Origin of the sequence: Pseudomonas edaphica (assembly GCF_965277385.1) — a bacterium.
Lineage (GTDB): Bacteria > Pseudomonadota > Gammaproteobacteria > Pseudomonadales > Pseudomonadaceae > Aquipseudomonas > Aquipseudomonas edaphica.
Genome location: NZ_OZ255725.1, coordinates 744,883 through 800,463, shown reverse-complemented (window position 1 = coordinate 800,463; position 55,581 = coordinate 744,883). Strand labels below are relative to the sequence as shown.

Here is a 55,581-nt window from a genome sequence, read left to right as displayed (position 1 = left end):
TCCGCAGGGTTGGCGGTGGCCGCGAAGGCGCGGCCGCCACCCAGCGGCAGGCCGAAACCAATCACCAGCGCGCCCACGGCGGTGCTGGCCAGAAAGCGCCGGCGTGACAGGTTGACCGGGTCGCCCAGGGCCACATCCAGCAGTTCGTTGCGCGTATTCATCATGCGCGCTCCTTCTGCTGGGCCAAATCCTGCATGGCGGTGTGGATGGCGTTATAGGTGCCGCAGCGGCACAAGTTGACCATGGCGGCATCGATTTGCGCGACCGTCGGCGCGGGGGTGTGCTTGAGCAGCGCCGTGGCCGCCATCACCTGCCCGGACTGGCAATAACCGCATTGCGCCACCTGATGCTCGACCCAGGCGGCGACCACGTGCTTGCCCACCGCATCGTCCTCAATGGCCTCGATGGTCGTGACCTCGCGGCCGACCACACCCGCCACCGGGGTAACGCAGGAGCGCACCACATTACCGTCCACCAGTACCGAACAGGCGCCGCACTGGGCCAGGCCGCAACCGTACTTGGTGCCGGTCATGCCGAGGTCGTCGCGGATCACCCACAGCAGCGGCGTGTCGGCGTCGGCATCGACCTGGTAGGTCTTTTGGTTGATACGTAATTCCATGGCGGGTTTACCTGCTGATCATCGGTTGGTGGTGCTGAGCTCTTTTGAGCTCTTATAAGAAGAGTGGGACTTGTGGCCCATCGTTGCACTCTAGACCACGGCGCAAAAGCTATCTATCCACCAGTCGATAAGTCGGAGGATCAGGCAAGTATTTCGCAGGAATGCACTACCCGGCGCGTAGGCAACCTCTGATCCGACCCGGCTCGCCGCACTTTTTTTGATTCTCCTGATCTATCCCTGTCACGACCCCACTCATTCAGAGTGTGGGCAGCAGAATCAGACCCGGTGCCGATGGATCGAACGTCACATACTTGTATCTCCCGCTGGCCGTTGTTTTTGGTTGTTCTTTTGGCACTGTTTGCCAGTGGTTGCAGCCAGCAGCAGGGCCGCGATATCGCCAGCCAGTTCAGCAATGGCAGGCCCGATGAGTTCTTTCAGACCAGCGTTGACCGCATGGCAACCCTAAGCATGCGCGACAACTTGCAAAGCCTGTATCTGCTGATGAGCAAGCTCTACCTGCGCAACCCCAGCCAGTGGCGCCAATCCGGTTACCCGGATGCGGTGAGTGCCGCGCGGGAAATCCGCCAGGCCATCGAGCATCAGCAACCGCTGCCGGCCCTCGGCGAGCGGCGTGATCTTGCGGCCTTGAGTTACTCGTTAAGCCCCGACTTCAAAGGCGACCGGGTCGGTGCGTTTATCTACGCGATCGGCAGCATGCTGGTGACCGCCCACGGCGGCCGCACCCAGTTCTATATGACTGACTCGATCAACCCGCAGTTTGTCAGCAACGCCGCACGCAATATCGAAAAAGCCACCTGGCTGCTCAGTCAGCGCCAGGATGCCAATGGCGTGTTGCTGCTGTTTTCCAACGAGATATCGGAGGAGGGCAGTAACCTGAGCTTTGCGGTCGAGTTCGGCAAAGTGGTTGCGCGGCTGGACTTGCTCGCGCAGATGCTCGATGAACGCTACCGACGTGTGGCGCTCAACTACGCGCAGAGTTTGCTGCTGATGAATTTCTTGCCGGTGCAGTAATGTAGGTACGGTATTTCCCTTTCAGGTGTAGGAAGTGGCCTATCTTAAGTCCCCACGCTTGAAACACCCCTCGGTGGGCAATAGCCTCGGACTTTTCTCAACGGATGAGTGCCTACCTTGGGTAAGCGAAAAACGGTTTGGCCTACGGATCGCGAAGTTCGTCTGCGATTCATTCTCTTTGCGGTGATCGACGTGGCAAGCGCCCAGGGTGTTCCTGCCGAGGTGTTATTGAGTGCACATAAACTGCTGCGCGATTCGCCGGCGGAGTCTCAGTTACGTAAAGCCCTGGCTGACATCCTGGCCTGCGATGAAATGGCGGGGTTCAGTTTCCTCAGGGGGTCTGAGGCGGATGATTTTATGCGCACGATCGAACCGCTCACGGAGGCGACTGATCACCAGGTTTTGCTCTCGGGTTAGATCGTTTATTTCCTTAAGTGAGGTCGCAAGGCTTTAATCGCATATCCATCCTGACGTTTATGCGGTGCCAGTAGCGGCTTTAAACGTCTTTACAGCGATATATCTGTTATCACGCCCGGTGTCGCTGTCCTGTTCACCCAAGCACGCTCCCGAACAGCCATTTGTGCTGCTCTGCCGTCGTCTTGCGCCGTAGCCCGGTGTCTCTAGAATCGGCGCCAGAACTTAGCCATTTCCTGTCGATTACGGAGTTTCGAACATGATGAACGCAATGCAGATGCCGATGAACACGTCCATGCCAATGATGCCGATGATGGGCATGCCGATGATGATGGCGACCATGAAGTGCGAAATGGCGGGCGACGCCATGATGTGCACCATGAAGCCGGCGGCCGGTATGGACATGGCGCAGTTCAAGACCAATGCCGACATGATGGCGATGATGATGAACTGCGGCATGCCGATGATGATGCAGTGCGCAAACATGTCGATGCTGTGCATGTCGGCCGATGCCATGAAGATGATGGCTGACATGAACATGCCGATGATGACCATGGGCATGTCGATGCCGATGATGAAATGCATGATGGAATGCAGCGTGATGGGCGACAGCATGATGTGCAAAATGCTGCCAATGCCAGGCATGAGCATGGCCATGATGGAAAACTGCTGCATGCTCATGAACAAACTGATGAATGACTGCGCCATGCCGATGATGATGAGCTGCAACGGCATGCCGATGATGTGCTGCACCTGCTGACCGCTGCTGCCTAAAACGCAAAAAAAGCCCCGACTTGTCGGGGCTTTTTGCATTCAGTCCAGGCGTTCCGGGTAGGTGATCACCAAAAATGCCACCGCCTCGCTGTCCGCCGGGTTGCGGTAGCGGTGGGGCTGGTCGGCGTAGAACAGGATCGAGTCGCCGGTGGAGAGCAAGTAGCGCTCATCGTTGACGCTGACTTCCAGTACGCCCTGGGCCACCACCAGGTTTTCCTGAATGCCGGGGCCGTGACCGGCAGAAATTTCCTCGCCGAGCGCACGCAAGCGGATTTCGTAAAATTCAGATTGGCGGGCGGTATCAAAGGGAAACAACGCACGGCTGACGAATGCCCCGTCGGCACTCACCAGGCGTTTGCTTTGTTGCGCCGGCAACACCTCGACGCCTTCAAAGGCACGGTCCTCCAGAAAGGCCGCGACCGACACCTTCAAGCCTTTGGCGATTTTGCATAGCACCTTGATCGACGGCACGCTGCGGCCCGACTCGATCTGCGCCAGCATCGCCCGGCTCACGCCACACGCGCGTGCCAACCCGTCCAGCGAGAGGTGGCGCTTACTGCGCAAACGTTGCAGGTTCTGCGCCACGCACAGGCTGGTGTCGTCATCCTCAATCGCAGGTTTTGGCAGTGCTTGGGCTGATTCGGGCAGTACCTGTAAAAAATTCATCGGCGTTACGCCCGGCGCGTATCACTGGCGGTTGCGGTGTGGGCGGAGAACACCGCAAGCCCCGCGCGTGCCGCGTACATGGCCCACATCAGCTCGGCCGCGGCACGCGCCTGGCGGCGTTTACGGTGGAGGGTGAAGTCAATAACGCTGGCGGATGTTTGCATGGCGGAAATCTCGTGGGCGACTCAATGCCTCCACAGTAATGCGTGCTGGTTATTTCTTTAAATACTGAGTTTGCATGTGTTAATGCGATTTTGGACTTATAAAATAATCCCGGTCTGATGCTGTTGTGGGAAGGGTCTGGTCCGTTAATTAAGCGTGACCTGGTGAGCCTGCCTGGCTTCCCATCACTGTTCGCGTGATGGCCCAGGCTTTGTCACGCCCCCGAATGCCAAGGATTTACCCCATGCTGTTGCGCCAACCCCCACTGCTGTTTACCGCCCTGACCCTCAGTTCACTGGCGCACGCCGACACCCTGCAACTGGCCCCGGTCGAGGTCTCCAGCAGCGAAGCCAGCGCTGGCGAGGTGGCCCAGGCGCAGCTCAAGAGCGTGCCCGGTGGCACCAATTTCATCGATATGAGCAGCGTGCAACAGGGGCGCGTCAGCACCAACGAAGACGTGTTCAAGTACCAGGCCGGCGTCTATGCCAAGGCGGCGAATAACGAAGGCGTGAAGCTGTCGATCCGCGGTTCCGGCCTGAACCGCAGCCCCGGCTCCCACGCCTCGGGCCTGTATGAAATGCTCGACGGTTTGCCGCTCACCGGCCCCGGCGGCACGCCCTATGAACTCAAGGACCCGCTGTGGCAAAGCCGCGTCGAGGTGCTGCGCGGCGCCAACGGTTTTGACCAGGGCGCCCTGGCCCTGGGTGGCTCGGTCAACTATGTCACGCACACCGGCTATGACGCGCCGAAGTTGCAGGTGCGCTATGAAGTGGGCAGTCGCGGTTATGCCCAACGCGAAATCAGCTCCGGCCAGGTGCTGGGCGACGCCGACTACTACATCAGCCTCACCGACTCCGAATCCGACGGCTACCAGCACCAGAGCGCCGGCACCGGCAAGGGCATCGCGGCCAACTTTGGCTACCGGTTCAACCCGGACCTGGAGACGCGCTTCTATTTTCGCTACCGCGAAACCACCAACGACAGCCCCGGCAAGCTGACGCGCTACCAGATCAGCCACGATCCAACCGCCGCCAACAGCCTCAACGCCGCCCGCGACTCGAAACGCCTGCAGCCGGGCTCGACCTGGATCGCCAACAAGACCACCTTGCAGCTCGATGACACTTCCCGCGTCGAGGTGGGGCTGGCCTATCACGACTACCCGATGGATTTGCGCGAAGGGCTCAACCGCCTGAAAGTCGCCTACACGGATGTCAGCGGCACCCTGAACTACATTCGCCAGGACAGTTGGTTCGGCCACGACAGCAAAACCACCCTTGGCCTGCGCACCACCCAGGCGATGCCCAACAACGGTGCCTCGGAATATGTGCGCGTGCCGTCGAGCAACCCCGCCACCTATTACGCCCCCGGCACCAAAACCCGCGACTACAGCTACCTGGGTTCCGACACGGTGTTGCATATCGGCAACGAGCTGGAACTGGCGCAAGACCTGTGGCTGACCACTGGCCTGGCTGCGATCTACACCCGCCGCGAAACCCAGGTCAGCTACCCGCAAGGGCAGGCACCGCTCAGCCAGCATGATTGGGACTACGCGCCGCGCATTGGCCTGCGCTATGACTTCACCCCGCAGTTGCAGGTGTACGGCAACCTGAGTCGCTCGGTCGAGCCGCCGCACGCGTGGTCGATGATTTGGGGCTCCAACAAGTATTTCACCGGCGGCCCGGCCAAGGGGCTGGCCCGCGAAGGCGTGAGCTTGCGCAATCAGACCGCCACTACCCTGGAGATAGGCGGGCGTGGTGAGCAATGGTTCGGCCAGTGGGACCTGGCGCTGTACCGCTCCGAAGTGCGTCACGAACTGCTTACGGTGGAAACCCAGGCGCAGACACAGACCAGCAGCGCCGTTGTTGCTGAAGCCAACGCCAGCCCCACCGTGCACCAGGGCGTGGAACTGAGCCTGCTCAGCCCGTTATGGGACGGCGGTCGCAATGGCCAGGTGGCCTTGCGCCAGGCCTACACCTACAGCGATTTCCACTACCGCGACGACGACCGCTTCGGCGCCAACACCTTGCCGGGCATCCCCAAGCATTACTACCAGGCGCAAGTGCGCTACAGCCACCCGACTGGTTTCTACACCAGCCTCAACACCGAGCATGCTTCACGGGTGGCGGTGGATTACGCCAACTCTTACTACGCGGCGGCGTACACAACGCTGGGCGCCACTTTCGGCTATGACGCGCCGAAACAGGACTGGCAAGCCTGGGTTGATCTGCGCAACCTCACCAACCGGCGTTATGCCAATACCGTCACGCCGGGGTATGACGACAAGGGGTTGGATGTGGCCCGCTCCACACCGGCCGATGGGCGCGGTATCTATACCGGTGTGTCGTGGAGCTGGCGTTAAGCCAATTTAACTGTCACCGAGGTCTAACTGTGGGAGCGAGCTTGTGTGGGGGGGCTGGCTTGTGTGGGAGCTGGCTCCCACACAGACCAGCATCCACACAGACCAGCATCCACTCAGACCAATTCCCACACGAGCCAGTCCACAGCATCCGGCCCACCCGAGTGGCCCTTGCCCCGTCGCCTTTTTACTGGCATTGTTCGCTCAATTGGTAATCTTTCCCATTTGAGAAGTTTTTGCGCATGCATGACATTCCGGCCGCGCCGGGCGATTGCGCCCGTCAGCAGATCCTTACGGCGATGTACCGCGAGCACCATGCCTGGTTGCACGGCTGGCTGCGCAAAAAACTTGGCTGTTCCCACTACGCCGCCGACCTGGCCCACGATGCGTTTATCCGCGTGTTGATGCTGGCCGATCCGCAGGCCATCAAGGAACCTCGCGCCTTTCTCGCCACTACTGCCGGGCGCCTGTTGATCGATGGGGCGCGGCGCCGCCGGATCGAAAAGGCCTACCTGCAAGCCCTGCTGGTGCAGTGTGAAGACGCTGGGATGCCCGACCCGGCCGCGATCCATGTGGCGCTGCAAGCCCTGGAGCGCATCGCCGAGATGCTCGCCGGCCTGCCGGCGAAAACACGTGAAGCCTTCCTGTTAAGCCGCCTGGACGGGCTCACCTACAGTGAGATCGCCACGCGTCTTGAGGTGTCACCCAGCACGGTCAAAAACTACCTGTCCACCGCGCTGGTGCATTGCTACCACAGCCTGTACGGGGCGGACCCGTTGCCGTGAACACCGAGCAGATCATTCAACAAGCGGCGAATTGGCTGACGCGGCTGCACGACGAAGACTTCAGCGATGCCGAGCGCCACGCCTTCAATACCTGGTGCCAGGCCGACCCGCGCCATGCCGTGGCCATCGAGCGTATGCGCTCGCTCTGGGGTGGCTTCGATACGTTGCCTGCGCAACCGGCACGCATCGCCCTGAATCGCGCCTTTGCGCCCCAACGTTCGCGCAGGGTGCAGGCCTTGGGGGTGCTCGGCGTAGTGCTGTGCGGCTGGTTTGGTGTGCAGCACATGCCGGTGTGGACGGCCGACCAGCGCACCGGCGTCGGCGAGCGCCGCCAGGTTGCTCTTGAGGATGGCAGCCAGTTGCAGCTCAACAGCAACTCGGCGGTGGACGTGAAATTCGACGGCCATCAGCGCGTGATCGAACTGCTGCAAGGCGAGCTGTGGGTTGACGTGGCCAAGGACGCGCAACGGCCGTTCGTGGTACGCACCGATCAAGGCACGGCCACGGCCTTGGGCACGCGCTATCTGGTCAAGCGCGCAGTGGACGGCAGCACCGTGGTCACGGTGATCGAGTCCACTGTGGCGGTCCAAGGTGACACGGGCGAGGGCGTCAACGTCACGGCCGGGCAGCGCGCGATTCTTGATCATGGCCACGCGGGGCCTGCACAGGCGAGCGCCAGCGCCGACCCGGATGCCTGGACGCGTGGCCTGCTCAAGGTCAACGACCAACCGCTGAGTGAGGTGCTGCAAACCCTGGCCAGCTACCGCCACGGCTTGGTGCGCTTCGATGCCCAGGCGTTGAAAAACCTGCGTGTGTCCGGGGTGTTCAAGCTCGACGACACGGCCGCGGCGCTCTCGGCGCTGGCCGATAACCTGCCGATTCGGGTGGAGTACTTCACCGACCTGATGGTGGTGGTCAAACCGCTCTAGATCAGCCTTCGTGCTGGCGCAGGCGCTTGTACAGGGTGTTGCGGCTTACGCCCAGTTCCCGCGCCAGGTGGGAGATGTTGCCGCCCGCTGCTTTCAAGCGTTGGCTCAGGTCGCTGTTGTCTTCCAGGCTTGGCTGGGTGGGCAAGGGCGCGGTCACGTTCAGGTCGACAAAGAAATCATCCGGCAGATGCTCCGGTCGCACCGGCTGCTCCTCGGCCATCGCCAGCGCCACCTGCAACACGCTGCTGACCTGGCGCAGGTTGCCCGGCCACGGGTGTTGCTCGAACAAGGCCAACACCTCGGCACTCAGCCCGGCCCATTGGGTCGGCTCACGGTGCTGTTGCCACAACAGCTGGAACAGCGCCTGTTTGTCGGTACGCTCGCGCAAGGGCGGCAGTTCCAGGGTCAGGCCACCGATGCGGTAGTACAAATCCTCACGAAAGCGCCCGGCCTGCACCCAGTCGCGCAGCACGCGGTTGGTGGCCGAGATGATGCGCAAGTCCACCGGGAACAGCTCGCTGCTGCCCACCGGCTGCACGCAGCGCTCCTGTAGCACCCGCAGCAAACGGGCCTGGGTCGGCAAGGGCATGTCGCCAATTTCATCCAGAAACAGCGTGCCCTTATCCGCCTTGCGGATCAGGCCGATGCTGCCTTTCTGGTTGGCACCGGTAAAGGCGCCTTTTTCATAGCCAAACAGCTCGGACTCGACCAGTTCGGCGGGGATCGCTGCACAGTTCACCGCAATGAACGCCTGTTTGCTGCGCGAACTGGCCTGGTGCAGGGCTTTGACGAACACCTCTTTGCCAACGCCGGTCTCGCCGTGAATCAACAACGGAATGTCTTTTTCCAACAAACGCTCAGCCTGGCGCACGGCCTTTTCTACGCGCACATCGCCAAAATGCAGGGTCTGGATGCCCATCGGCGCAGGTTTTGTGGGCTTGGGCTCAGCAAAGACCCGCGCCTGCACCGGCATCTTCTGCGGCCGCTTCAATAAACACTGGAACCGATTGCGGCCCGCGGCCTGCAACGAGAACGGTAAGCCCTCGGGTTGATTCAACAATTCCAGCAGCGAGACCTTGAACAAACTGTCGATCAGCACCCGCGACAAACTGATGCCCAGCAAGTTATCGGCGCGGCGGTTGGCCGACAGCACCTGGCCGCTGTCATCAAAGATGATCAGGCCCGCCCACTGGCTGTCGAGGTTGTTCAGGCCGGTGTTGAAGGTCAGTTGGAAATGCTCGCCGCGAAACAGGTTGAGGATCAGCCGGTTCTCGACGGTCTGGCTCATCATCTTGACCATGCCCAAGGTGTGGGAGGGCGGCAGGTAGCTGTCGCTGGACACATCCAGTACCGCAATGATTTCGCGCTGGGCATCGAAAATCGGCGCCGCGGAGCCGGTCATGAAGCGGTTGGCCTTGAGAAAGTGTTCATCGTGCTCGATATGCACCGCCTGGGCACAGGCCAGCGCAGTGCCGATGGCATTGGTGCCGCTTGAGCGCTCCCTCCAACTGGCACCGGCACTGAAGCCGCGCGCCAGCTTCGGCTCGATAAAACGCTGGGTGCCCCACGAGGTCAGCACCTGGCCCTGGTTGTCGGCCAGCATGATCAGGCAGTTGGAATTGCTGAGGATGTTTTCGTAGTAGGGCAGCACTTCCTGATGGGTGGTCTGCACCAGTGAATGCTGGCTTTCGAGCAACTGGCTGATGCCTTCGGCGGGCAGTTGATCGAAGCTGGGGGTGCTCTGGTGGTCCAGGCCAAAGGCGCGGCAACGGCGCCAGGATTCCTGGATAAGGGTGTCGTGTGCGAGGGGTTCGGCCATGGGGGCGACCTTCTTTTATTTTTATTGTTATCAAGCCTTACGCCGTCCAACTGTGGGAGCTGGCTTGCCTGCGATGGCGGTTTGTCAGCCACCGAATTGGCAAGCTGGACCATCGCTATCGCAGGCAAGCCAGCTCCCACATTAAATCTGTGGCGCCCATCGATTGTTGTTCAGAACTGTTCAATGTCAACCCGCTTAATGTTCAGTTGTTCAGCGCTGGTTGTTCATTTGTGTTCATGCCTGAACATCCTGTTCAACCCATTCCCTTACAGATCAACCACCTGCCACTTCTGGCACGAAACTCGCTCTTACGAATGGCCAGAATCATTCCAATAATAAAAAGGGCGTGTCATGTCATTGACCCTGGAACATGTCTCCCGCGTTGTCGAAGGCCAGACCTGGATCGACGACGCCAACCTGCGTTTCGAAGCCGGTTCCTTCAACGTATTGCTCGGCCGCACGCTGTCCGGCAAGACCAGCCTGATGCGCCTGATGGCCGGGCTGGACAAACCCGACAGCGGCCGCATCCTGATGAACGGCGTAGACGTCACCCACAAGCCGGTGCGCCTGCGCAACGTGTCGATGGTCTACCAGCAGTTCATCAATTACCCGACCATGACCGTGTTCGAAAACATCGCCTCGCCATTGCGCCAGGCCGGTGTGTCCAACGAACTGATCCACAGCAAAGTGCTGGAAACCGCGCAGATGCTGCGCATCGAGAAGTTCCTGCAGCGCCACCCGCTGGAGCTTTCCGGCGGCCAGCAGCAACGCACGGCCATGGCCCGCGCCTTGGTCAAAGACGCCGAGCTGATCCTGTTCGATGAGCCGTTGGTAAACCTGGACTACAAACTGCGCGAAGAGCTGCGTCAGGAAATGCGCGAGTTGTTCAAGGCGCGCCATACCATTGCCATCTACGCCACCACCGAACCCAATGAAGCCCTGGCCCTGGGTGGCACCACCACCATCCTGCACGAAGGCCGGGTGATCCAGAGCGGCAGGGCCGCCGAGGTGTATCACCAGCCCCAGACGGTGCTGGCCGCCGAGCTGTTTTCCGAGCCGCCGATCAACCTGATGCCGGGGCGTATCAGTGGCAATGAAGTGAGTTTTGCCAATGTCGTGCACTTCCCGTTGAACGTGGATCTGCGTCCCATCGGCGAAGGCGAGTTCCGTTTTGGCGTGCGCCCCAGCCATATCAGCCTGGTGCCGAGCAACGACGATGACCTGGAACTGGCGGTGACCGTGGAGGTGGCCGAGATCAGCGGTTCGGAAACCTTCCTGCACGTGCGCAGCGAGCATTTCCTGTTGGTGCTGCATTTACCGGGGGTGCATGAGTACGACGTCGACGCGCCGATTCGTGTGTACATCCCCACCCATAAACTCTTTGTGTTCGATGGCCAGGGGCGTTTGGTCCAGGCCCCCGGGCGCCGCGTCGCGAGGGTTGCCTGATGGCCGAGATCCATTTGCAGAACCTCGCGCACAGTTACAGCCCTACACCCAATGGCCCCGAGGACTACGCCATTCGGGCCATGAACCATGTGTGGGAGCAGGGCGGTGCCTACGCCTTGCTCGGGCCATCGGGCTGCGGCAAGTCGACCCTGCTCAATATCATTTCCGGCTTGCTCAGCCCGTCCGAAGGCCAGGTGTTGTTTGATGCCAAAGTGGTCAACGACCTCACTCCCGAGAAACGCAATATTGCCCAGGTGTTCCAGTTCCCGGTGGTGTACGACACCATGACGGTGTTCGACAACCTGGCGTTTCCCCTGCGAAACCAGGGCATGGCTGAGGCGAAAATCCACAGCAAGGTGCAGGAAATTGCCGAAGTCCTCGACCTGCAAGCCCTGCTGAGCAAAAAAGCCCGCAACCTCACCGCCGATGAAAAACAAAAAGTTTCCATGGGCCGTGGCCTGGTGCGCGATGACGTGTCGGCGATTCTGTTCGACGAACCGCTGACGGTGATCGACCCGCACCTCAAATGGAAATTGCGCCGCAAGCTCAAGCAGATTCATGAGCAGTTCAATATCACCATGGTCTACGTCACCCACGACCAGCTTGAGGCGTCGACCTTCGCTGACAAAATCGCGGTGATGTATGGCGGGCAGATCGTGCAGTTCGGCACGCCGCGTGAGCTGTTCGAGCGCCCCAGCCACACCTTTGTCGGCTATTTCATCGGCAGCCCCGGTATGAATCTGATCGAGGTGCAGGCCGAAGCCGGTGGCGTGCGCTTTGCCAGCACGTTGCTGCCGTTATCCGAGGCCTTGCAACAGCGCCTGCGCGAGGCGGGCTACAAAAAGCTGCAGGTGGGTATCCGCCCGGAATTTATCCACGTGTGGGACGAGTACAACCCTGACGCGCTGCAGGCCGATGTCGTGCATGTGGAAGACCTCGGCACCTACAAGATCATGACCCTCAACCTCGACGGCGCGCCGTTGAAAGTGCGCCTGGCCGAAGACAAACCGGTGCCGGAAGGCAAAGCCTCGATCAGTTTTCCCGCGCAGTGGTTGATGGTGTACGCCGACGATTACCTGCTGGAGGTGCAGCCATGAACAAGGTGCAGAACAACAAGGCCTGGTGGCTGGTGTTGCCGGTGTTCCTGCTGGTGGCGTTCAGCGCGGTGATCCCGATGATGACCGTGGTCAACTATTCGGTGCAGGACATTTTCGACCAGTCCAGCCGCTACTTTGTCGGTGCCGACTGGTACAAACAGGTGCTGCTCGACCCGCGCCTGCATGATTCCTTGCTGCGCCAGTTCATCTACTCGGCCTGCGTGCTGTTGATCGAAATCCCGCTGGGCATCGCCATCGCCCTGACCATGCCGACCAAGGGCCGCTGGTCGTCACTGGTGTTGATCATCCTGGCGATTCCGCTGCTGATCCCGTGGAACGTGGTCGGCACCATCTGGCAGATTTTTGGCCGCGCCGACATTGGCCTGTTGGGTTCGACGCTCAACGCCATGGGCATCAACTACAACTATGCGGCCAACACCATGGACGCCTGGGTGACGGTGCTGGTGATGGACGTGTGGCACTGGACTTCGCTGGTGGCGCTGCTGTGTTACTCGGGGCTGCGTGCGATTCCTGACGTGTACTACCAGGCAGCGCGGATTGATCGCGCATCCGCTTGGGCGGTGTTCCGACATATCCAATTGCCAAAGATGAAAAGCGTGCTGCTGATCGCGGTGATGTTGCGCTTTATGGACAGCTTCATGATCTACACCGAGCCTTTCGTGCTGACGGGCGGCGGGCCGGGTAACGCCACCACGTTCCTCAGTCAGACCTTGACCCAAATGGCTGTAGGCCAATTCGACCTGGGCCCGGCGGCGGCGTTTTCCCTGGTGTACTTCCTGATCATCCTGTTGGTGTCCTGGCTGTTCTACACCGCCATGACCCACTCCGACGCCAACCGCTGAGGCCGCCAACATGAGCAAGCGCAAGGTTATCCCGCTGCTGATCTACATCCTGTTTTTGCTGGTGCCGATCTACTGGCTGCTGAACATGTCCTTCAAGAGCAACACCGAAATCCTCGGCGGGCTGACCCTGTTTCCGCAGGACTTTACCCTGGCCAACTACAAGGTGATCTTCACTGACCCGAGCTGGTACACCGGTTACCTCAACTCGCTGTACTACGTGAGCCTGAACACGGTGATCTCCCTGAGCGTGGCGCTGCCGGCGGCCTATGCGTTTTCGCGCTATCGGTTCTTGGGCGACAAGCACCTGTTCTTCTGGCTGCTGACCAACCGTATGGCGCCGCCGGCGGTGTTTTTGCTGCCGTTTTTCCAGCTGTATTCGTCCATCGGGCTGTTCGATACGCACATCGCCGTGGCGCTTGCGCATTGCCTGTTCAACGTGCCGTTGGCGGTGTGGATCCTGGAAGGCTTCATGTCCGGCGTGCCCAAGGAAATCGACGAAACCGCCTACATCGACGGCTATAGCTTTCCCAAGTTTTTCGTGAAGATTTTTATCCCGTTGATTGGCTCCGGTATCGGTGTGACGGCATTTTTCTGCTTCATGTTTTCCTGGGTCGAACTGCTGCTGGCGCGCACCTTGACCTCGGTTAACGCCAAGCCCATCGCGGCGGTGATGACGCGCACGGTCTCGGCCTCGGGCATTGATTGGGGCGTGCTGGCAGCGGCGGGGGTGTTGACCATCCTGCCCGGCATGCTGGTGATCTGGTTTGTTCGCAACCACGTGGCCAAGGGCTTTGCCCTGGGCCGGGTCTAGAGGGTTCGATGATGGAATGGATGGCCTGGACCACCCCCACCGCACTGTTCTTTGTGACGATTGGCCTGCTGCTGGCAGGCATGACCACCTGGGAACTGCGTTCGCCGAGTATTCCTCGGCGCGGTTTGTTGCCGATCAGCACCACCCGTGGTGATCGTTTGTTTATCGGTCTTCTCGGCAGCGCCTACCTGCATTTGCTGGTGATCGGCGTTACCGACTGGAGCATCTGGGTGGCGTCTGCGCTATCCCTGGTATGGCTGTTGAGTGTGATGCGTTGGGGCTAGTGCCCTTATGAACTAGTGCCCTTATGAATAAACCACCAGGAGGTCTCTATGTTGAATAAAAACAATAAGCTGCGACATAGCATTTCATTGGCCGCCGTACTGGCCTTAAGCGGTTTGAGCGCGACGGCCTGGGCCGATGCGTACGAAGATGCCGCAAAAAAATGGATCGGCAGCGAGTTTAAACCGTCCACCCTTACCGAAGCCCAGCAGCTCGAAGAGTTGAAGTGGTTTATCAAGGCGTCGGAACCGTTCCGTGGGATGAAGATTAACGTGGTGTCGGAAACCCTCACCACCCACGAGTACGAATCCAAGGTACTGGCCAAGGCCTTCAGCGAAATTACCGGCATCAAGCTGACCCACGACCTGCTGCAGGAAGGCGACGTGGTGGAGAAGCTGCAAACCCAGATGCAGTCCGACAAGAATATCTATGACGGCTGGGTGAACGATTCCGACTTGATCGGTACGCACTTTCGCTATGGCAAGACCGAATCCATCACCGACCTGATGGCCAACGAAGGCAAGGCCTTCACCTCGCCGACCCTGGATATCAAGGACTTTATCGGCATCTCGTTCACCACCGCGCCGGACGGCAAGATCTACCAGTTGCCCGACCAGCAGTTCGCCAACCTCTACTGGTTCCGCGCCGATTGGTTTGAACGCGCGGACCTTAAAGCCAAGTTCAAGGAAAAGTACGGCTACGAGCTGGGTGTGCCGGTGAACTGGTCGGCCTATGAAGACATCGCCAAATTCTTCAGTGAAGACGTCAAGGAAATCGACGGCAAACGTATCTATGGGCACATGGACTATGGCAAAAAAGACCCATCGCTGGGCTGGCGCTTCACCGATGCCTGGTTCTCCATGGCCGGCGGCGGCGACAAGGGGCTGCCTAACGGCTTGCCGGTGGACGAGTGGGGCATTCGCGTGGAGGACTGCCACCCGGTAGGCTCCAGCGTGACCCGTGGCGGCGACACCAATGGCCCGGCCGCGGTGTTTGCCACGCAAAAGTACGTGGACTGGATGAAAGCCTACGCGCCTCCGGAAGCGGCGGGCATGACCTTCTCCGAATCCGGGCCGGTGCCGTCCCAGGGCAACATCGCCCAGCAGATCTTCTGGTACACCGCGTTTACGGCCGACATGACCAAGCCGGGCCTGCCGGTGGTGAATGCCGATGGCACGCCGAAATGGCGCATGGCGCCGTCGCCGGTCGGGCCGTATTGGGAAAAGGGCATGAAAAAGGGCTATCAGGACGTGGGTTCCTGGACCTTCCTCAAGTCCACGCCCGAGAAGCAAAAGCTTGCGGCGTGGCTGTACGCGCAGTTTGTGACCTCGAAAACCGTGTCACTGAAGAAAACCATCGTTGGCCTGACGCCGATTCGTGAGTCCGACATCAACTCCCAGGCCATGACCGACATGGCGCCGAAACTCGGCGGGCTGGTGGAGTTCTACCGCAGCCCGGCGCGGGTGGAGTGGACGCCGACCGGCACCAACGTGCCCGACTACCCACGCCTGGCGCAGTTGTGGTGGAGCAACATCGCCGCAGCGGCCAGTGGCGAGAAAACCCCGCAACAGGCGCTGGATAACCTGGCCAAGGAACAGGACGCGATCATGACGCGCCTGGAGCGTTCCAAGGTGCAGCCGGTGTGCGGCCCGAAAATGAACCCGGAGCGGGATGCGCAGTACTGGTTTGACCAACCGGGCGCGCCGAAGCCCAAGCTGGCGAATGAGAAGCCCAAAGGGGAGACCGTGGCTTATGGTGATCTGTTGAAGCAGTGGGAGGCGGCGCGTAAATAACCCATAGGCCGAAACACTGTACCTGTGGCGAGGGAGCAAGCTCCCTCGCCACAAGGGCAGGTAAACACTAGGTCAGGCGGCCTGCGGCTGAACCTGCAACTGCCCATCCACATCCTTGACCAGCTCACTGGCCAAAAACAGCGGCGCCAAGCGCTTGTGAAGTTGCGGCTCGACAAACTCCTTCACCGTCTCCAGCACCAATACGCCACTGAGCGGCAGCTCGGCCTTGGTGTATGACAGCCACGCCTTCTTCAACACCATCAACACATCGCTGCCCGCCGTAGAGGCAAAGCGGCGGTGCGTGGGTTTGCCGTCGAAGTTGAAGGTGTGCTGGAACGCGTAGCCGGTTTCGTCACCGTTGGCGGCGCTGCAGCGCACGCAGGTGCATGGGCCATCGCCGAATGCGCTGCGCAGGTAAGCGTTGAAGTCCACCACGGGCTTGAGTGACAGGCGCTTATCGACCTCGAACAGATCCCCAGTCATTTTATCGTCAGTGTTCAACGTCCATTTCCTCGCAGGTTGGCAGGTGTATTTCAAAGCGCGGCACAATAACAGCCACACGGCATTTTGGGGATGATTAGCATAACAATAGATCCCGATATTCTTTTCCAGTCTTAAAATTCGTCGCTAGGCTCTATCACCTTCTCGAAAACGCGGCAGATTCCCATGACTTTCAAGCGTTCCTCCCTGACCCTGTTGGCCGCGTCCCTGGCGGCCGCGAGCGCCTTGCTCAGCCCCGGCGCCCAGGCCGAGGGCAAGATCAGCATTGCCCAGCAATTCGGTATCGGCTACCTGATCCTCGACGTGGTGCGCGACCAGCACCTGATCGAAAAACATGGCAAGGAGCAGGGCCTGGACATCAAGGTGGAATGGAACAGCATTTCCGGCGCCACTGCCATGAATGAATCGCTGCTGGCCGGCGCCCTGGATGTGGTCTCGGCGGGTGTGCCGCCGATGCTCACCCTGTGGGACCGCACCAAGGGCAAGCAGAACGTCAAGGCCATCGCCTCCCTGGGTTCGATGCCCAATTACCTGCTGACCAATAACCCCAACGTGAAGACCCTGCAGGACTTTACCGACAAAGACCGCATCGCTGTGCCGGCCGCCGGCGTGGGTTTCCAGTCGCGCACCTTGCAGATCGAGACGGCCAAGCTGTTCGGCGATGCCAATTTCAAGAAGTTCGACGACATCTCCATCAGCCTGGCCCACCCGGATGCCACGGCGGCGTTGATTGCCGGTGGTTCGGAGATCAATTCACACTTCTCCAGCCCGCCGTTTCAATATCAGGAGTTGTTGAACCCTAACGTGCACAAGGTGCTCAGTTCCTACGACATTCTTGGCGGGCAGGCGTCGTTCAACGTGCTCTACACCACGCAGAAATTTCACGATGACAACCCCAAGACCTACAAGGCGTTTTATGACGCGCTGGCGGAGGCCGAGAAGATCATCAAGGCCGATAAACCTGCGGCCGCCAAGACGTATATTCGCGTAGAGGAATCCAAGCTGCCGCTGGACCTGGTGGAGAAAATCGTCCAGGACCCGGAAATCGACTTCACCATCGTGCCGCAGCGTACGTTTATCTATGCGCAGAAGTTGCAGGAATTGGGCGTGCTGAAGAACAAGGCGGCGAGCTGGAAGGATTACTTCTTTGAAGAGGCCCATGGTGGTGATGGCAGCTGATTTGTAATTGGGAGCCAATGTGGGAGCTGGCTTGCCTGCGATAGCATCAACTCGGTGTACCTGACACACCGAGGAGCCTGCATCGCAGGCAAGCCAGCTCCCACAGTGGATCGTTGTTGTCTATGTGTCAGCGGAAGAATTCACCTGGGGTGGACTCAAACTGCTGCCGAAACGCATTAATAAACGCCGACGTCGACTCATACCCACACCCCAGCGCCACATCCGTCACCCGCTCGCCTTGCTCCAGCGCGGGTAGGGCGCTGAGCAAGCGCAGGCGCTGACGCCAGGCGCGAAAGGTCAGCCCGGTATCACTCAAAAACAACCGGCTCAGGGTCTTTTCACTGACCCCAAGCTTGTGGCTCCAGTCACCCAGGGTGGTCTGCTGCTCCGGGTGCAGGTTCAGGCTGCGGTAAATCTGCCGCAGCCGTGGGTCATGGGGCAACGGCAGCATCAAATCCACCTGGGGCGCGGCCGCCAGTTGGTCGAGCACCACCTGGGCCAGCCGCCCGTCCGGGCCGTCCTCGGCATACTCCACCGGCAACTCGCTGAAACTGCGGATCAACTCGCGCAACAAACTGCTCACCTCCAGCACCTGGCAACGCTCGGCCGCCCAGGCGGTGACGCTGCAATCGAGGTACAGGCTGCGCATTTCCGTGTGCGGTGAGCTGAACACCCGGTGCGGTACGCCCGCAGGAATCCACACGGCGCGCTGGGGCGGGGCGACGAAACGGCCGACACTGGTCTGGATCTCCAGCACCCCCGAAATCGCATACGACAACTGCACCCACGGGTGGCTGTGCCGGCGGGTCAGCGCGCGGTTGGGCAGCGATTCGGTGCGGCCATACACCGGGCGTGGCAGGCTGGAAAGCCCGGGCACACTGCGCCTAACCGTCTTGTCATGTCCTTTAGGCGGCATTTACTGGCTCATTGGCGTTAGTCGGTAACAGGCCGTTAAGTTAGAGTCGCAGCGATGCTCTTGGCAACCCCTGGAAGATTTGCTTATGACCCGCCCGCGTTTTCTACCTGACAACTTCACCCTGACCCTGATCGCCACGGTGATCCTTGCGTCACTGCTGCCGGCCAGCGGCCAGACCGCCGTGGCCTTCGGCTGGGTGACGAACCTGGCCATTGCGCTGCTGTTTTTCCTGCACGGCGCCAAGCTGTCACGCCAGGCCATCGTTGCCGGTGCCGGGCATTGGCGCCTGCATTTGCTGGTGTTCAGCCTGACTTTTGTGCTGTTCCCATTGTTGGGCCTGGCGCTCAAGCCGCTGCTGTCGCCGCTGATCGGCAACGACCTGTACATGGGCATGCTGTATCTGTGTGCGCTGCCGGCCACGGTGCAATCGGCGATTGCCTTCACCTCGCTGGCCCGCGGCAACATCCCGGCAGCCATCTGCAGCGCGGCGGCCTCCAGCCTGTTCGGCATCTTCCTGACGCCGTTGCTGGTGACCTTGCTGCTTAACGTACACGGCGATGGCGGCTCCACGGTCGACGCCATCCTGAAAATCAGCGTGCAGCTGTTGCTGCCTTTTGTGGCCGGGCAGATCGCCCGGCGCTGGATTGGCGAGTGGGTGGGGCGTAATAAATCCTGGCTGAAGTTCGTCGACCAAGGCTCGATTCTGCTGGTGGTGTATGGCGCGTTCAGCGAAGCGGTCAACGAAGGCATCTGGCACCAGATCCCGCTGTGGGAGCTGGGCGGTCTGGTCGTCGCCTGCTGCGTGTTGCTGGGCTTGGTGCTGGTGGCCTCCGCCGTGCTGGGCAAGGCATTTGGGTTTAACCAGGAAGACCGCATCACCATCTTGTTCTGTGGCTCAAAGAAAAGCCTGGCCACCGGTGTACCGATGGCCCAGGTGCTGTTCGCCGGGGCGACCATGGGCGTGCTGATTTTGCCGTTGATGCTGTTTCACCAGATCCAGTTGATGGTCTGTGCGGCGTTGGCGCAGCGTTATGCCAAGCGCCCGGAAAGCATCCCCGAGATAATGGGCCAGGTCGATCCGTGATCCAGCGCACACCTTGGCAAGATTGACCTCAAGTTAACGCCCGAGCAGACGACTTCCTTATTGAGAGCCCAATAAGGAGTGTCGGCATGAACGTTAAAGGTATTTCGGTATTAACCGGCCTGTTTTGCCTATGGGCGGGCGCCTGTGGTGCCGCGCAGACCATAGGGCAGGGCACCATTCAATTTCGCGGCGCCATCGTCGAACCCGGCTGTGCGACAAATGCGCGCAGTGGCGCGGTGATGGAGTTGACCGGGTGCGCCAGTTCCAATCGCGGCAGTCGCTTCGAGGTGCGCAATATTGCGCCAGTGGCCAGCGTCAACGCCGCCCATGTAAAGCTGGTGGCAGACAGCGGCGATGGGCGTTATTACAACCAGAGTTACTTGCTGGTGGATGCCGCCGGCAAGCCGATCCAGTCGGGCAACTACGTGATTACCATGACCTCGCCCTAAGCCTTTGGGCGACGATCCGCGTCAACAGCGGGCCAAGAAACCTATAGAATGCCCGGCGGCGGCGCTGTTCTGCGCGGCCGTTGGATCATCGCCAGAGTATCTCGCCCGCCAATGAGCATTTCAGCCGCAACGCCCCAAGCCAATTGGCAACCGGTCATCGCCTTGGCGCTGGCCGCCTTTGTGTTCAATACCACCGAATTCGTGCCCGTGGGGCTGCTCAGCGCCATCGGTGCGAGCTTCGACATGCCCATCGCCAGCGTCGGCTTGATGCTCACCATCTATGCCTGGATCGTTTCGCTGACCTCGTTGCCGGTGATGCTGCTGACGCGCAACGTCGAGCGGCGCAAGTTGCTGATCGTGCTGTTCGGCCTGTTTATCGCCAGCCATATCCTCTCCAGCGTCGCCAACAGTTTTGGCCTGCTGATGGTCAGTCGCATCGGCATTGCGTTGTCCCACGCGCTGTTCTGGTCAATTACCGCGTCCCTGGCCGTGCGCCTGGCGCCGGAAGGCAAGCAGGTGCAAGCCCTTGGGTTGTTGGCTACTGGCACCTCTTTGGCGATGGTGTTGGGCATTCCCCTGGGCCGTCTGCTCGGTGAAGCCATGGGCTGGCGCACCACCTTCCTGGTGATCGCCGCGTTCGCTGGCGCCCTGGTGTTCTGGCTGGCGCGCACCTTGCCGCCGCTGCCGAGCCAGAACTCCGGCTCGCTGCGCAGCCTGCCGTTGCTGTTCAAACGCCCGGCACTGGTGGCGCTGTACGTGCTCACCGCCATGACCGTTACCGCGCAATTCACCGCCTACAGCTACATCGAACCCTTCGTCGAAGGCGTGGCCGGTTTGGGCGGTGGCGCCGTAACCCTGATTTTGCTGGTGTTCGGCGGCGCGGGCATCATCGGCTCGCTGCTGTTCAGCCTGGTGCACCGTTTCAACCCGCATATTTTCGTGGTCAGCGCAGTGTTCCTGCTCGCGGCCTGCTTGACCCTGATGCTGCCCTTGAGCGGCGCCGAGTCGTACCTGGTGATACTGAGCATTTTCTGGGGCATGGCCATCATGGGCTTCGGCCTCGCCATGCAATCGAAGGTGCTGGTGCTGGCACCCGACGCCACCGACGTGGCCATGGCAATGTTCTCCGGCATCTACAACATCGGCATCGGCGGCGGCGCCCTGATGGGCAGCTGGGTCGGCAGCCACTTCGGCTTCGCCTGGATCGGCGTGGCGGGCGGGGCGTTGGCAGCGGTGGCGTTGATCGGGTATTGCCTGGCGATTCGCAAGTTCGGGACGGGTGTGGTGCGTAGCTGAGGAGTAACGATTGATGATCAAACCTGCTTTTTTCGCGATGCTTGCCAGCGTGTCTGCGCTGTTGCTCAGCCCTTCGAGCGTTGCCGCCAGCTTCGACTGCGCCAAGGCTCGGGCACCTGACGAAATCACCATCTGCAAAAACGTCAGCCTCAATGACCAGGACGTCACCATGGCGTTGCTCTACGACCTGAACAAGCACTTCATGGCCATGGGCGGGCGCGGTTCATTGATGGACGGGCAGGCCGAATGGCTCAAACAGCGGCATGCCTGCGGGGCGAAAGTCAGTTGCCTGAGCGCTGCTTATACGCAGCGGATTGGTATGTTGCGCGGGTTCATTGATGAGCGGGTGATGACGAAAGGGCCGTTTTGAGCCAGCAATCCTAGGCAAAAAAGCAACCTGTGGGAGCGGGCTTGTTGTGGCGAGCAGGCTTTTCTGTGGGAGCTGGCTTGCCTGCGATAGCGATCTGTCAGCCACCACCGCTATCGCAGGCAAGCCAGCTCCCACATTTGACCGCATGCGGTTTTAGTACCTTACAGTGCAGCCAGCACCGCCTCGAGCTTCTCCTGATCCCGCGCAAACTGGCGAATGCCTTCGGCGAGTTTTTCAGTCGCCATCGCATCTTCATTCGACGCCCAACGGAATTGCGCTTCGGTCAATGGCTGACGCACTTCGCCTTCTGCACCCGGCGCCAATTTGCGTTGCAGCACGCCGTTATCGTCAGCCAGTTTTTGCAGCAGGTCAGGGCTGATGGTCAGGCGGTCGCAACCGGCCAGTTCTTCGATCTGGCTCAAGGTGCGGAAGCTGGCGCCCATCACCACGGTGTCGATTTTATTGGCCTTGTAGTAGTTGTAGATACGCGTCACCGACTGCACGCCCGGGTCTTCGGCACCGGTGTAGTCCAGGCCGGTGTTTTTGCGATACCAGTCGTAGATGCGGCCCACGAACGGCGAGATCAAAAACACCCCGGCATCGGCGCAGGCCTGGGCCTGGGCGAAGGAAAACAGCAGGGTGAGGTTGGTCTGGATACCGGCTTTTTCCAGGCGCTCGGCGGTGCGGATGCCTTCCCAGGTGGAGGCCAGTTTGATCAGCACGCGGTCGCGGCCGACACCGGCCTGGTCATACAGGGCGATCAGCTGGTTGGCCTTGGCCCACAGCGCGTCTTCGTCGAACGACAAACGCGCGTCGACTTCAGTGGATATACGCCCCGGAATCACCTTGAGAATGCCCGCGCCCACCGACACCGCGAAGTGGTCGCAGGCCAGGCCCACATTGCCTTTGGACAGGCTCACGGCATTGCGCAGCAGCTCGGCGTATTCCGGGATGGCGGCGGCCTTGAGCAGCAGCGACGGGTTGGTGGTGGCATCCACCGGGCGCAGGCGGCTGATGGCTTCCAGGTCGCCAGTGTCGCAGACCACGGTGGTGAATTGCTTGAGTTGTTCGAGCTTGGACGTCATGAGCGGCGGTCCCCAGGAAAAGAGTGAAGGTAGCTGTTGTACCATTTCCGGGGCGCCCTGTTTACCGCGCGTGCAAACCTGTCGCGGCCTTAAGGCATCCAGGTCTGCACATCCTGCGCATCCACCGCCTTGGCGTAAGGCGTGCCCGTCATCACCGCGATTTTCTTGCGAAATAGCGCCAAGCTTAAAGTTATGAAAAGCATTCGATAAATACTCTTTCGATCTGAGCTTAGGGCGCTTTTTGCAGCGTCCGACGAATCGGGCATAACCATAGAGTTATATGATTCTTTCATAATCGTGCGTGATTAATATAATAAAAATCGAACTTTCCCGCGAAGACGCTTTATGACCTCACGCCGCCAGATCCATTTGTCAGCCTTCCTGTTGAGCGGCCCGGTGGTGCACAGCCACGCGGTATGGCGCCACCCCGAAACGGTCGGCAATTACCTCGACCCCGAGTACTACACGCGTATCGCCAAAGTCGTGGAGGAAGGCTTGTTCGACTTCCTGTTTTTCGCCGATCGCCTGGCCGTGGGCGACCAGATGGGCGGCTCCCGTGAGTTTGCCTTGCGCTACGGCGCCCAGGACGCCACGCGCCTCGACCCGTTGCCGATCCTGTCGTACCTGGTAGGCCAGACCACCAAACTCGGCCTGGGCGCGACCCGTTCCACCACCTATTACGAACCGGCGCATATTGCCCGCGAATTCGCCACCTTGGACCACCTGTCCAAGGGCCGCGCGGCGTGGAATATCGTCACCTCGATGAATGACAGCGAAGGGCGCCTGTTCGGCAAGGCCAAGCACCTGGAGCATGACCTGCGCTACGACCGCGCCGATGAGTTTGTCGAGGTCGCGCTGAAACTCTGGAACAGCTGGGGCAAGGACGCGCTCAAGCTCGACCGCGAAAGCGGCGTGCTCGCCGACCCGGCATTGATTACCTCGGTGCAACACCAGGGCGAGTGGTTCCGGGTTGAAGGCCCGCTGAATATCCCGCGTTCGCCCCAGGGCCGGCCGGTGCTGATCCAGGCCGGGTCTTCCGGGCGGGGTCGGCGCTTTGGCGCACGGTGGGCCGAGGCGATTTTTACCATTCACCCGCACCTGGCGGCCATGCGCGCCTTTCGCGATGACGTGCGCGCCCAGGTGGTGCAACAAGGCCGCGCCGCCGACAGCTGCAAAATACTCACCGCGGTGATGCCATTTATTGGCGGCAGCGAAGCCGAAGCCCGCGCCAAGCGCGACCAGCACAACGCCCTGGCGCGGCCGGAGTTGGGGCTGGTGACACTGGCTTCGCAACTGAATGTGGACCTGTCGCCGTTCCCGTTGTCGGCCACCCTGGCCGAGGTGGCGCAGTCGCCGCTTATCCACGGTGCAGCGGCGGAAAAGCTGCTGATGCAAGGCCCCGAACTGACCCTGGAACAACTCGGCCGGATCTTCGCCAGCAGCGTGCGCGTGCCGCAACTGGTGGGCACCGGCGCGCAGATCGCCGACCAATTGGCTGAGCTGTTCGAGCAAGGCGGTTGCGACGGCTTTGTGATTTCGCCGGGGTACTTGCCGGGCTCGTTCACCGAATTTGTCGAGAGCGTGATTCCGCACTTGCAGCGCAAGGGCCTGTTCCGCACGGCGTACGAAGGTTCGACGTTGCGTGAGCACCTCGGTCTGGCGGATCTCGCACACTGAATGCACTGAATGCACTGAATGCACTGAATGTGGGAGCTGGCTTGCCTGCGATAGCGGCGGGTCAGTTTGCATCGTAGTTGACTGACACTGCGCTATCGCAGGCAAGCCAGCTCCCACATTTGGGCGGCGGTGTTTTTTATTGGGTACATCAATTTAAAAAGGGAATTGCGCATGGCTGCTTTCGATCACTTGACCCGTCGCCGTTTGCTCGGCATAGCGGGCATTTCCATGGCCGGCCTGGCGCTGCCCAGCCTGGGCTTTGCGGCCGACGAGCACGCCGGGCACGGCACGCCTGCGGAACCTGCAGGCACCGGCGAGTTCATCCGCCTCGACGCGCCGCGCAAGCTAAAACTGGCGGTCAACCTCAACGCTGTGTGCCTGGCGCCAGTGGTGATTGCCCACGGGCAGGGCTTCTTCACCCAACATAACCTCGATGTGGAACTGGTCAACTTCGGCAACTCCACCGAAGTGCTGCTCGAAGCCATCGCCACCGGCAAGGCAGATGCCGGCATCGGCATGGCGCTGCGTTGGCTCAAGGCTCTGGAACAAGGCTTTGACGTCAAGCTCACCGCCGGTACCCACGGCGGTTGCCTGCGCTTGCTGAGTGCGGCGAACGGCGGCGTGAACAGGCTGGAGGACCTCAAGGGCAAGGCCATCGGTGTCACCGACATGGCCAGCCCCGACCGCAATTTCTTCTCTATCCTGCTGAAAAAGCACGGCGTCGACCCGGTGCGCGACGTCGAATGGCGCCTGTACCCGGCCGACCTGCTGGGCACCGCGCTGGAGCGTGGTGAAGTGCAGGCGGTCAGCGGCAGTGACCCGTTCATGTACCGCCTGATCAAGTCCGGCGTGGCGCGGGAGTTGTCTACCAACCTGGTGGAGGAATACGCCAACCTCAGCTGCTGCGTGGTCGGCGTCACCGGCAAGCTGGTACGTGAAGACAAGCGCGTGGTCGCGGCGCTGACCCAGGCGATTCTGGAGGCCCACGATTATTCCGTGCAGCACCCCGAAGAAGTCGCCAAGGGCTTCCAGGCTTATGCGCTGAACACCACGACTGAAGAAGTGCAGGCGATCCTGCACGATCATACCCACGGCCACCATGCGGTCGGCGCGGCGCTGACGCAGGAAATCACCACCTATGTCACCGACCTGAAAACCGTCGAGGTGATCAGCAAAGGCACCGACCCGGTGGAGTTTGCCAAGGAGATCACCGCTGATGTCTTCAGTTGATGCAACCACCCTGAACCCAAGCCTGACATTCAAGGCCGGCTGGCAGGGCGCCACGGTGGTGGCGGCCTGGGTGGCCGTGGCACTGCTGATCAGCTATTGGCCCAATGCCGTGCGCAATTGGCCAATGACCCAAGGGCTGGCCAATGTGTGCGTGGCGGTGGCTGCGCTGTTCATTCTGTTGAGCCTGCTGGGCCTGCGTTTTTCGCGGCTCGGCCAGCGCTTGCAAAAGGCCGGGCCTTGGTTGATTGCCTTGCCGGTATTACTGGGTGTCTGGGAGCTGCTCACCGCCAAACTGGCGCTGCTGCCGGTGCCGTTTTTCGCGCCGCCCCAGGCCTTGCTTGCGGTGTATGTCGAAGACTATGCGCGCCTGGCCGACAGCCTGCTGCATTCGGCCTTGCTGCTGGGTTCGGGCGTGGCGCTGGGCGCGGCGACTGGTTTTGTCGCGGGCGTCTCCATCGGCTGGTCCACGCGCATCGGCTACTGGTTGCACCCGGTGCTGCGTATCCTCGGGCCGGTGCCGTCGACGGCGTTGCTGCCGCTGTGTTTTTTCCTGTTTCCCAGCAGTTGGAGCGCAAGTGTTTTCCTGATCGCCCTGGCCACCTGGTTTCCGGTCACGGTGCTGACCTGGTCCGGCGTGGCGAGTGTCGATAAAGCCTATTACGACGTGGCACGCACCTTGGGTGCCAAGCCGGGCTTCCTGATTTTCAAAGTGGCGATTCCCGCCGCGTTGCCCCACGTGTTTGTCGGCCTGTTCATGGGCCTGGGGGCCTCGTTCTCGACCTTGGTGGTGGCGGAAATGATGGGGGTTAAATCCGGCATCGGCTGGTACTTGCAATGGGCTCAGGGCTGGGCCGCCTACGCGAACATGTACGCGGCATTATTGATCATGGCACTGGCCTGTTCGGGGTTGATCACCGGGTTGTTCCTGGTGCGTGACCGCTTGTTGGCCTGGCAGAAAGGAGCGATGAAATGGTAGCGCTGGCACAAGCAATCCAACCCGCGCCCGGGCTGGCGCTGCGGATTGAAAACCTCAGCCATGGCTTTGCACTGGACGGGCAGCATTTGCCGGTATTGGAGCGGGTTTCCCTGGAGGTGGCGCCCGGTGAATTCGTGGCGTTGCTGGGGCCTTCGGGGTGCGGCAAATCCACTTTGCTGCGCCTGGTGGCCGGGTTGGAACCGGCTGACTCCGGGCGTTTGCTGGCCGATGGGCACGCCATCACCGGCCCCGACCCGAGCCGCGTGGTGGTGTTCCAGGACCCGACCCTGTACCCCTGGCGCCGCGTGTGGGACAACGTCGCACTGGGCCTGGAGGCTCAAGGCTTGCTCAAGACCCATTCGGCCAAGGTCGATCAAGCCCTGGAAAAAGTCGGCCTCAGCGCCTTCGCGCACGCCTACCCTCGACAACTTTCCGGCGGCATGGCCCAGCGCGTGGCGTTGGCCCGTGCGCTGGTCAACCAGCCACGGCTGCTGATTCTGGATGAACCCCTGGGCAAGCTGGACTCGCTGACGCGCATCACCCTGCAAAAGGAGCTTATCGACCTGTGGCAGCGCCAGGGCTACACGGCGTTGCTGGTGACCCACGACGTGGAAGAAGCCTTGCTGCTGGCCAACCGCGTGATCGTGTTCAGCGACCGCCCGGCGAAGATCCAGGCGCAGTTGACCATTGATCGGCCCTATCCTCGGCATCGCGATGATGCCTATCTGGTGGATTTGCGCCGGCAGATTCTGGGGTTGTTGGGGTTGGGGGAGAGCTGGTAGTTGTTGGTCTGATCGTTCCCACGCTCTGCGTGGGAATGCCGCTTGGGGCGCTCCGCGTCCCGCAACCCCACAGTCTGACTGCATAGTCCTTGACACCGCCAACCCCTTGCGCAAGGATCAACTCAATTTTCGAAAATTGAGTTTCAGCGATGGCGAGAATCCATAAGCCAACCGAATTCGCCGACTTGTTAAAGCAATATGGCCTGGAGGTTTTCGAGCTGGCGCGCCTCTACAAAGCGGTCGACGGCAAAGGTCGGTACTTGCACTGGGATGAATTTCGTCGATATCCCGCGCCGGGCATCAATAAAGACGCTGCTTGGGCCGCGATCAAAATGTCGCGGGCCTGCGCGAGCAAGACCCTCGAACTGCGCAGCGAGTGTGGCAGCCCTTTTTTTGTGTGCACCACGGATTTCTGTGACGCGGTCGTTCACGCCGTGGAGTCGGTGACGTCCAGGCTGGGCGGGGCGACGGCGTCGTCTCCCCAATACCGGGATAACACCCGCTACCTGGTTGACGCCTTGATGATGGAGGAAGCCATCTCCAGCGCCCAACTGGAGGGCGCCGCGACGACCCGTAAAATCGCCAAGGACATGTTGGCCAAGGAACGCCCGCCTCAAGATGATGATGAGCGGATGATCCTGAATAACTATCAGCTGATGAAGCATGCCAAGTACAACAAGGACGAAAGTCTGTCGCTCGGGTTGATCTGCGAGTTTCATGGCATTGCCACGGCGGGCATTGATGAGGCGCATGTTCATCCGGGGGCCATCAGGGACGAAGACGATGTTTTTGTCGGCGGTGCGCGCAATGACATTGTGCATCAGCCGCCCAAGGCAGCCCTGCTGCCAGCCAGGCTTGAAGCGCTCTGCCGGTTTGCCAATGAGCGGCATGACGGGCAGGAGGGCAGGCACTTTATCCACCCGGTGGTGAAAGCCATCATCCTGCATTTCATGCTGGGCTATGAGCATCCTTTCAGGGACGGGAACGGGCGCACCGCACGCGCGTTGTTTTATTGGTTCATGCTCAAAAGTGGTTACTGGCCGTTTGAATATATTTCTATCAGTACGCTGCTTAAAGAGGCGCCAATGCAATATGGGCGTTCCTATGTCTACACGGAAACCGACGCCTTCGACCTGACCTATTTCGTGATTTACCAACTGCGCGTCATTGAGCGTGCAATGCAAGCGTTCATGACGTATTTCGAGGCCAAAAGGAAAGAAGCCACCGAGCTGATGGGCTGGCTGGATACGCTTGAATTGAAAGATGCACTCAATTATCGGCAGGGGCATTTCCTGAAAAAGGTACTGCAACACCCAGGGCGCACCTTCACGCCCAAGGAGATCACCCATGACTATGACGTTTCGGAAAATACCGCGCGTAAGGACCTGGAGAAGTTGGTCGGCATGAAGGTGCTGTTCAAGGTCCAGGAAGGCAAAAGCTTCCTGTACCTGGCCAGGGATGACGCCGAAGCCAATCTGAAGAAACTCGCATCCAAGGCCTAGGTGCGCTCAAACCTGCTCCTGCGCCCGCAACTGCACGCTCATCTCATCACAACTGTTTGCCCAGTCACTCAGCCACTGCGGCATGGGCGGTGACGCTTCGGCCAAGCCGAGTTCGCGCACAAAGTCGGCCGGGGGCAGGGTGCCCTTGGCGGAGCGGAACAGGCCGCGCATCACTACCACGCCCACCACTCGGCCCTTGCTGATAAAACGATGCTCCATCAGGCTCCATTTGTGGTCCCAGCCGAGCATGCGGGTGTGTACCTCGAACACTTCAAACAGCTTCAGCTCGCGGCGGAACTTGCCCCAGGTGTCGCCCACAATCGGCAACGCCTTGTTGCGCAGGGCCACGCGAAAAGCGCCGGTACGCAGCACAAAATCCATCCGCGCAACGTCCGCCAGGGTGAAATACCGGCCATTGGTGACGTGCCGGTTGATATCCAGGTCCAGCGGCCACACCCGCATGCGCACTACAGTGGTGTCCAAACCCTGCACGGGCTTGCGCCAGGGACGACGGAACAACATGAACAGCAATCGAAACCAGAGATTCATAAACGTGCCAGGCAGTTGATCAGAAGCCGCACTGTACGCAGCCGGAATCGGCTAAGGTAGGTGCGCAAATGACTTATTACATGCGAAAAACGCAAACAGGCTTTTTATGCACATTACCTTGCTCCTGGCCGATGATTGTTCTGCCGCCAACGCCACCCTGGTCCTGGAAATGCTCAGCGCCGCCAATCTGTTTGCCGACAGCCCACCCTATGAGGTCGTGGTGGTCTCCCTGGACGGCCAGCCCGTCACCACGTGGAGCGGGCAGTGCATGCAGGTGGCGTGCGCGGCGGCGCAGGTGCGCCGCACTGACCTGATCCTGATCCCCGGTTTCCTGTTTACCCTCAAGCAGGCCTTGCCCACTTTTCCTGCCTACGGCCCGTGGTTGCGCGAGCAATATGCCCAGGGCGCGGTGCTGGCATCGATGTGCACCGCAGCTTTTTTGCTGGCCGAAAGCGGCTTGTTGCAAGGCTTGCGCGCTACCACCCACTGGGCGTTTGCCGAGCTGTTCCGGCGCCGTTACCCCGACGTGACCCTGGAGGACGCGCAGATCCTGTGTGAAGAAAACCGTGTAATCACCAGCGGTGGCGCCAGCGCGGCGATGGACCTGATGCTGCACCTGATCCGCCGCTTCGGTTCACCAGAGCTTGCGCATACCTGTGGCAAATACCTGTTGATCGACGGCGTGCGTACCGAGCAGTCGGTGTACGCCCTGTGGTCGTTGCCCAAGAACCACGGCGACGGCGAGATCCTGCGGGTGCAACATTGGCTGGAGCAGCACTTTGCCCAGGCGTTGGTGATTGACGACGTGGCGCGGCGCTTTGGCTTTGGTGTGCGCAATTTCAAGCGGCGTTTCAAGGAGGCGACCGGCTATACGCCCGTGGGTTATGTGCAAACCCTGCGCCTGGAGCGGGCCAAGCAGATGCTGGAGTCCACGCGCATGACCCTCGAAAGCATCACCTACGCGGTGGGGTATGAAGACAGTAATTCGTTTCGCCGCCTGTTCCAGCAGCGCGTGGGGATGCTGCCGGCGGCGTATCGCAAGAAATTCCTCGCCACGGCCTGAATCAGCGACGCAGCTGCGCCTGCGCTTCAATACATTCCACCAGAAACTCCATCACCACCTTCACCGACGGTGAGCGGCGCATATCCGGGTAGACCGTCAGCCAGATATCACGCACCGGGCCGTCGCTGGGCGTGGGCAACCGGGTCAACAGCGGGTCGTGGTCGCCCACCAGGGTCGGCAGCACTACCGCGCCGACCTGCGCGCGAGCGGCCATCTGCTGGGTGATCAACTCGCTGGCGGCAAATACGATAGGGCGAGGGCCGCGCAGTTGGTGCAGCCAGGCTTGCTGGGGCAGGTGGTCGCGGCTGGCGTCGTAGGCGATGAAGGTCCATTGCGCTGCCGGCAAGTGTTCGAGCGCAGGTGCGGCGTACAAGCCGAAGCGCACCACGCCGACTTTGCGCCGCACCAGGGCTGCTTCGTCGGGGCGCACGGTGCGCAAGGCGATGTCGGCTTCGCCCTTGTCCAGCGCGGCCAGTTGAGTGGACGGCATCAGCACCAGATTCAGCTGCGGGTAGTGGGCGCGTAAACGCGCAAGCTGAGGTGCAATGCAGTGGTTGGCGATGGAGGGCGGGCAACTGACGCGCACAGTGCCGGCCAGTTCAATGGAGGCCACACGCGACAAGCGCATCACCTGCGTGGCCATATCGCCCATGCCCGCCGCCACTTGCGCCAAGGCCAGGCCTTGCGCCGTGAGCGGGCGGCTGCGGGGCAGGCGGTCCACCAGCTTTACGCCCAGGGCTTTTTCCAGTGCATCGACCCGGCGCCCGACGGTGGCGTGCTCCACCTGCAGCTCGCGGGCGGCGGCCGACAATGACTGGGTGCGGGCCAGCACGGTGAAGTAGTAGAGGTCCTGCCAATCGAACATCGGGTTATTTCCGCGCAGAGGCTGGGAGGGATTGGGGAATATTGCAACCGAATAATCCCTTTTACCATGGCCGCTTCCCAGTGCAAACGGAGTTGTTCCCTGATGAAAGCCATTACCCTGCAAGCCTACGGCGGTCCCGATGTCGCCCAACTGCGCCATGATGTGGCCAAACCCCAGGTCACGGCCGGGCATGTGCTGGTCAAGGTGGCCTGCGCCGGGATTAATTTCATGGATATTCATACCCGCCAGGGCAAATACGCGGCGTCGGTGACTTACCCGGTGCGCTTGCCCTGCACCTTGGGCATGGAAGGCGCTGGCGTGGTGGTTGAGGTCGGCTCCGGCGTGAAGCATTTGGCCGTGGGCGACCGGGTGGCCTGGTGCATTGCCTGGGGCGCCTATGCCGAATATGCCAACGTGCCCGCCGATAAAGTTGCGCAGATCCCCACGGCGATCCGCTTCGATCAGGCCGCAGCGGCGATGTTTCAGGGTTGCACCGCGCACTACCTGGTTGAGGACGTGGCGCGCTTGCAGGCAGGCAGCAGTTGCCTGATTCACGCGGCGTCCGGCAGCATCGGCCAGTTGTTGGTGCAGATGGCGCGGCGGTTGGGCGCGACCGTGTTGACCACCGGCAGCAGCGCCGAAAAATGCGCGATTGCCCGGCAACGTGGCGCCCACCAGGCCTGGACCTATGACGGCTTTGCCGATCAGGTGCTGCAAGCCACGGATGGCCGCGGGGTGGATGTGGTGTTTGATTCAGTCGGCAAAAACACCTTGCGCGAGAGTTTCCGTGCTTGCCGCACGCGGGGTTTGATCGTCAATTATGGCAACGTGTCGGGCTCACTGAGCGATTTGGACCCGATTGAATTGGGCGAGGCGGGCTCGCTGTTTTTGACCCGACCGCGCCTGGCGGACCACATGGCCGACGGGGCGACCGTGCAGCGGCGTGCCAATGCGGTGTTCGCGGCGATGCTGGAAGGGTCGTTGAGCGTGGAGATCGAGGGCCATTACAGCCTGGAGACGGTGCAACAGGTACACGCGCGCATCGAGGCGCGCCAGCAGATCGGCAAGGCGGTGTTGTGGGTGGACCGTGACCTGCGCTGATCGTTGTGGCGAGCAGTCTTGTTGTGGCTAGCAAGCTTGTTGTGGCGAGCAGGCTTGCCCTGCGTTGGGCTGCGAAGCGGCCCCAGTGCGGCTAATGCGATTTTTCGGTTAAACCGCGTGTTCAGGTTTCAGGGCCGCTGCGCGCCCCAACGCAGGGCAAGCCTGCTCGCCACAACAAGCCTGCTCGCCACAACAGCCCGTTAACCAGAAGTTGGGTGGGTACATGGCCAGATCGCAGGCGAAAAAAAACCGGCTGATCAGGCCGGTTTGGGGTGCCTCGCCAACAGCGAGGGTTATACGTGGTTGCTCTGCAGGCGATCCGAACCACCTTCAGCCAGGCCGCGTTCCTGCAGGCGATCAGCACCGCCTTCAGCCAGGCCGCGTTCCTGCAGGCGATCAGCACCGCCTTCGGCCAGGCCACGTTCCTGCAAGCGATCAGCGCCACCTTCGGCTATACGGCGTTCCTGCAGACGGTCAGAACCATTTTCGGCTACGTGGTTGCCTTGCAGGCGATCCGCGCCGCCTTCAGCGACAACCGGGTGGGCAAAAGCGTTGGCAGCCAGTACCGAGAAAGCGAGGCTAAGCAAGAGTTGGCGTTTCATGGTGGTGTGCTCCGAGAGTTGTAGTTGGGTGTTGCCGGGTATGGGTTTGATGGTACGCGTTGGATTTTTTAAGAGAACTTCATTGCGCTGATGGTGACTATCGACGCCAGCGATGGCCCGTTGTGGCGGGCCATCGTGCAGGCGCTCAAGGCATCTGCGGCAGTTCCTGAGGGCGCAGGTCAAACACCAGCACCTCGGCGTCTTCGCCCTGGCTCAGGCGGATCTGCCGCTCATTGCGCAGCCGTGCGCCGTCGCCTTCCTGCATGCGTTGGCCATTGAGTTCGACGCTGCCGCGGGCCACGTGCACGTACACATGGCGGTCCGCCGGCACGTCCAGGGTCGTGGTTTCGTCGCCGTTGAACAGCCCGGCATACACCCGTGCATCCTGGCGAACGTTGAGCGAGCCATCCGTGCCTTCCGGCGAGATGATCAACTGCAAGCGCCCACGTTTTTGCGCTGCGCTGAAGTGCTCCTGCTGGTAGCGCGGTTCGGCGCCGACCACATTCGGCACAATCCAGATCTGCAGGAAGTGCACGCCATGGCTCTGGCTGTGGTTGAACTCGCTGTGGGCCACGCCGCTGCCGGCGCTCATCAATTGCACGTCGCCAGGGCGGATCACCGAACCGGTGCCCAGGGTGTCCTTGTGTTCCAGGGCGCCTTCGAGCACATAGGAGAAAATCTCCATGTCCCGATGCGGGTGCTGGCCAAAGCCTTTGCCGGCGGCGACGCGGTCATCGTTGATCACCAGCAGGTCGGAAAAACCCTGCTCCTTGGGATCCCAGTAGTTGGCAAACGAGAAGGTGTGGAACGACTTCAACCAACCGTGATTGGCGGCGCCGCGTTCCGAGGCTTTGCGAAGGGTCAGCATGGTCTTGTCCTCAAGTGAGCGCTGGCTGCGAAATGCAGGGCGCTTGCGTTGAGAAGAAGGTTAATGGTTTTCCAGTGATTCATTAATAAGCTGAAAATTGAATTAATGTCTCATTTTAGTTGACAGTTTCAAGCGTGCCATAATGCCGTCCCGACTCCCGTTACGATGGACTTGCTCTTGATGAAAACCGTGGCCATGGCGCTGTTTCCAGACTTCCTGCTGCTCGATATGGCCGGGCCGCTGGAGGTATTTTCCATCGCCAATCGCTACTTGCCGGCGGCGGAGCATTATCGGATCCTGACGATCGGTACCGAGCCCGGTCCGCTGCGCGCCTCCAATGGCGTGCACGTGCATGCCGACCTGCAACTGGCGCATGCCGATGAGGCCTACGACCTTCTGCTGGTGCCCGGCGGGCCTGGCGCTTATAACGAATGCCATCCGGCTCTGCTGCCTTGGCTGCGGGCCGCAGCACCTCGGGCACGGCGCTTCGGTTCGATCTGCACCGGCGCCTTTGTGCTGGGGCACGCCGGGCTGCTCGACGGCCACCGCGTCACCACGCACTGGCACTACACCGACCGCCTGATCAAAGGCTTTCCCAAGGCCACCGTCGAGACCGATCGCATTTACTTGCAGGATGGCCGCTTGATTACCTCCGGCGGGGTCACTGCCGGCATCGACCTGGCGCTGTCGATCATCGCCCAGGACCATGGCCGGCAGGTGGCGGTCGACGTCGCCAAGGTGCTGCTGGTGGTGATGAAACGCCAGGGCGGTCAGGCGCAGTTCAGCCCGATGACCGCCGCCGTCGCGCCGCTGGAAACCCCGATCACCCGCGTGCAGAACCAGGTGCTGGCGCAGTTGGATCAGCCATTGAGCATCGTGTCCATGGCCGCGCTGGCGGGCATGAGCGCGCGCCATTTTGCGCGGCTGTTCGCCAAAGAGGTGGGCATGACGCCCATGGCCTTTGTGCAAGGCGCGCGTATCGACCGTGCTCGGCACCTGCTGGAAAGCACAGACCTGCCACTCAAGACCGTGGCTTTCCGCGCAGGGTTCGGCAGCGTGCGGCATATGCGCTTTCTGTTCAGTGAAAAACTCGGCCTTAACCCCACGCAGTACCGACAACAGTTCAGTTGACGCCGAAATGTCCGTCTGGCTGCCCTGATTGTCCGTGTCGCTCCCTGCGCCAGCATTGTCCTGTCACGCATAGCTGGCAAGATAGCCCCAGGCCCCTTGAAAGGAGGCGCAGGCGCCCAAGGCCGGGTGTTCCAGCGCTGTCAGCAGATGAACAATGCACACTCGGTGAGCTTCGGCCCCTATACCTTTCATCGCGATCAACGTCTGGTCAGCAAGACCGGCCAGCCGGTGCCATTGGGTGGGCGTGCGCTGGATATCCTCGCGATACTGTTGGAGACGCCGGGGCAATTTGTCAGCAAGGACACCTTGATCGGCCGGGTCTGGCCGAGCAGCGTGGTGGAAGAAAGTAATTTGCGCGTGCACATCGCAGCCCTGCGTCGTGCGCTGGACGGACAACGCTATATCCTCAATGAACCGCAACGCGGCTACTGCTTCGTGGCGTCGTCACCGGTGCCGTCACCGCGGCTTCGGCACAATCTGGCCGCACGGCTCAGCCCAGTGATCGGCCGCGACGAACTGCTGGGCAGCCTGGTGAGACGCCTGGGCGGCCAACGGCTGATGATGCTCACCGGCTGCGCCGGCATCGGCAAGAGCACCCTGGCACTGGCGCTGGCCGAACGGGTGTTGCCGCGTTATCGCGATGGCGTGTGGTGGCTGGACCTGGCAACTGTGCAGGCGCCGAACCGGTTGCTGGACTACCTGAGCGAAACCCTGCACCTCCAACCCTGTGTCGGCGCCCATGCACTGTGCGAGCAATTGGCCGCCCGGCAACTGTTGCTGGTGCTCGATAATGCCGATTTGTTGCTGGGCGCCTGCCGTCATCTGGTGCATACACTGCAAGCCAGGGCGCCTCAGGTGAGCGTGCTGCTGACCAGCCGCGAAACCTTGCAGGTGCCCGGCGAATGGGTGCACCACGTGCCACGGCTGGCGCTGCCGACGTCGGCTGACCGGGGCGGTGTCGAGCAGGCCATGCTGTATCCGGCCCTGCAATTGTTTGTGGCGCGGGTGCGTGCAGGTCAGCAGGGATTTGTACTGCGGTCTGAGGACCTGGCGCCGTTGTGCGATATCTGCCGGCGTCTGGACGGCATCCCGCTGGCGCTGGAACTGGCGGCGGCCCAGGTTGAAGCCCTGGGAATACGCGGGTTGCAAAAGCAGTTACACAACGGCGTGCACGTGTTAAGGCGTGGCCGACGCACGGCGGTCGAGCGCCATCAGTCGCTGACGGCGGCGCTGGATTGGACGTATCAACGCCTGAGCCTGCCGCAGCGTTGGCTGTTCCTGCAATTGGCGCTGTTCAAAAGCGCGGTGACGTTGCCGGCCTTGACCGAACTGGTGGCCGGCACTGAACTTGCGCACGCCGACCTGGCTTACCTGCTGGCACGCCTGGTCGCGACGTCTTCCCTGGTGGTCGAGCCCGGCCCCGGCCCGCGGCGCTATCGGCTGCTCAACAGTGTGCGCAGCTACGCCCTGGCGCAGCTGCGTGACCCGTTGCAGGTGGCGCGTTTGCAGCAGGGCTATGGGCATTATCTGGGGCCATTTTCAGGCCGACCGTTTGTCCTGCAACTGGTCGAGCAGGCTGCGCACGCGGACTAGATCCTGGGTGGCATAGCCTTCGGTAAATTGCCCGTAGACCGAATTCAACAGCTCACGTGCTGCCCGCACACGGCCCTGGCTTTGCCACAGGCAAGCCAGTGAGGTCGCGCAGCGCAACTGCCAGGCCAGTGCGCCTTGCTCGTGCGCCAAGCCCAATGCCTCCAGCAGCAGCGATTCGCGCGCGCGCAGGTCGGGCAGGGCCTCGGCGCGCACCCTGAGAATCTCGGCCGTGCACCAACCGGCCGCGCCGTTTCTGGCGCGCTCAAATACCGTGTCATCTACCTGCGCGGCATTGAAGGTCACCAGTATGTCCTGAACCAGGCCCAGGCCCAGGCCTTGCAATGTCGCATGGGGTGCGGTGCCCTCGTAATGCCGCGCCCAGGTATGAAACAACTGCACCGAATGTTTCTGTGAGTGCTCCAGCAGCAGCGTCAGCAGCGCGTGCGCCGCGCCGCTGCCATCGTTGTAGTGGGCAATCGGTACGCTGGCCAGGGCCAGGGTGTAGCAGATAGAGGTGCCGTGGTTGATCTGCAACGCCAGCTCCAGCGCCTGGTTTGCCATTCGTGCGGCCCGCTCTGGAAACCCGCGCAGCCACAGGATGCGCGCCAGCACCGTCAGCGACGCCACACTCTGGTCGTATTGCACGCCAAAGCCATGGGTGAAACGGTTGAGATGGCCGCTGTGGGCCATGCGCTGTAGTACTTGTTCGGCATTGTGCAGGGCCAGGACCTGGTTGCCCGCGAAATGCTGGGCCAGTACCCGTAAGCGCTGGGCACTCAAATCCAGCAGCGGATCGGTGCGCGGGTCGAGGCGGTCGAACTGCATGCTCTGCTCCAGCGCCTCACGGTAGCGGCCGGCACACAGGTTGACCGCCATGTGCCCGGAGACGGCTCGCAACTGGCCCCCATTGTCTTGGAGCGCTTGCGCCAGGCGCCGGGCCGCCACAAACGCAGCGATGGTCTGCGGTGCGCCGCCCAAGGCGTGATAGGACAGGCTGCCCAGGGCCAGTTGCAGTTGCATGGTCAACTGCGTGCAGGGCGCGCCCGATTGCGGCATCAGCGCCAGGGCCTGGTCTACGTACAGCCCATGTTCGCGCAGCAGCGACAACTCCTGCCACAAGGGCATGGCGCTGACCGTCAGGCGAATGCCCAGCAGGTGCGCGCCGTGGTCGCCCAAGCCCCAGTCGAGGGCGGCGCGAATGTCCTCGCGCAACGGCGCATAACGGTTGATCCACAGCTCGGTGGCAGTGAATTCCCAGTCTTCCCGCGCCTGGTCCATCAGCGCCAGACAGCGCGCCGCATGGCGTTCGCGTGTGCTGTCGAGTTCAGCTGCGTGGTCGAGCTTTTCCAGGGCATAGCTGCGGGTGACATCCAGCAGACGATAGACCATGTCATCATCGCCGGCCTCGACGTTGAGTAGCGACTTGGCCACCAGTTGGGTGATCGAACCCAGCACTTCGGCCGGTGCGATCTGCTCCCCGGCGATCACCGCCGCCGCGCTTGCCAGGCTGAACCCGCCGCGAAACACCGCGAGGCGGCGCAGGCAGATCTGTTCGCACGCGGTGAGCAGGTTAAAACTCCAATCCAGCGTGGCGCGCAAGGTTTGCTGGCGGGGCAGGTCGCTGCGCAGGCCACGGTTGAGCAGGCGCAGATTGTCCTCCATCTGCACCAGCAAACCCGGCAAGCCGAAGCGCTCGATCTGCGTGGCGACCAATTCGATTGCCAGGGGAATGCCGTCCAGGCGCTTGCAGATCTCGATCGCCAGGGGCAGTTGCGCCTCGCTGAGCTCAAAACTGTCCTGGTGCGACATGGCACGCTCGATCAGCAGTTGCAAGGCCGGGTAGCCGAGTGCCTGGGCGCGGTTCCCGGTGGCGGGTGGGCAGGCCAGCGGCTCCAGGCGTTGCACGTACTCGCCCTCGGCGCGCAGGGCTTCGCGGCTGGTGGCCAAAATGTGCAGGTGTGGCAGGTGACGCAGCAAGGTTTCGCTGATCAGCGCGATGTCGTCCAGCAGGTGTTCGCAGTTGTCGATCACCAGCAGCAACTGCCGCGCGTGCAGGCTTCGGGCCAAGGTCAGCAGCGGGTCATGTTCGGTGGGTGCGAGGTGGAGCAGGGCGGCCAGGTTGGGCAGGATCATTGACGGCGCGCTGAGCGGCGCCAGATCCAGCAGGTGAATGCCGTCGCGGTAATGGCCGATCAATAATTCCGCCACACGCAGCGCCACGGTGGTCTTGCCGATACCGCCCGCGCCGGTCAGGGTGATGAAGCGTTGCTGCGGCAGTTGCTGCACCAGTGCGTCGATCAACACCTGGCGGCCAATCATCCGCGTACGGCGCAGTGGCAGGTTATGGCCCTGGTTGTGGGGAATACCGTCGATGGCGGTGGTCATCGGTTCAATGCTCAGGGGGGCGACAAAGCTGTAACCGCGCTGGGCGACGGTGACGATATAGCGCTGCCCGGCCTGGCCATCGCCCAGGGCCTTGCGCAACGCGGCCATATGCACACGCAGGTTGCCGTCTTCGACCACCGTTTTGGGCCATACCCGCGTGATCAGTTCCTGCTTGCTCACCACATTGCCGGCGTGCTCCAGCAAAATCAGCAAGATTTCAAGCGCGCGTCGGCTCAGGCGCAAGGGGCGGCCAGCCTCCAGCACCAGGCGCTGGCGCGGGTGGACACGGTAGGGACCGAAATGCACGGCCTGGTCGTTGAGGTCACGCATAGTGGCCCCTGTTCAGGAAAAGAGTTTGGCCAGCATATTCCAGGCCGGTGCAGACCACTAGGCTGCAATCACCTGTGATTTTTGACGGATGTGGTGACTTCGCCAGGTCATCGGGTTCACGCCCTCGCTGCGCGTGAACATATGGCAGAAGTGCGCCTGGTCGCAGAAGCCGCATTCGACGCTGATCTGGGTCAGGCTCAGGGACGAACCGGTGATCAGTTCCTTGGCCCGCTGAATGCGCTGTTGGCGAATCCACTCCTGGGGCGACAGCCCGGTGGTGCACTTGAACGCACGGGAAAAATGGCTGCGCGACAGCGCACAGGCCTGCGCCAAGTCGGCAATTGCCAGGCTTTCGCCGAGGTTGGCGAGGATCAGTTGCTTGGCAACTCGCTCGCGCCGGGGGCACAAGCCACCGGTGACGCCAAGGCGAGGGGCACAGTCATCAAGTCGGGCCATGACAAATATCCGTAGTCGATGGGAGCGTTCCCGGTGAATGGATGCAGTGTAGACCGCTGTATTTTTGGCGCCGGGCCGTCTGGCTGGCGAGTTAATCGTTGTTAATTTCGCCAGGTGCGCGCCCGGAAAAGACAGCACAGGCATGCAATCGTCGATCTGTGCGACATGCTTACCTGACGGCCTGATAACCGTTTGGATACCGCCATGAACCGCAACGACCTGCGCCGCGTCGACATGAACCTGTTGGTGATTTTCGAGGCGCTGATGTTCGAGAAGAACCTGACCCGGGTCGCCGAAAAGCTCTTCATGGGCCAGCCGGCCGTGAGTGCCGCGCTCGGGCGCCTGCGCGACTTGTTCGACGACCCATTGCTGTTGCGCAATGGGCGGGGCATGGAGCCCACGCCACGGGCGGTGGCGATACTCAAGGAGCTGCAACCGGCGATGGACACCATTTCAGGCGCGGTCAGCCGCGCCAAGGATTTCGACCCTTCCACCAGTTGCGCGGTGTTTCGTATCGGCCTGTCCGATGATGCCGAGTTCGGTCTGTTCCCGCCGTTGCTCAGCCAGCTGCGCGAAGAGGCACCGGGGATCATCGTGGTGGTACGCCGCGCCAATTACCTGTTGATGTCTTCGTTGCTGGCCAGTGGCGAGATTTCCGTGGGCGTCAGCTACACCACCGAACTGCCGGCCAATGCCAAGCGCAAGAAGCTGCGGGACATTCCCTGCAAGGTGCTGCGCGGCGACGACGGCGCGGCGCCGTTGACACTGGATGACTACTGCACGCGGCCCCATGCGATGGTGTCGTTCTCGGGGGACTTGAGCGGCAATATCGACCTTGACCTGGCGCGCATCGGCCGGGCGCGCAGGGTGGTGCTGGCGGTACCCCAGTTCAGCGGCTTGCGCGCACTGTTGGCGGGCACGCAGATCATTGCGACGGTGCCCGACTACGCCGCCTGTGCCTTGACCGAAGGCACGGTGCTGCGCGCCGAGGACCCGCCGTTCGCGATTGAAGCCTCGGAATTGTCGATGGTCTGGAGCGGCGTGCATGACAACGACCCGGCGGAGCGCTGGTTGCGCTCGCGCATCAGTGAGCATATGGCGCGTGTGGCGTGAGCGCGCCAGGCGAAACAGCACAAACATCCAATTCCTGCCCCCCGTTCCCCGCCAGACTCCCCCCATCGCTCAACTCTCCAGGGGGGAATCACACCGTATGGACCCGACACCTGAAACCAGCCCCGACGAAGTCGTCACCCTGGTCGTCAAACACCTGATCAAGGCCGGCCGTGAAGCCGATTACGAGGCCTGGTTGCGGCGCATCGTACGCATCGCCGGCGAGCGGCCCGGCCACCTCGGTGTGGATGTGGTGCGCGGTAAGCAGGGCGGGCAAGCACTGTTTACCTGCGTCTTGCGCTATCGCTCCACCGACGCGCTGCAACGCTGGCTCGACTCCCCCGAACGCCAGGCGCTGATCGCTGAAGCGGCGCCGATGCTGGCCGACGGCGACAAGACCGAAATTGGTGCGGCTAATGAGTTCTGGTTCGCGCCACTGGCCGACAGCGCCGCCAAACCGCCGCGCTGGAAGCAGGCGGTGGTCAGCCTGTGCGTGATTCTGCCGCAAACCCTGCTGCTGCCGTTTATCTGGGGGCCGATCCTGCGTCTGCACCCGTTCCTGTCCAACTATGTGGTTTCCACTTTTTTGGTGACCCTGACCATTGTGTTGCTGGTGGTTTACCTGCTGATGCCGGCCGCCACCCGCCTGTTCGCTCCCTGGCTTGAAGCCTCTGTAAAGGACACCCTATGAACGCCGATCTGATTCTGTTCAATGGCCAGTTCCACACCGTGGACCGCGAAAACCCACGGGCCACTGCGGTCGCTATCCACCAAGGCCGATTTGTCGCGGTCGGCACCGACGGCGAGGCCATGGCCCTGCGCGGCAGCGGTACCCAGGTCATCGACCTCAAGGGCCGCACCGTGATCCCCGGCCTTAACGACTCGCACTTGCACCTGATCCGTGGCGGGCTGAACTACAACCTTGAACTGCGCTGGGAAGGCGTGCCGTCACTGGCCGATGCGTTGCGCATGCTCAAGGATCAAGCCGATCGCACGCCGACGCCGCAATGGGTGCGTGTGGTGGGGGGCTGGAACGAATTCCAGTTCGCCGAAAAACGCATGCCGACCCTGGAAGAGTTGAATCAGGCCGCGCCAGATACGCCGGTGTTCGTGCTGCACCTGTATGACCGTGCCTTGCTCAACCGCGCCGCCCTGCGCGTAGCCGGTTACACCAAGGACACGCCGAACCCGCCGGGCGGCGAGATTGTGCGCGACAGCAATGGCAACCCCACCGGCATGCTGGTGGCGCGTCCCAACGCGATGATCTTGTATGCAACCCTGGCCAAGGGTCCGAAACTGCCGCTCGAATACCAGGTCAATTCGACCCGCCAGTTCATGCGTGAACTCAATCGCCTGGGCCTCACCAGCGCCATCGACGCCGGCGGTGGTTTCCAGAACTACCCGGACGACTACGCGGTGATCGAGCAACTGGCCAAGGACCAACAGCTGACGGTACGTATCGCCTACAACCTGTTCACGCAAAAGCCCAAGGAAGAGCTCAGCGACTTCAAGCACTGGACCGGCAGCGTCACCCTGCACCAGGGCGACGATTACCTGCGCCACAACGGCGCAGGCGAGATGCTGGTGTTCTCGGCGGCGGACTTTGAAGATTTCCTTGAGCCACGCCCCGACCTGCCGTTGACCATGGAGCAGGAACTGGAACCGGTGGTGCGCCACTTGGTTGAGCAGCGCTGGCCGTTCCGGCTGCACGCCACGTACGACGAATCCATTTCGCGCATGTTGGATGTGTTCGAGAAGGTCAACCGCGACATTCCGTTCAATGGTCTGCCGTGGTTCTTCGACCACGCCGAAACCATTACGCCGAAAAACATCGAGCGCGTCCGGGCCTTGGGCGGTGGTATCGCGATCCAGGACCGCATGGCGTTCCAGGGCGAGTATTTTGTCGAGCGCTACGGCGCCAAGGCCGCCGAAGCCACGCCACCGATCAAGCGCATGCTGGCCGAAGGCGTGCCGGTAGGGGCGGGCACCGACGCCACGCGGGTCTCGAGCTACAACCCCTGGACTTCGCTGTACTGGATGGTCAGCGGCCGCACCGTCGGCGGCCTGGAGCTGCACGCCGAAGGCCTGCCGCGCCTCACCGCGCTGGAATTGTTCACCCACGGCAGCGCCTGGTTCTCCTCGGAGCAGGGCAAGAAGGGCCAGATCAAGGTCGGCCAGTTGGCGGATGTGGCGGCCCTCTCGGCGGACTTCTTCAGCGTCGATGAAGAAGCCATCAAATGGATCGAGTCGGTACTGACCGTGGTCGGCGGCAAGGTGGTGTACGGCGCCGGCGACTTCGAAGATTTCGCCCCGCCCCAAGTACCGGTGCTGCCGGACTGGTCGCCGGTGGTCAAGGTGCCGGGGCACTGGCGCCCAGGTTCACCGGTGCAAGCTCAAGTGCACCACTGCAGCGGACCGTGCGGCGTGCATGCCCACGGCCATGAAAAAGCGCGGCTTTCCAGCGTACCGGTCAGCGATTTCCAGGGTTTCTGGGGCGCGTTTGGTTGCTCGTGCTTTGCCTTCTGATTTTAAAAACACCCAAAGGAGTTCACCCATGACTTACAAGCGCTTGAACAAAGATGACGCCGTTGTACTGCTGGTCGATCACCAGACCGGCCTGATTTCCCTGGTGCAAGACTTCTCTCCGAACGAGTTCAAGAACAACGTGTTGGCCCTGGCCGACGTGGCCAAGTTCTTCAACCTGCCGACCATCCTCACCACCAGTTTTGAAAGTGGCCCTAACGGTCCGTTGGTTCCGGAACTCAAGGCGCTGTTCCCGGACGCGCCTTACATCGCCCGCCCTGGCCAGATCAACGCGTGGGACAACGAAGATTTCGTCAAGGCCGTCAAGGCCACCGGCCGCAAACAGATCATCATTGCCGGCGTGGTAACGGATGTGTGCGTCGCGTTCCCGACCCTGTGCGCCCTCGCTGAAGGCTTTGAGGTGTTCGTGGTGACCGACGCCTCGGGTACCTTCAACGAAACCGTGCAACAAGCCGCTTGGGCACGCATGACGGCCGCCGGCGCACAATTGGTGAACTGGTTCTCTGTCGCCTGTGAACTGCAAGTTGACTGGCGCAACGACATGGAAGGCCTGGCCAACCTGCTGTCGCCGCGCATTCCGAACTACCGTAACCTGATGAACAGCTACTCGGCGTTTACGGCCAAGTAAGCTGCGTTTGAAGGGGTAGATTAACCCCGTAGGAGGGGGCAAGCCCCTCCTGCATTTGATTGTGTCGCAGCTGCTGACAGGCTATAAACCAGCCAAATGTCCACCGAGAAGCGACAATGAATCCCTTCGAAGAAATGCGCCTGTTCTGCCAGGTCATGGAATCCGGCAGCTTCACCGCCGCCGCCGAGCAACTGGGCCTGTCCAAGCAGTTCGTCAGCCGCCGCCTTATCCAGTTGGAAGACCGCCTCGGCGTGCGCCTGCTCAACCGCTCCACGCGTCGGCTGGACGTCACACCACTGGGCCAGAGTTATTACGAATCCGCTTTGCGCCTGCTCGGTGAAGTCGAGCAAGTGGAGCAGGGCATCGCCGGCCAGAACAGCGAACCGCGCGGCACGATTCGGCTCAGCGCGCCGTTGTCGTTTGCCATGGCCCATCTGGGCTGCCTGTTGCCGCAGTTCCTGCAACGCCACCCGCAGGTGTCGGTGGAAGTCGACTTGAGTGATCGCCCGGTGGACCTGATCGGCGAGGGCTACGACCTGGTCTTGCGCATCGGCACGCTGGAAGACTCGACCCTGATTGCTCGGCGCATCGCCAGTGTGCAGCGAGTGTATTGCGCCAGCCCTGATTACCTCGCCGCCAAGGGTACGCCGCTCAGGCCTGAAGACCTGGCCGACCACGACTGCCTGCCCTACGGCCATGGCCGCCAAGTGCAATGGCGCTTCAAAGGCAAGTTGCAGGCGCTCAGCGTCAGTGGACGCATGCGCGTAAACAATGGCGAGTTGCTGCGCGACACTGCGATCGCCGGGTTGGGCGTGACCTACCTGCCGACTTTTATTGTTGCCGAGGCGTTGAAAGACGGGCGCTTGGTAACCCTGCTGGACGACTTCGCCCCCGAGGCCCTGACCTTGTCGGCGGTGTACCCGCAGCACCGGCAAAGTTCGCGGCCAGTGCAGGCGCTGGTGGAGTTTTTGCGCGAACGCCTGGCCAGCGGTTGCTGACCCACACGCATCTATTGTGAAGACTGGCTTATGTGGGAGCTGGCTTGCCTGCGATAGCATCACCTTGGTGTGACTGACACACCGAGGTGACTGCATCGCAGGCAAGCCAGCTCCCACACAAGCCAGCTCCCACACATATTCAAGGGGCGACAAGATTGGCCAACGTTGAACCTTGCACATACCGCTGCAGATTCGCCAGGAACGTGTCGGCAATCTCCTGCTGGCTGTTGGTCGAAATCGCCGAGGTATGCGGCGACAACCGCACCCGCGCATGGCTGTACAACGGGTGGCCCTGCGGCAGTGGCTCCGGCTCGGTCACATCCAGCGAGGCCAGGCCGATCTGACCGTTATCCAGGGCTTCCAGCAGGGCCTCCTGATCCAGCAAACCACCGCGCGCAATATTGATCAGGTGCAATCCCGGCTTGGCGCTGCCGAGCACATCACGGTCGACAATATGCCGCGTGGCCTCGGTGAGCGGCGCCGCCAGCACCAGGTGGTCGGCGCGGGCGAACAGGTCGTGGATGTCCTTGGCGGCCTCAACATGGTCCACCTCAAAGGGTGCCTGGCTCTGGCGCAGCGCAACCACGTTGATCCCCAAGGCCTGGGCTTTTTGCGCCAGGCTCTTGCCGATCGCACCAAAGCCGAGAATGCCCAATGTGCTGCCCTTGAGCGGGCGCAGCGCGGTGAATGTCCACTGGGCATCCTTCACCCAGATAGCCGGCAAATGCTTGGCCGCCGCAAAGATCGCCGCCAGGGCGAACTCGGCAAGGTTATCGGCCGCACTGCCCCGTGAGGTGGTCACCGGCGGGCCGTTGAACAGCCACTGCGGGTAGAAGTCGATGCCCGACGACACCAGGTGTACCCACTGCGCGCCATACGGCCAGCCCGGCGGCGGAGTATCGGGCGCGGTGTAGCCGCGCACATTGATAGGGCGCAGCAGCAGGATATTGGCCTGGGGCGGCAGGTCGCTGGGCACACCGGCCGGCACGCCGATCACCTGGGCATGGGGGTGGATCGAGGCAAGGCGTTCGCGCAATACCTGGTTGTAATCTTCGTCCAGCTGGCTGGCGATAATCACCTGACTCATGAGCGTTCCTTATTCATTGTTGCGCACGTTGAGCGAACACCGCTTTACCCACACCTTGCAGCACCGCGTCGTTCTGCGGCGTATGCACGCGGCTGCACAGCACGTCGCGGTAATGCCGTTGCAGCGGGCTATGGCGCGACAGGCCAGGGTTGCCCGAGGCTTCGATGGCCAGCTCCACGGCGCGGATCGCATTGCCGGTCACCAGGTATTTAAGCTGCGCCGCATTGGCGGCTGGCGTGTGGCCCTGGGCGGCGGCCTCGAGCAGGCTGCGGTTGGCAAACAGCAGGGTGTCGATATGGCCGACGGTTTCCTGAAAACGCGGCAGGCTCGACAGCGCGGCGCCGAGGTTGGACGGCTTGCGCTGCTCCAGCCAGTTCACCAGCCAGTCCCGCGCCGCCTGGGCCACGGCGTCGTACACCGACGACAGCAGCACCGACATCCACAGGAACCCCTCGCCATCCAGCTCAGGTTGCGGTGCGCTCCAGGGGCTGACGCTGACGGCATGGTCCAGCGGCACCAGGACATTATCGAGCACCACTTCGTGGCTGCAGGTGGCGCGCATGCCCAGATGGTCCCAAGTGTCGATGATGCTCACGCCGGGGCTGTTTTTCGGCACCAGCCAGGCGCCCACCAGCGGGTCGGCATCATCACTGCGCGCCCACACGCTGAACCAGCTCAGGCCGTGGCTGCCGGTGGAGTAAATCTTGCGGCCGCTGATGCGCCAGCCGTCAGCGGTGCGCACCGCCGTGGTTGCCGGCAGCCCGCCACGGGCCGGGGTGCCCAGGTCAGGTTCGACGCGCAGCGCGTTGATCAACGCTCCGTTGCGCACGGCGTCTTCGGCGACTTGTACGCGCAGGTGCTGCGGCCAGGTTTTGCTGTCTTGCAGGCGTGTGTGTTGCAGGTACTGCATCACCAGAATCAGCGCGGTAGACGGCTCGCCCCTGGCAATCGCGCTGATGGCCTTGCGCGCCTGCGCCAAGCTTGCGCCGCCACCGCCCAGGGCCTTGGGCACGGTGAGGGCGACCAGGCCATGTTCATGCAGCCGCGTGAAGTTGGCGTGGGGGAAGGCGCCGCTTTCGTCATACAGGTGCGCGCTGCTGGCCAGCTCGGCGCTGAGGCGTTCGAGCAGGGCGTCGAATTGCGCCGACCCCTGTGGGAGCTGGCTTGCCTGCGATGGCGGTGGATCAGCCACCCGCAATGCAGGCCCAGAGACCGCTATCGCAGGCAAGCCAGCTCCCACATTGGCTAATCGGTTGAGAGGCTCACTCATGCCAGCGCTTCCTGTTGCACTTCAACTTCGCTGTACCGATTGGTCGGCACCTCCAGCCCCAGGTTATCGCGCAAGGTCTGGCCGCTGTACTCGCTGCGAAACAGCCCGCGCTGCTGCAGCACCGGCACCACCAGTTCGGTGAAGTACTGCAAGCCATCCGGCAGTACCGAGTTGATGATGAAGCCGTCGCTGGCGCCGGACTCGAACCAGGTTTGAATCGCATCGGCGACCTGCTCCGGGGTACCGACAAACTCGCGCTTGGGCCGCGAAAAACGCAAGGCCACTTCGCGCAGGGTCAGGCCTTCGTCCCTGGCCAGTTGCTTGATACGGTCAGAACCGCCTTTCTGGCTGTTGCTGCCCAGGTCGCCAAGCTCCGGGAACGGTGCGTCCAGCGGGTATTGGCTGAAGTCGTGGTCGTTGAAGGGGCGGCCCAGCGCCACAATCGCATCTTCGACGGTGACCAGGTCCACGGCCTGCTGATAACGGCTTTCCACCTCGGCAGCATCGCGCCCGACAATCGGACGAATGCCCGGCAAAATCGACAGGCTGCCCGCATCACGGCCAAAACCCTTGGCGCGGCGTTTCAAATCAGCCGAGTAAGCCTTGGCTTCTTCGAGCGTCTCGACATGCACAAAAATCGCATCGGAATGCTCAGCGGCAAAGTTGCGCCCATCTTCAGAGGTGCCCGCCTGGAAAATCACCGGCTGGCCCTGGCGCGAGCGGGCGATGTTCAGCGGGCCTTTGACCGAGAAAAACTCGCCCTTGTGGTTCAGTGCATGCAGCTTGTCGGGGGTGAAAAACTCGCCGCTCTGCTTGTTGTAGGCAAAGGCGTCGTCTTCCCAGGAATCCCACAGGCCCTTGACCACGTTCAAGTGTTCCTTGGCGATGCGGTAGCGCACGGCGTGGGGCGGGTGCTCGGCTTTGCCGAAGTTGTCGGCGGTGCCGCTCAGCCAGGAGGTGACCACGTTCCAGCCGGCGCGGCCGCCGCTGATATGGTCCAAAGAGGCGAACTGGCGCGCCACCTGGTAGGGCTCGGTGTAGCTGACGGTCACGGTGGCGACCAGGCCGATGTGGGTGGTCAACGCGGCAAGGGCCGAGAGAAGGGTCAGCGGCTCGAAACGGTTGAGGTAGTGCGGGCTGGATTTGGCGTGAATGTGCAGGCTGTCGGCGATAAACACGAAGTCGAACTTGGCGCTTTCGGCCAACTCGGCCTGCTGTTTGTAGAAGCCAAAGTTGGTACTGGCATTCGGTTGCGCCTGCGGATGGCGCCATTCGCCCCAGCCGTGACCGACACCGTGGACCATAGCGCCCAGTTTCAGATGACGTGGCGTGCTCATGTGCGGCTCCTTGCTTAGCGCGATGCTTGGGAAGTGGGAAAACGTTCGGCGTTAAAGCTCGTGTCGAAACCCTGGGACACGTCGATGCGCTTGGGCAGCAGGCCTTCCTTCTGATAGGTGTCGGCGGTCGCTTGCAGGCCCTTGATCACGCTGTCGTCAATCACCACGGGGTTCAGTTGCGTGTCTTTGGCCACCTCCAGGTGCACCGCCAAGGGCAGGCCGGTAATTTTGGCTTGGGCAGCGGCGTATTCATCCGGGTGTGTGTTGGCCCAGGCGTAGGCACGGTCAACGCGGGCCACGAAGTCATCCAGTTGCGGGCGTTTGTTGGCGATGGCTTGGCTGGTGGCGGCGAAATACAGGTGGTTGCTCAACAATTGCTTGCCGCTGACCAGGACCCGGGCGTGGCTTTGTGAGGTGACTACCGTCGTGTAGGGGTCCCAAGTGGCCCAGGCGTCAACGGTGCCGTTGTCCAGTACCAGCCGGGATTCAGCGGGCAGCAGGAAAATGAATTGCACATCCTTGGTCGTCAGGCCTGCGCTGGCCAAGGCCCTGATCGCCAGGTAGTGCCCGATGGAGCCGCGTCCGGTGACAATTTTTTTGCCCTTGAGGTCGGCGGCCGTCTTGATCGGCGAGTCCTTGGGCACCACCAGGGCGGTGGTGTTGCGCCCTTCGGCGTGGATGATGCTGACCACCTTGAGCGCGGCACCGGCGCCCAAGGCGAACACATACGGCGCGTCGCCGAGGGCGCCAATATCGACGGCGCCCGCGTTCAGGGCTTCGCCCAGCGGCGAGGCGGAAGGGAACTCCGACCACTGGATTTGATAGGGCACGTTGTTGGTTTCGCCCGAGGCTTCCAGCAATGCCTTGATCGTGGATTTCTGGTTGGCCACGCGTAGCGGTTGCAGATCGGCGGCGTGTGCAGTGCTGATCAGGCCGAGGGCCAGGGCGCTGCTCAGCAGCAGGTGTTTGAAGGGCGTGCTAAAGACCATGATGGATAAATCCCAGGCAAATTGAAAAAGTGTGGGTTACCTCCGCCTGGCAAGGGGTCGGTGCGGCCTGCCCCGGTGTGGGGCAGGCGTGAAGGTGGTTCAGATCACGTAGAAACCGTGGGTACCATCGCGCGCCAGCTGGTCGACCAGGCCGAATTCCCAGTCCAGATACGCCTGCATGGCTTCCTTCGGGCTGTCGGTGCCTTCGTACGGGCGGCGATAGCGGTCGATACGCGGTGACGCGAGATGGGTTTCGCCTTCTTCCAGCGGTAGCTTCTCGGCGATCCAGTTAAGCGTGCCCCCTTGCAACAGGAACACCGGCTTGCCGGTGATGGCTTCGACTTCGGCGACCGCCAGGCGCGCCAGTTGGCTGGTGCCGCAGGTCAGCACATAACGTTCGGCAGGCGGCACCTTGGCCAGTGCGTTGGCCAATTGCGCACGCAAGACCCAGAAGGCACCGGGGATGTGGCGTTTGACGTAGTTGGCGCTGGGGGTGAAATCCAGCACTGCCGTGTCGCCATGGGGCAGCCACTCGGCCAGGGTGTGGGGGGTGATCAATTCGGCCTGCACTGGCGTCGGGACCGGCGCGACCCAGGCGCCTTGTTCGCTGAAGTTCGCCGCTTGCAGGTCGTCCAGCACGTACACCTCCCAGCCCAATTGCGCGAGCCATGAGGCGGACATGTTCGCCCGCACGCCGTCGTCATCGGCCAGCACCAAGCGCGCTCCGCGCACGCTGGCCACGTGGTCGGTTTCCTGCACCAACTGGCCGCCCGGTGTGGAGCGCGCGCCCGGCAAGTGGCCGGCTTCGAATTCCTCCGGCGTGCGCACATCGAACAGGTACGTGGTGCGCTTGGGTTCTTGCTGCCAGCGTTGCAGGTCGGCGAGCGTGGCGCGGCCAACCCGCGCCTTGTCGGCCACGCTGCGCGCATCCCGTGCGGCGATCTGGCGGTGTTCTTCGCGGGTCGGCGCAAAGCGGCGCGCTTGGCCATGGGCGAGTTTCTGCCCGGCCAGGGTCCAGCCGATAGTGCCGTTACGCAGTGCCGACACCGGGTTGGCGATGCCTGAGTTGATCAGCGACTGCGTGCCGATAATGCTGCGGGTGCGCCCGGCGCAGTTGACGATGATACGGGTGGCCGGGTCCGGCGCCAGTTCACGGGCGCGTAGCACCAGTTCGGCACCCGGCACACTGATGCCGGTAGGAATGCTCATGGTCTGGTATTCGTCGAAGCGGCGCGCGTCGAGCACCACCACATCGGCCTGGCTGTCGAGCAGCGCCTGCACTTCTTCGGCGGCCAAGGAGGGCGTGTGGCGCTCGCTCTCAACCAACTCGCCGAAGGCTTTGCTCGGTACGTTGACGTCGATAAACAGCTCGCCACCGGCGCGGCGCCAACCGTCCAGGCCACCTTCGAGCAGGCTGACCTGGGTGTAGCCCAACGCAACCAGGCGCGCGGCGGCACGTTTGGCCAACCCTTCGCCATTGTCATAGACCGTCACTTGGGTATCGCGACGGGGAATACGCGCATACACCTCCAGCTCCAGCTTGGACAGCGGGATATTCGCAGCGAACAGCGGGTGCGACTCGGCAAAGGGCGCTTCTTCGCGCACGTCGACCAAGGCGACTTCTTCACGGTCCAACAGGGCCTGGCGAATCTGGGCGAAGCTGCGGTTCGATACGGTGGTCATAGGGCAGGGCTCTTTTCTTTGGACAAATCCCAGATGTTCGGGAGGTAGGCGTTGGAATAACCGGAGATAAACAGTTTCTCGCTGCCGTCGGGCTGATACACCGCACGGCGCACGGCACCAATATTGGCGCCGTACACGTGAATGCTGATCGACACCTGGTCACTGTGGGCATTGCTGACCTGATGGATATCGCCGATTTTGGGCGACACCGCCTCAACCTGGCCGGGCAGCAGTTGAACCGGTGTGCCTTCGGCCACCAGGCTGCCATCGGGCGCACGCTCAAAACCCTGGGAGAACTCCGCACCACGCAACATGCCGATCAGGCCCCACACCCGATGGTCGTGAATCGGCGTGCGCTGGCCCGGCCCCCAGACAAAGCTGACGATGCTGAAACGCTGGCGCGAATCGGCATGCAGCAAAAATTGCTGGTAGCGCTCGGGATCCGGTTGGGCGTACTCGTCGGGCAGCCAGTCGTCATGGCTGACCAGTTGCGCCAACAGCTTGCCGCCACGGTGCAACAGGTCGCCTTCGCGCGGGTTGCCGTCGATCAGTTCCGCCAGGGCGCCTATAAAGGCTCTGAGTCTTTCGGGGTGTCGGGACTGGGTCATGGCAATTCCATCATGGCGGTTATGGGGATGGCTTGATGGGTTTATATAAGCATAATGTTTATAGTTAATATGCTATTTTTTAATGATTAGCTTATAGCTTTAGGTAATTTAGAACCGGTCTGAATAGCGTTAGACGTTATCGATCACAGCGCAGGCTATCCAGACCGCCGTGTGGCAACTATGCTTGCCACACATCTTAATGACTGTTCTCTATGTGCGGCCCAAATGAAAATTGACGATATCGATGCCTTTGTCGAAGTGATTCGTTGCCAGTCCATCAGCCACGCCGCCGAGTCGTTGCAATTGACTCAGCCGGCCATCACCCGCCGCGTGCAGAACTTCGAGCAGGCGCTGGGCGTGGAGCTTTTCGACCGCAACACCAAGCCGCTCAAACCTACGCTGATCGGCACGCGGGTGTATGAACAATGCCGGTTGATCCTGCGCGAGATGGATGCCCTGCGTGAGCTGGTGGCCACCGATGCGCCGCCCACCGGCGTGTTGCGCCTGGGCGTGCCGCAGACCATTGGCGATGTGGTGCTGCTGGATGCGCTCAAGCATTTGCGCAGTGAATACCCCGACTTGCGCGCCCAGGTCGCCACGGGTTGGGGCAGCCAACTGGTCGGCAAGATCGAGCGCGGCGAGCTGGATGCGGCGGTGGCGTTGTTCCCGGCGGGCAAGATCTTCCCGGACAACATTGTCGGCGAGTCCATCGGCAAGATGGAGTTGGTGGTGGTGTGTGCCAAGGCACAGTTGCCGAAAAAGCCCTGCAAGTTGGCTGATGTGTACCAGGGCGGCTGGATTCTCAACCCGGATGGCTGTGGTTTTCGTGCCGGGTTGCAGCGCACCTTGTCCGACCAGGGCTTGGCGCTGCGGGTGAACCTGGAAACCTTCGGCACCGAATTGCAACTGGGCCTGGTGGCGGACGGCCTGGGCCTGGGGCTGGTGCCGCGGCCGCTGCTGGAGCGCAGTGCGCACCTTGAGCAACTGGCGGTGGTGCCGCTCAAGGACTTCAAGCCGGTGATGGATTTGTGGCTGATCTACCCGCACTTCCTGGGTAACCTGCAAGGGCCGGTGGATGCGTTTGGGACGCTGGTGGCGGCCTCTTTACACAAGATCCGCAATGCTGCGTGAGTGCAGACTGATCGTTCCCACGCTCTGCGTGGGAATGCCTCCTGTGACGCTCTGCGTCACGCTTTGGGACGCGGAGCGTCCAGGGCTGAATTCCCACGCGGAGCGTGGGAACTATCTATGTGGTAGCTGGTTTTTTTATAAAAAAAAATAATAATTAGCTTAGATTAAAATGTGCTTTTTATTATTTTTGGCCATCCCCTAGGCTGACTGGAAGTCCTTAAGGCCATCCAGGAAGTTTTGCCATGAGCAGTGTCACCTCGATTTCCAGCGTTTCCAGCAATGTCCGCCAGCGCGTCACGCCAGAAGAGTGGGAGGTGCGCGTCAAACTGGCGGCGGCCTATCGGCTGGCGGCGCTGTATAAGTGGACCGATCACATCTACACGCACTTCTCCGCCCGTGTGCCGGGGCCGGATGAGCATTTCCTGATCAACGCCTACGGGCTGTTGTTCGATGAAATCAACGCCTCCAACCTGGTCAAGGTCGACCTCGACGGCACGATTGTCGACGACCCGACCGGCCTGGGTATCAACTACGCAGGTTACGTGATCCACAGCGCCATCCACGGCGCGCGTCATGACCTGCAAGCGGTGCTGCACACTCACACCCGCGACGGCATTGCGGTGTCGGCACAGAAGGATGGCTTGCTGCCGATCTCCCAGCACGCCATCGCGTTCTCCGGGCGCGTGGCGTACCACGGTTATGAAGGCGTGGCGTTGGACCTGGATGAGCGCGAGCGCTTGGTGGCTGACCTGGGCGATAAGAGTGTGATGATTTTGCGTAACCATGGGCTGTTGACTGCCGGTATCAGCGTGGAACACGCCTTCCAGCAACTGCAAGGGCTGGAGCGCGCGTGCAATATCCAGATCGCGGCGCAGGCGGGCGGCAATGCTGAGCTTGTCTTCCCGCCGGCAGAGGTGGTGGCCAAGGTGGAGGAGCAGGCCAAGGTGTTCAGCAATGGCGCAGGGCCGGGTGTGGTGCGGCATTGGAATGCGTTGATTCGGCAGTTGGAGCGTACGGATACCGACTACAAAAACTGAACCCATGCTTGACGCCAAACTCCTGTGGGAGCTGGCTTGCCTGCGATAGCGGTGTAACAGTCAAGATTGATGTTGACTGAGACACCGCTATCGCAGGCAAGCCAGCTCCCACAGTTGATCAGCTCTCACATGGGTTTTGTGGTGTGATTAGGCGACCTGTTTGGCTTGTTCGCGCTCGGCGACCAGCTGGCGGGTCAGCGGGATCAGCTGCTTGCCGTAGTCGATTGCGTCGTTGAGCGGGTCGAACCCGCGTATCAGGAAGGTGGTGATGCCCAGGTCGTAGTAGTCCAGCAATGCCTGCGCGACTTGTTCGGCGGTGCCGACCAATGAAGGCGCGGCATTGGAATGCGTTGATTCGGCAGTTGGAGCGTACGGATACCGACTACAAAAACTGAACCCATGCTTGACGCCAAACTCCTGTGGGAGCTGGCTTGCCTGCGATAGCGGTGTAACAGTCAAGATTGATGTTGACTGAGACACCGCTATCGCAGGCAAGCCAGCTCCCACAGTTGATCAGCTCTCACATGGGTTTTGTAGTGTGATTAGGCGACCTGTTTGGCCTGTTCGCGCTCGGCGACCAGCTGGCGGGTCAGCGGGATCAGCTGCTTGCCGTAGTCGATTGCGTCGTTGAGCGGGTCGAACCCGCGTATCAGGAAGGTGGTGATACCCAGGTCGTAGTAGTCCAGCAATGCCTGCGCGACTTGTTCGGCGGTGCCGACCAATGAAGTGGAGTTGCCCTGCGCGCCCAGCAACTCGGCGATCCCGGTCCATAGGCGCTTATCCAGGCGCGAACCTTGCGCTGCCGCTGCCAGCAAGCGGCGCGAGCCTTCGTTGGGTGGTTCGCGGCGCACAAAGCCCTGCTTGTCAGCCAGTGCGGTCGCCTGTTGCAGGATTGTCTCGGCACGTGCCCAGGCCAGCTCCTCGGTTTGCGCGAGGATCGGGCGCAACGACAAGCTGAAGCGAATCGTGCGCCCGTGCTTGGCCGCTTCTGCGCGCACCTGGGTCACCACTTCGCGCACCTGCTCGTAGGTTTCACCCCACAGCGCATACACGTCGGCATGTTTGCCGGCCACCGCAATCGCGGCCGCGGAAGAGCCGCCGAAGTACAGCGGGATATGCGGTTGCTGCGGCGACTTCACCGTCGAGTGCGCGCCTTCGACCTGGTAGTAGGTGCCTTTGAAATCGAAAGGCTGCTCGTGGGTCCATTCCTGGCGCACCACGCTGAGGTATTCGTCGGTGCGTGCGTAACGTTCGTCCTTGCCGATATGGCTGCCATCGGCACGCAGTTCACGGTCATCGCCGCCGGTGATGATATGCACGG

General features: G+C 61.6%; 54 protein-coding genes and 1 pseudogene (2 of these 55 cut by a window edge). 32 read left to right on the top strand and 23 right to left on the bottom strand.

The window, feature by feature from the left end:
• Positions 1-161 carry the 5' end (the start) of a xanthine dehydrogenase family protein molybdopterin-binding subunit gene (locus tag ACQY47_RS03335; protein WP_017137715.1) on the bottom strand. 2,077 nt of this gene lie to the left of the window's left edge, so the window shows 161 of its 2,238 coding nt (coding positions 1-161); it begins with the start codon at positions 159-161; its stop codon lies off the left edge, out of view.
• Complete coding sequence (locus tag ACQY47_RS03330; protein WP_017137716.1) at positions 161-619, bottom strand: (2Fe-2S)-binding protein; 459 nt, start codon at positions 617-619, stop codon at positions 161-163. The genes ACQY47_RS03335 and ACQY47_RS03330 overlap by 1 nt, the downstream gene beginning before the upstream one ends.
• A gap of 291 nt (positions 620-910) precedes the next feature.
• Between ACQY47_RS03330 and ACQY47_RS03325 the strand changes: the two genes are divergently transcribed.
• Positions 911-1,651, top strand: coding sequence for a hypothetical protein (locus ACQY47_RS03325; protein ID WP_428555598.1), 741 nt, complete (start codon positions 911-913; stop codon positions 1,649-1,651).
• 117 nt (positions 1,652-1,768) lie between these two features.
• Entirely contained in the window at positions 1,769-2,068 is a 300-nt protein-coding gene (locus ACQY47_RS03320) for a hypothetical protein (RefSeq protein WP_428555595.1), read from the top strand.
• Positions 2,069-2,308: 240 nt separating this feature from the next.
• Here the strand turns inward: ACQY47_RS03320 and ACQY47_RS03315 are convergent, their stop codons facing one another.
• From ACQY47_RS03315 to ACQY47_RS03305, 3 genes are read right to left on the bottom strand one after another with little or no spacing between them, the layout of a single operon-like run.
• Positions 2,309-2,818, bottom strand: coding sequence for a hypothetical protein (locus tag ACQY47_RS03315; RefSeq protein ID WP_428555592.1), 510 nt, complete (start codon positions 2,816-2,818; stop codon positions 2,309-2,311).
• A gap of 60 nt (positions 2,819-2,878) precedes the next feature.
• Positions 2,879-3,505, bottom strand: coding sequence for a helix-turn-helix domain-containing protein (locus ACQY47_RS03310; RefSeq protein ID WP_244972933.1), 627 nt, complete (start codon positions 3,503-3,505; stop codon positions 2,879-2,881).
• 5 nt (positions 3,506-3,510) lie between these two features.
• Positions 3,511-3,669, bottom strand: coding sequence for a hypothetical protein (locus tag ACQY47_RS03305; RefSeq protein ID WP_017137721.1), 159 nt, complete (start codon positions 3,667-3,669; stop codon positions 3,511-3,513).
• Between the two features lie 242 nt (positions 3,670-3,911).
• On the opposite strand from ACQY47_RS03305, the gene ACQY47_RS03300 reads away from it, so the two are divergent.
• The 3 genes from ACQY47_RS03300 to ACQY47_RS03290 all read left to right on the top strand — a co-directional run bounded on the left by ACQY47_RS03300 (position 3,912) and on the right by ACQY47_RS03290 (position 7,737).
• Entirely contained in the window at positions 3,912-6,026 is a 2,115-nt protein-coding gene (locus ACQY47_RS03300) for a TonB-dependent receptor family protein (protein WP_428555588.1), read from the top strand.
• A gap of 239 nt (positions 6,027-6,265) precedes the next feature.
• Entirely contained in the window at positions 6,266-6,808 is a 543-nt protein-coding gene (locus ACQY47_RS03295) for a sigma-70 family RNA polymerase sigma factor (RefSeq protein ID WP_428555585.1), read from the top strand.
• The gene (locus ACQY47_RS03290; RefSeq protein WP_428555582.1) at positions 6,805-7,737 is read left to right on the top strand and encodes a FecR family protein; all 933 of its coding nucleotides are present in this window, start codon (positions 6,805-6,807) and stop codon (positions 7,735-7,737) included. The genes ACQY47_RS03295 and ACQY47_RS03290 overlap by 4 nt, the downstream gene beginning before the upstream one ends.
• Position 7,738: 1 nt before the next feature.
• Here ACQY47_RS03290 and ACQY47_RS03285 read toward each other — a convergent pair whose 3' ends face one another.
• Complete coding sequence (locus ACQY47_RS03285) at positions 7,739-9,556, bottom strand: sigma-54-dependent Fis family transcriptional regulator (RefSeq protein WP_428555579.1); 1,818 nt, start codon at positions 9,554-9,556, stop codon at positions 7,739-7,741.
• Between the two features lie 351 nt (positions 9,557-9,907).
• On the opposite strand from ACQY47_RS03285, the gene ACQY47_RS03280 reads away from it, so the two are divergent.
• From ACQY47_RS03280 to ACQY47_RS03255, 6 genes are read left to right on the top strand one after another with little or no spacing between them, the layout of a single operon-like run.
• A complete protein-coding gene (locus tag ACQY47_RS03280) occupies positions 9,908-11,002 on the top strand; it encodes an ABC transporter ATP-binding protein (RefSeq protein ID WP_017137726.1) in 1,095 nt (364 codons plus the stop codon).
• A complete protein-coding gene (locus tag ACQY47_RS03275) occupies positions 11,002-12,099 on the top strand; it encodes an ABC transporter ATP-binding protein (RefSeq protein ID WP_428555576.1) in 1,098 nt (365 codons plus the stop codon). The genes ACQY47_RS03280 and ACQY47_RS03275 overlap by 1 nt, the downstream gene beginning before the upstream one ends.
• Positions 12,096-12,962: a carbohydrate ABC transporter permease gene (locus ACQY47_RS03270; RefSeq protein WP_017137728.1), complete on the top strand. Its 867-nt coding sequence runs from the start codon at positions 12,096-12,098 to the stop codon at positions 12,960-12,962. The genes ACQY47_RS03275 and ACQY47_RS03270 overlap by 4 nt, the downstream gene beginning before the upstream one ends.
• A 10-nt stretch (positions 12,963-12,972) precedes the next feature.
• Positions 12,973-13,773, top strand: coding sequence for a carbohydrate ABC transporter permease (locus tag ACQY47_RS03265; RefSeq protein WP_003174634.1), 801 nt, complete (start codon positions 12,973-12,975; stop codon positions 13,771-13,773).
• Positions 13,774-13,784: 11 nt separating this feature from the next.
• Positions 13,785-14,057, top strand: coding sequence for a DUF2160 domain-containing protein (locus ACQY47_RS03260; RefSeq protein WP_026013758.1), 273 nt, complete (start codon positions 13,785-13,787; stop codon positions 14,055-14,057).
• Between the two features lie 48 nt (positions 14,058-14,105).
• Positions 14,106-15,848 (top strand): ABC transporter substrate-binding protein, encoded by a 1,743-nt coding sequence (locus ACQY47_RS03255; protein WP_017137730.1) that lies wholly within the window; start codon positions 14,106-14,108, stop codon positions 15,846-15,848.
• A gap of 72 nt (positions 15,849-15,920) precedes the next feature.
• Here ACQY47_RS03255 and ACQY47_RS03250 read toward each other — a convergent pair whose 3' ends face one another.
• Positions 15,921-16,349 (bottom strand): hypothetical protein, encoded by a 429-nt coding sequence (locus ACQY47_RS03250; RefSeq protein WP_017137731.1) that lies wholly within the window; start codon positions 16,347-16,349, stop codon positions 15,921-15,923.
• A gap of 165 nt (positions 16,350-16,514) precedes the next feature.
• Here ACQY47_RS03250 and ACQY47_RS03245 point away from each other — a divergent pair, with 165 nt between their 5' ends.
• A complete protein-coding gene (locus ACQY47_RS03245; RefSeq protein WP_177032263.1) occupies positions 16,515-17,528 on the top strand; it encodes an ABC transporter substrate-binding protein in 1,014 nt (337 codons plus the stop codon).
• 127 nt (positions 17,529-17,655) lie between these two features.
• Here the strand turns inward: ACQY47_RS03245 and ACQY47_RS03240 are convergent, their stop codons facing one another.
• On the bottom strand, positions 17,656-18,444 hold the full coding sequence (locus ACQY47_RS03240) for an AraC family transcriptional regulator (RefSeq protein ID WP_017137733.1): 789 nt from the start codon (positions 18,442-18,444) through the stop codon (positions 17,656-17,658).
• Between the two features lie 85 nt (positions 18,445-18,529).
• Between ACQY47_RS03240 and ACQY47_RS03235 the strand changes: the two genes are divergently transcribed.
• The 4 genes from ACQY47_RS03235 (at position 18,530) to ACQY47_RS03220 (ending at position 21,643) form a co-directional block, all read left to right on the top strand.
• Entirely contained in the window at positions 18,530-19,528 is a 999-nt protein-coding gene (locus ACQY47_RS03235; RefSeq protein WP_428555568.1) for a bile acid:sodium symporter family protein, read from the top strand.
• An 86-nt stretch (positions 19,529-19,614) separates the two neighbouring features.
• Positions 19,615-19,977, top strand: a complete 363-nt coding sequence (locus ACQY47_RS03230) for a type 1 fimbrial protein (protein WP_428555565.1) — start codon at positions 19,615-19,617, stop codon at positions 19,975-19,977.
• 111 nt (positions 19,978-20,088) lie between these two features.
• Positions 20,089-21,273: a sugar transporter gene (locus ACQY47_RS03225; RefSeq protein ID WP_099547752.1), complete on the top strand. Its 1,185-nt coding sequence runs from the start codon at positions 20,089-20,091 to the stop codon at positions 21,271-21,273.
• A gap of 13 nt (positions 21,274-21,286) precedes the next feature.
• Positions 21,287-21,643 carry a lysozyme inhibitor LprI family protein gene (locus ACQY47_RS03220; protein ID WP_428555561.1) on the top strand — a complete coding sequence of 119 codons (357 nt, stop codon included), beginning with the start codon at positions 21,287-21,289 and terminating at the stop codon, positions 21,641-21,643.
• A 161-nt stretch (positions 21,644-21,804) separates the two neighbouring features.
• On the opposite strand, the gene tal is transcribed toward ACQY47_RS03220, so the two are convergent.
• Entirely contained in the window at positions 21,805-22,728 is a 924-nt protein-coding gene (tal, locus tag ACQY47_RS03215) for a transaldolase (protein ID WP_428555558.1), read from the bottom strand.
• Between the two features lie 345 nt (positions 22,729-23,073).
• Between tal and ACQY47_RS03210 the strand changes: the two genes are divergently transcribed.
• The 5 genes from ACQY47_RS03210 to ACQY47_RS03190 all read left to right on the top strand — a co-directional run bounded on the left by ACQY47_RS03210 (position 23,074) and on the right by ACQY47_RS03190 (position 28,895).
• Positions 23,074-24,405: an LLM class flavin-dependent oxidoreductase gene (locus tag ACQY47_RS03210; RefSeq protein ID WP_428555556.1), complete on the top strand. Its 1,332-nt coding sequence runs from the start codon at positions 23,074-23,076 to the stop codon at positions 24,403-24,405.
• Positions 24,406-24,576: 171 nt separating this feature from the next.
• Complete coding sequence (locus ACQY47_RS03205; protein WP_428555553.1) at positions 24,577-25,635, top strand: ABC transporter substrate-binding protein; 1,059 nt, start codon at positions 24,577-24,579, stop codon at positions 25,633-25,635.
• Complete coding sequence (locus tag ACQY47_RS03200) at positions 25,622-26,611, top strand: ABC transporter permease (protein WP_169987222.1); 990 nt, start codon at positions 25,622-25,624, stop codon at positions 26,609-26,611. The genes ACQY47_RS03205 and ACQY47_RS03200 overlap by 14 nt, the downstream gene beginning before the upstream one ends.
• Positions 26,605-27,393 (top strand): ABC transporter ATP-binding protein, encoded by a 789-nt coding sequence (locus ACQY47_RS03195; RefSeq protein ID WP_176991952.1) that lies wholly within the window; start codon positions 26,605-26,607, stop codon positions 27,391-27,393. Before ACQY47_RS03200 ends, ACQY47_RS03195 begins: the two co-directional genes overlap by 7 nt.
• Positions 27,394-27,653: 260 nt before the next feature.
• Positions 27,654-28,895, top strand: coding sequence for a Fic family protein (locus tag ACQY47_RS03190; RefSeq protein WP_428555548.1), 1,242 nt, complete (start codon positions 27,654-27,656; stop codon positions 28,893-28,895).
• 6 nt (positions 28,896-28,901) lie between these two features.
• Here ACQY47_RS03190 and ACQY47_RS03185 read toward each other — a convergent pair whose 3' ends face one another.
• Positions 28,902-29,444, bottom strand: coding sequence for an acyl-CoA thioesterase (locus ACQY47_RS03185; RefSeq protein ID WP_099547759.1), 543 nt, complete (start codon positions 29,442-29,444; stop codon positions 28,902-28,904).
• 106 nt (positions 29,445-29,550) lie between these two features.
• Here ACQY47_RS03185 and ACQY47_RS03180 point away from each other — a divergent pair, with 106 nt between their 5' ends.
• Positions 29,551-30,507 (top strand): GlxA family transcriptional regulator, encoded by a 957-nt coding sequence (locus ACQY47_RS03180; RefSeq protein WP_428555545.1) that lies wholly within the window; start codon positions 29,551-29,553, stop codon positions 30,505-30,507.
• A 1-nt stretch (position 30,508) separates the two neighbouring features.
• Here ACQY47_RS03180 and ACQY47_RS03175 read toward each other — a convergent pair whose 3' ends face one another.
• Entirely contained in the window at positions 30,509-31,372 is an 864-nt protein-coding gene (locus ACQY47_RS03175) for a LysR family transcriptional regulator (RefSeq protein WP_099547761.1), read from the bottom strand.
• A gap of 102 nt (positions 31,373-31,474) precedes the next feature.
• On the opposite strand from ACQY47_RS03175, the gene ACQY47_RS03170 reads away from it, so the two are divergent.
• On the top strand, positions 31,475-32,473 hold the full coding sequence (locus ACQY47_RS03170) for a quinone oxidoreductase family protein (RefSeq protein ID WP_428555540.1): 999 nt from the start codon (positions 31,475-31,477) through the stop codon (positions 32,471-32,473).
• A 293-nt stretch (positions 32,474-32,766) separates the two neighbouring features.
• Here the strand turns inward: ACQY47_RS03170 and ACQY47_RS03165 are convergent, their stop codons facing one another.
• Both ACQY47_RS03165 and ACQY47_RS03160 read right to left on the bottom strand, forming a co-directional pair.
• Positions 32,767-33,075 (bottom strand): hypothetical protein, encoded by a 309-nt coding sequence (locus ACQY47_RS03165; protein WP_428555537.1) that lies wholly within the window; start codon positions 33,073-33,075, stop codon positions 32,767-32,769.
• 145 nt (positions 33,076-33,220) lie between these two features.
• Positions 33,221-33,943 (bottom strand): pirin family protein, encoded by a 723-nt coding sequence (locus tag ACQY47_RS03160; protein ID WP_428555534.1) that lies wholly within the window; start codon positions 33,941-33,943, stop codon positions 33,221-33,223.
• A 180-nt stretch (positions 33,944-34,123) separates the two neighbouring features.
• On the opposite strand from ACQY47_RS03160, the gene ACQY47_RS03155 reads away from it, so the two are divergent.
• Together ACQY47_RS03155 and ACQY47_RS03150 are read left to right on the top strand one after the other, a co-directional pair.
• Entirely contained in the window at positions 34,124-35,074 is a 951-nt protein-coding gene (locus tag ACQY47_RS03155; RefSeq protein ID WP_428555531.1) for a GlxA family transcriptional regulator, read from the top strand.
• A 147-nt stretch (positions 35,075-35,221) separates the two neighbouring features.
• Positions 35,222-36,667 carry a winged helix-turn-helix domain-containing protein gene (locus ACQY47_RS03150; protein WP_428555528.1) on the top strand — a complete coding sequence of 482 codons (1,446 nt, stop codon included), beginning with the start codon at positions 35,222-35,224 and terminating at the stop codon, positions 36,665-36,667.
• Here ACQY47_RS03150 and ACQY47_RS03145 read toward each other — a convergent pair.
• On the bottom strand, positions 36,614-39,382 hold the full coding sequence (locus ACQY47_RS03145; RefSeq protein WP_428555525.1) for an ATP-binding protein: 2,769 nt from the start codon (positions 39,380-39,382) through the stop codon (positions 36,614-36,616). The two genes, ACQY47_RS03150 and ACQY47_RS03145, sit on opposite strands and share 54 nt — an antisense overlap.
• Before the next feature lie 57 nt (positions 39,383-39,439).
• Positions 39,440-39,838 (bottom strand): helix-turn-helix domain-containing protein, encoded by a 399-nt coding sequence (locus ACQY47_RS03140; RefSeq protein ID WP_017137753.1) that lies wholly within the window; start codon positions 39,836-39,838, stop codon positions 39,440-39,442.
• Between the two features lie 204 nt (positions 39,839-40,042).
• On the opposite strand from ACQY47_RS03140, the gene ACQY47_RS03135 reads away from it, so the two are divergent.
• From ACQY47_RS03135 to ACQY47_RS03115, 5 genes are all read left to right on the top strand, one after another.
• The gene (locus ACQY47_RS03135) at positions 40,043-40,951 is read left to right on the top strand and encodes a LysR substrate-binding domain-containing protein (RefSeq protein ID WP_017137754.1); all 909 of its coding nucleotides are present in this window, start codon (positions 40,043-40,045) and stop codon (positions 40,949-40,951) included.
• Between the two features lie 97 nt (positions 40,952-41,048).
• Positions 41,049-41,639: an antibiotic biosynthesis monooxygenase gene (locus ACQY47_RS03130; RefSeq protein WP_017137755.1), complete on the top strand. Its 591-nt coding sequence runs from the start codon at positions 41,049-41,051 to the stop codon at positions 41,637-41,639.
• Positions 41,636-43,474, top strand: coding sequence for an amidohydrolase (locus ACQY47_RS03125; RefSeq protein WP_056857894.1), 1,839 nt, complete (start codon positions 41,636-41,638; stop codon positions 43,472-43,474). The genes ACQY47_RS03130 and ACQY47_RS03125 overlap by 4 nt, the downstream gene beginning before the upstream one ends.
• Before the next feature lie 28 nt (positions 43,475-43,502).
• Positions 43,503-44,120, top strand: coding sequence for an isochorismate family cysteine hydrolase YcaC (ycaC, locus tag ACQY47_RS03120; protein WP_017137757.1), 618 nt, complete (start codon positions 43,503-43,505; stop codon positions 44,118-44,120).
• Between the two features lie 116 nt (positions 44,121-44,236).
• Positions 44,237-45,118 (top strand): LysR family transcriptional regulator, encoded by an 882-nt coding sequence (locus ACQY47_RS03115; protein ID WP_428555518.1) that lies wholly within the window; start codon positions 44,237-44,239, stop codon positions 45,116-45,118.
• Between the two features lie 139 nt (positions 45,119-45,257).
• Here ACQY47_RS03115 and ACQY47_RS03110 read toward each other — a convergent pair whose 3' ends face one another.
• The 6 genes from ACQY47_RS03110 to ACQY47_RS03085 form a co-directional block, all read right to left on the bottom strand.
• Positions 45,258-46,205 (bottom strand): D-isomer specific 2-hydroxyacid dehydrogenase family protein, encoded by a 948-nt coding sequence (locus ACQY47_RS03110; protein ID WP_138454135.1) that lies wholly within the window; start codon positions 46,203-46,205, stop codon positions 45,258-45,260.
• A 13-nt stretch (positions 46,206-46,218) separates the two neighbouring features.
• On the bottom strand, positions 46,219-47,475 hold the full coding sequence (locus ACQY47_RS03105; RefSeq protein WP_428555515.1) for an acyl-CoA dehydrogenase family protein: 1,257 nt from the start codon (positions 47,473-47,475) through the stop codon (positions 46,219-46,221).
• Positions 47,472-48,812: an LLM class flavin-dependent oxidoreductase gene (locus tag ACQY47_RS03100; protein ID WP_428555512.1), complete on the bottom strand. Its 1,341-nt coding sequence runs from the start codon at positions 48,810-48,812 to the stop codon at positions 47,472-47,474. The genes ACQY47_RS03105 and ACQY47_RS03100 overlap by 4 nt, the downstream gene beginning before the upstream one ends.
• A 14-nt stretch (positions 48,813-48,826) precedes the next feature.
• Positions 48,827-49,801, bottom strand: coding sequence for an ABC transporter substrate-binding protein (locus ACQY47_RS03095; protein WP_428555509.1), 975 nt, complete (start codon positions 49,799-49,801; stop codon positions 48,827-48,829).
• Between the two features lie 99 nt (positions 49,802-49,900).
• On the bottom strand, positions 49,901-51,484 hold the full coding sequence (locus ACQY47_RS03090; protein ID WP_428555506.1) for a rhodanese-related sulfurtransferase: 1,584 nt from the start codon (positions 51,482-51,484) through the stop codon (positions 49,901-49,903).
• Positions 51,481-52,092 carry a cysteine dioxygenase gene (locus tag ACQY47_RS03085; RefSeq protein WP_017137764.1) on the bottom strand — a complete coding sequence of 204 codons (612 nt, stop codon included), beginning with the start codon at positions 52,090-52,092 and terminating at the stop codon, positions 51,481-51,483. Before ACQY47_RS03085 ends, ACQY47_RS03090 begins: the two co-directional genes overlap by 4 nt.
• A gap of 225 nt (positions 52,093-52,317) precedes the next feature.
• Between ACQY47_RS03085 and ACQY47_RS03080 the strand changes: the two genes are divergently transcribed.
• Complete coding sequence (locus ACQY47_RS03080; protein ID WP_017137765.1) at positions 52,318-53,223, top strand: LysR family transcriptional regulator; 906 nt, start codon at positions 52,318-52,320, stop codon at positions 53,221-53,223.
• Positions 53,224-53,465: 242 nt separating this feature from the next.
• Complete coding sequence (locus ACQY47_RS03075) at positions 53,466-54,260, top strand: class II aldolase/adducin family protein (protein ID WP_428555502.1); 795 nt, start codon at positions 53,466-53,468, stop codon at positions 54,258-54,260.
• A gap of 147 nt (positions 54,261-54,407) precedes the next feature.
• On the opposite strand, the pseudogene ACQY47_RS03070 reads toward ACQY47_RS03075, so the two are convergent.
• Positions 54,408-54,590, bottom strand: a pseudogene (locus ACQY47_RS03070) (LLM class flavin-dependent oxidoreductase); the annotation flags it as partial.
• 212 nt (positions 54,591-54,802) lie between these two features.
• A protein-coding gene (locus ACQY47_RS03065) for an LLM class flavin-dependent oxidoreductase (protein WP_017137767.1) crosses the window boundary here: on the bottom strand, positions 54,803-55,581 show its 3' portion. Its footprint extends 304 nt past the window's final position; 779 of the gene's 1,083 nt are visible here — the last part of the coding sequence; its start codon lies beyond the right edge, outside the window; the stop codon is at positions 54,803-54,805.

Bases quoted from the DNA above. Each gene is read 5' to 3' on its own strand.
- ACQY47_RS03330 (WP_017137716.1), bottom strand. From the start codon at position 619: ATGGAATTACGTATCAACCAAAAGACCTACCAGGTCGATGCCGACGCC.
- ACQY47_RS03325 (WP_428555598.1), top strand. From the start codon at position 911: ATGGATCGAACGTCACATACTTGTATCTCCCGCTGGCCGTTGTTTTTG.
- ACQY47_RS03310 (WP_244972933.1), bottom strand. From the start codon at position 3,505: ATGAATTTTTTACAGGTACTGCCCGAATCAGCCCAAGCACTGCCAAAA.
- ACQY47_RS03305 (WP_017137721.1), bottom strand. From the start codon at position 3,669: ATGCAAACATCCGCCAGCGTTATTGACTTCACCCTCCACCGTAAACGC.
- ACQY47_RS03300 (WP_428555588.1), top strand. From the start codon at position 3,912: ATGCTGTTGCGCCAACCCCCACTGCTGTTTACCGCCCTGACCCTCAGT.
- ACQY47_RS03295 (WP_428555585.1), top strand. From the start codon at position 6,266: ATGCATGACATTCCGGCCGCGCCGGGCGATTGCGCCCGTCAGCAGATC.
- ACQY47_RS03285 (WP_428555579.1), bottom strand. From the start codon at position 9,556: ATGGCCGAACCCCTCGCACACGACACCCTTATCCAGGAATCCTGGCGC.
- ACQY47_RS03280 (WP_017137726.1), top strand. From the start codon at position 9,908: ATGTCATTGACCCTGGAACATGTCTCCCGCGTTGTCGAAGGCCAGACC.
- ACQY47_RS03275 (WP_428555576.1), top strand. From the start codon at position 11,002: ATGGCCGAGATCCATTTGCAGAACCTCGCGCACAGTTACAGCCCTACA.
- ACQY47_RS03270 (WP_017137728.1), top strand. From the start codon at position 12,096: ATGAACAAGGTGCAGAACAACAAGGCCTGGTGGCTGGTGTTGCCGGTG.
- ACQY47_RS03265 (WP_003174634.1), top strand. From the start codon at position 12,973: ATGAGCAAGCGCAAGGTTATCCCGCTGCTGATCTACATCCTGTTTTTG.
- ACQY47_RS03260 (WP_026013758.1), top strand. From the start codon at position 13,785: ATGGAATGGATGGCCTGGACCACCCCCACCGCACTGTTCTTTGTGACG.
- ACQY47_RS03255 (WP_017137730.1), top strand. From the start codon at position 14,106: ATGTTGAATAAAAACAATAAGCTGCGACATAGCATTTCATTGGCCGCC.
- ACQY47_RS03245 (WP_177032263.1), top strand. From the start codon at position 16,515: ATGACTTTCAAGCGTTCCTCCCTGACCCTGTTGGCCGCGTCCCTGGCG.
- ACQY47_RS03240 (WP_017137733.1), bottom strand. From the start codon at position 18,444: ATGCCGCCTAAAGGACATGACAAGACGGTTAGGCGCAGTGTGCCCGGG.
- ACQY47_RS03235 (WP_428555568.1), top strand. From the start codon at position 18,530: ATGACCCGCCCGCGTTTTCTACCTGACAACTTCACCCTGACCCTGATC.
- ACQY47_RS03230 (WP_428555565.1), top strand. From the start codon at position 19,615: ATGAACGTTAAAGGTATTTCGGTATTAACCGGCCTGTTTTGCCTATGG.
- ACQY47_RS03225 (WP_099547752.1), top strand. From the start codon at position 20,089: ATGAGCATTTCAGCCGCAACGCCCCAAGCCAATTGGCAACCGGTCATC.
- ACQY47_RS03220 (WP_428555561.1), top strand. From the start codon at position 21,287: ATGATCAAACCTGCTTTTTTCGCGATGCTTGCCAGCGTGTCTGCGCTG.
- tal (WP_428555558.1), bottom strand. From the start codon at position 22,728: ATGACGTCCAAGCTCGAACAACTCAAGCAATTCACCACCGTGGTCTGC.
- ACQY47_RS03210 (WP_428555556.1), top strand. From the start codon at position 23,074: ATGACCTCACGCCGCCAGATCCATTTGTCAGCCTTCCTGTTGAGCGGC.
- ACQY47_RS03205 (WP_428555553.1), top strand. From the start codon at position 24,577: ATGGCTGCTTTCGATCACTTGACCCGTCGCCGTTTGCTCGGCATAGCG.
- ACQY47_RS03200 (WP_169987222.1), top strand. From the start codon at position 25,622: ATGTCTTCAGTTGATGCAACCACCCTGAACCCAAGCCTGACATTCAAG.
- ACQY47_RS03195 (WP_176991952.1), top strand. From the start codon at position 26,605: ATGGTAGCGCTGGCACAAGCAATCCAACCCGCGCCCGGGCTGGCGCTG.
- ACQY47_RS03185 (WP_099547759.1), bottom strand. From the start codon at position 29,444: ATGAATCTCTGGTTTCGATTGCTGTTCATGTTGTTCCGTCGTCCCTGG.
- ACQY47_RS03180 (WP_428555545.1), top strand. From the start codon at position 29,551: ATGCACATTACCTTGCTCCTGGCCGATGATTGTTCTGCCGCCAACGCC.
- ACQY47_RS03175 (WP_099547761.1), bottom strand. From the start codon at position 31,372: ATGTTCGATTGGCAGGACCTCTACTACTTCACCGTGCTGGCCCGCACC.
- ACQY47_RS03170 (WP_428555540.1), top strand. From the start codon at position 31,475: ATGAAAGCCATTACCCTGCAAGCCTACGGCGGTCCCGATGTCGCCCAA.
- ACQY47_RS03165 (WP_428555537.1), bottom strand. From the start codon at position 33,075: ATGAAACGCCAACTCTTGCTTAGCCTCGCTTTCTCGGTACTGGCTGCC.
- ACQY47_RS03160 (WP_428555534.1), bottom strand. From the start codon at position 33,943: ATGCTGACCCTTCGCAAAGCCTCGGAACGCGGCGCCGCCAATCACGGT.
- ACQY47_RS03155 (WP_428555531.1), top strand. From the start codon at position 34,124: ATGAAAACCGTGGCCATGGCGCTGTTTCCAGACTTCCTGCTGCTCGAT.
- ACQY47_RS03150 (WP_428555528.1), top strand. From the start codon at position 35,222: ATGAACAATGCACACTCGGTGAGCTTCGGCCCCTATACCTTTCATCGC.
- ACQY47_RS03145 (WP_428555525.1), bottom strand. From the start codon at position 39,382: ATGCGTGACCTCAACGACCAGGCCGTGCATTTCGGTCCCTACCGTGTC.
- ACQY47_RS03140 (WP_017137753.1), bottom strand. From the start codon at position 39,838: ATGGCCCGACTTGATGACTGTGCCCCTCGCCTTGGCGTCACCGGTGGC.
- ACQY47_RS03135 (WP_017137754.1), top strand. From the start codon at position 40,043: ATGAACCGCAACGACCTGCGCCGCGTCGACATGAACCTGTTGGTGATT.
- ACQY47_RS03130 (WP_017137755.1), top strand. From the start codon at position 41,049: ATGGACCCGACACCTGAAACCAGCCCCGACGAAGTCGTCACCCTGGTC.
- ACQY47_RS03125 (WP_056857894.1), top strand. From the start codon at position 41,636: ATGAACGCCGATCTGATTCTGTTCAATGGCCAGTTCCACACCGTGGAC.
- ycaC (WP_017137757.1), top strand. From the start codon at position 43,503: ATGACTTACAAGCGCTTGAACAAAGATGACGCCGTTGTACTGCTGGTC.
- ACQY47_RS03115 (WP_428555518.1), top strand. From the start codon at position 44,237: ATGAATCCCTTCGAAGAAATGCGCCTGTTCTGCCAGGTCATGGAATCC.
- ACQY47_RS03110 (WP_138454135.1), bottom strand. From the start codon at position 46,205: ATGAGTCAGGTGATTATCGCCAGCCAGCTGGACGAAGATTACAACCAG.
- ACQY47_RS03105 (WP_428555515.1), bottom strand. From the start codon at position 47,475: ATGAGTGAGCCTCTCAACCGATTAGCCAATGTGGGAGCTGGCTTGCCT.
- ACQY47_RS03100 (WP_428555512.1), bottom strand. From the start codon at position 48,812: ATGAGCACGCCACGTCATCTGAAACTGGGCGCTATGGTCCACGGTGTC.
- ACQY47_RS03095 (WP_428555509.1), bottom strand. From the start codon at position 49,801: ATGGTCTTTAGCACGCCCTTCAAACACCTGCTGCTGAGCAGCGCCCTG.
- ACQY47_RS03090 (WP_428555506.1), bottom strand. From the start codon at position 51,484: ATGACCACCGTATCGAACCGCAGCTTCGCCCAGATTCGCCAGGCCCTG.
- ACQY47_RS03085 (WP_017137764.1), bottom strand. From the start codon at position 52,092: ATGACCCAGTCCCGACACCCCGAAAGACTCAGAGCCTTTATAGGCGCC.
- ACQY47_RS03080 (WP_017137765.1), top strand. From the start codon at position 52,318: ATGAAAATTGACGATATCGATGCCTTTGTCGAAGTGATTCGTTGCCAG.
- ACQY47_RS03075 (WP_428555502.1), top strand. From the start codon at position 53,466: ATGAGCAGTGTCACCTCGATTTCCAGCGTTTCCAGCAATGTCCGCCAG.